The 57,671-nt window shown below is 55.2% G+C and carries 50 protein-coding genes; 34 read left to right on the top strand and 16 right to left on the bottom strand.

What is annotated here, in order from left to right; translation table 11 throughout:
* Window positions 1-2: 2 nt before the first annotated feature.
* The 6 genes from PEL01S_RS24515 (at window position 3) to gyrA (ending at window position 9,012) form a co-directional block, all read left to right on the top strand.
* Window positions 3-1,427: a M23 family metallopeptidase gene (locus PEL01S_RS24515; RefSeq protein ID WP_163768324.1), complete on the top strand. Its 1,425-nt coding sequence runs from the start codon at window positions 3-5 to the stop codon at window positions 1,425-1,427.
* A gap of 171 nt (window positions 1,428-1,598) precedes the next feature.
* Window positions 1,599-2,552, top strand: a complete 954-nt coding sequence (locus PEL01S_RS24510) for a GDSL-type esterase/lipase family protein (protein ID WP_127462120.1) — start codon at window positions 1,599-1,601, stop codon at window positions 2,550-2,552.
* A gap of 18 nt (window positions 2,553-2,570) precedes the next feature.
* Window positions 2,571-3,548, top strand: coding sequence for an ABC transporter ATP-binding protein (locus PEL01S_RS24505; RefSeq protein WP_127462119.1), 978 nt, complete (start codon window positions 2,571-2,573; stop codon window positions 3,546-3,548).
* Complete coding sequence (locus PEL01S_RS24500; protein ID WP_063183962.1) at window positions 3,541-4,533, top strand: DUF2705 family protein; 993 nt, start codon at window positions 3,541-3,543, stop codon at window positions 4,531-4,533. The genes PEL01S_RS24505 and PEL01S_RS24500 overlap by 8 nt, the downstream gene beginning before the upstream one ends.
* Before the next feature lie 54 nt (window positions 4,534-4,587).
* On the top strand, window positions 4,588-6,561 hold the full coding sequence (parE, locus tag PEL01S_RS24495) for a DNA topoisomerase IV subunit B (protein ID WP_127462118.1): 1,974 nt from the start codon (window positions 4,588-4,590) through the stop codon (window positions 6,559-6,561).
* A 15-nt stretch (window positions 6,562-6,576) separates the two neighbouring features.
* Window positions 6,577-9,012, top strand: coding sequence for a DNA gyrase subunit A (gyrA, locus tag PEL01S_RS24490; protein WP_127462117.1), 2,436 nt, complete (start codon window positions 6,577-6,579; stop codon window positions 9,010-9,012).
* Here the strand turns inward: gyrA and PEL01S_RS34620 are convergent.
* The gene (locus PEL01S_RS34620) at window positions 9,009-9,176 is read right to left on the bottom strand and encodes a hypothetical protein (protein WP_010496499.1); all 168 of its coding nucleotides are present in this window, start codon (window positions 9,174-9,176) and stop codon (window positions 9,009-9,011) included. The genes gyrA and PEL01S_RS34620 overlap by 4 nt on opposite strands.
* Before the next feature lie 192 nt (window positions 9,177-9,368).
* On the opposite strand from PEL01S_RS34620, the gene PEL01S_RS24485 reads away from it, so the two are divergent.
* The 4 genes from PEL01S_RS24485 to PEL01S_RS24475 all read left to right on the top strand — a co-directional run bounded on the left by PEL01S_RS24485 (window position 9,369) and on the right by PEL01S_RS24475 (window position 12,984).
* Window positions 9,369-9,788, top strand: a complete 420-nt coding sequence (locus PEL01S_RS24485; protein ID WP_204343684.1) for a MarR family winged helix-turn-helix transcriptional regulator — start codon at window positions 9,369-9,371, stop codon at window positions 9,786-9,788.
* Window positions 9,789-9,938: 150 nt separating this feature from the next.
* A complete protein-coding gene (locus tag PEL01S_RS35370; protein ID WP_220389023.1) occupies window positions 9,939-10,022 on the top strand; it encodes a putative holin-like toxin in 84 nt (27 codons plus the stop codon).
* Between the two features lie 331 nt (window positions 10,023-10,353).
* On the top strand, window positions 10,354-11,532 hold the full coding sequence (locus PEL01S_RS24480) for an oxalate decarboxylase family bicupin (RefSeq protein ID WP_127462116.1): 1,179 nt from the start codon (window positions 10,354-10,356) through the stop codon (window positions 11,530-11,532).
* Between the two features lie 180 nt (window positions 11,533-11,712).
* A complete protein-coding gene (locus PEL01S_RS24475) occupies window positions 11,713-12,984 on the top strand; it encodes a copper amine oxidase N-terminal domain-containing protein (protein WP_127462115.1) in 1,272 nt (423 codons plus the stop codon).
* A 69-nt stretch (window positions 12,985-13,053) separates the two neighbouring features.
* On the opposite strand, the gene PEL01S_RS24470 is transcribed toward PEL01S_RS24475, so the two are convergent.
* From PEL01S_RS24470 to PEL01S_RS24460, 3 genes are all read right to left on the bottom strand, one after another.
* On the bottom strand, window positions 13,054-13,761 hold the full coding sequence (locus PEL01S_RS24470; protein ID WP_127462114.1) for an RluA family pseudouridine synthase: 708 nt from the start codon (window positions 13,759-13,761) through the stop codon (window positions 13,054-13,056).
* Window positions 13,762-13,764: 3 nt separating this feature from the next.
* Window positions 13,765-14,628, bottom strand: a complete 864-nt coding sequence (locus PEL01S_RS24465) for a class I SAM-dependent methyltransferase (RefSeq protein WP_063183971.1) — start codon at window positions 14,626-14,628, stop codon at window positions 13,765-13,767.
* Window positions 14,629-14,814: 186 nt separating this feature from the next.
* Entirely contained in the window at window positions 14,815-15,942 is a 1,128-nt protein-coding gene (locus PEL01S_RS24460) for a peptidylprolyl isomerase (protein WP_063183972.1), read from the bottom strand.
* Window positions 15,943-16,156: 214 nt separating this feature from the next.
* On the opposite strand from PEL01S_RS24460, the gene glgB reads away from it, so the two are divergent.
* From glgB to glgA, 4 genes are all read left to right on the top strand, one after another.
* Window positions 16,157-18,097, top strand: coding sequence for a 1,4-alpha-glucan branching protein GlgB (gene glgB, locus PEL01S_RS24455; protein ID WP_174807001.1), 1,941 nt, complete (start codon window positions 16,157-16,159; stop codon window positions 18,095-18,097).
* The gene (locus PEL01S_RS24450) at window positions 18,090-19,259 is read left to right on the top strand and encodes a glucose-1-phosphate adenylyltransferase (protein ID WP_063183976.1); all 1,170 of its coding nucleotides are present in this window, start codon (window positions 18,090-18,092) and stop codon (window positions 19,257-19,259) included. Before glgB ends, PEL01S_RS24450 begins: the two co-directional genes overlap by 8 nt.
* Window positions 19,260-19,265: 6 nt before the next feature.
* Window positions 19,266-20,375 (top strand): glucose-1-phosphate adenylyltransferase subunit GlgD, encoded by a 1,110-nt coding sequence (gene glgD, locus PEL01S_RS24445; RefSeq protein ID WP_174806999.1) that lies wholly within the window; start codon window positions 19,266-19,268, stop codon window positions 20,373-20,375.
* A gap of 143 nt (window positions 20,376-20,518) precedes the next feature.
* Window positions 20,519-21,964 carry a glycogen synthase GlgA gene (gene glgA, locus PEL01S_RS24440; protein ID WP_063183979.1) on the top strand — a complete coding sequence of 482 codons (1,446 nt, stop codon included), beginning with the start codon at window positions 20,519-20,521 and terminating at the stop codon, window positions 21,962-21,964.
* Window positions 21,965-22,043: 79 nt separating this feature from the next.
* Here the strand turns inward: glgA and PEL01S_RS24435 are convergent, their stop codons facing one another.
* Window positions 22,044-22,307, bottom strand: coding sequence for a hypothetical protein (locus tag PEL01S_RS24435; RefSeq protein ID WP_029191591.1), 264 nt, complete (start codon window positions 22,305-22,307; stop codon window positions 22,044-22,046).
* A 302-nt stretch (window positions 22,308-22,609) separates the two neighbouring features.
* Here PEL01S_RS24435 and PEL01S_RS24430 point away from each other — a divergent pair, with 302 nt between their 5' ends.
* Both PEL01S_RS24430 and PEL01S_RS24425 read left to right on the top strand, forming a co-directional pair.
* A complete protein-coding gene (locus PEL01S_RS24430; protein ID WP_255320156.1) occupies window positions 22,610-24,001 on the top strand; it encodes an Nramp family divalent metal transporter in 1,392 nt (463 codons plus the stop codon).
* Window positions 24,002-24,124: 123 nt separating this feature from the next.
* Window positions 24,125-24,802 carry an MOSC domain-containing protein gene (locus PEL01S_RS24425; RefSeq protein ID WP_063183981.1) on the top strand — a complete coding sequence of 226 codons (678 nt, stop codon included), beginning with the start codon at window positions 24,125-24,127 and terminating at the stop codon, window positions 24,800-24,802.
* A gap of 93 nt (window positions 24,803-24,895) precedes the next feature.
* On the opposite strand, the gene PEL01S_RS24420 is transcribed toward PEL01S_RS24425, so the two are convergent.
* Window positions 24,896-25,459: a nitroreductase family protein gene (locus tag PEL01S_RS24420; protein WP_063183982.1), complete on the bottom strand. Its 564-nt coding sequence runs from the start codon at window positions 25,457-25,459 to the stop codon at window positions 24,896-24,898.
* 199 nt (window positions 25,460-25,658) lie between these two features.
* On the opposite strand from PEL01S_RS24420, the gene cls reads away from it, so the two are divergent.
* The 4 genes from cls (at window position 25,659) to nagA (ending at window position 29,943) form a co-directional block, all read left to right on the top strand.
* Entirely contained in the window at window positions 25,659-27,104 is a 1,446-nt protein-coding gene (cls, locus tag PEL01S_RS24415) for a cardiolipin synthase (protein ID WP_063183983.1), read from the top strand.
* A gap of 74 nt (window positions 27,105-27,178) precedes the next feature.
* Window positions 27,179-27,796, top strand: coding sequence for a C40 family peptidase (locus tag PEL01S_RS24410; RefSeq protein ID WP_231884783.1), 618 nt, complete (start codon window positions 27,179-27,181; stop codon window positions 27,794-27,796).
* 133 nt (window positions 27,797-27,929) lie between these two features.
* A complete protein-coding gene (locus PEL01S_RS24405; protein ID WP_063183984.1) occupies window positions 27,930-28,694 on the top strand; it encodes a class I SAM-dependent methyltransferase in 765 nt (254 codons plus the stop codon).
* Window positions 28,695-28,791: 97 nt separating this feature from the next.
* A complete protein-coding gene (nagA, locus tag PEL01S_RS24400) occupies window positions 28,792-29,943 on the top strand; it encodes an N-acetylglucosamine-6-phosphate deacetylase (protein ID WP_063183985.1) in 1,152 nt (383 codons plus the stop codon).
* 27 nt (window positions 29,944-29,970) lie between these two features.
* Here nagA and PEL01S_RS24395 read toward each other — a convergent pair whose 3' ends face one another.
* Complete coding sequence (locus tag PEL01S_RS24395) at window positions 29,971-31,026, bottom strand: LacI family DNA-binding transcriptional regulator (RefSeq protein WP_108531560.1); 1,056 nt, start codon at window positions 31,024-31,026, stop codon at window positions 29,971-29,973.
* Between the two features lie 241 nt (window positions 31,027-31,267).
* Between PEL01S_RS24395 and PEL01S_RS24390 the strand changes: the two genes are divergently transcribed.
* The 6 genes from PEL01S_RS24390 to PEL01S_RS24365 all read left to right on the top strand — a co-directional run bounded on the left by PEL01S_RS24390 (window position 31,268) and on the right by PEL01S_RS24365 (window position 38,405).
* On the top strand, window positions 31,268-32,578 hold the full coding sequence (locus PEL01S_RS24390; protein ID WP_239551472.1) for an ABC transporter substrate-binding protein: 1,311 nt from the start codon (window positions 31,268-31,270) through the stop codon (window positions 32,576-32,578).
* A 17-nt stretch (window positions 32,579-32,595) separates the two neighbouring features.
* Window positions 32,596-33,534 carry a carbohydrate ABC transporter permease gene (locus PEL01S_RS24385; RefSeq protein ID WP_127462113.1) on the top strand — a complete coding sequence of 313 codons (939 nt, stop codon included), beginning with the start codon at window positions 32,596-32,598 and terminating at the stop codon, window positions 33,532-33,534.
* Window positions 33,535-33,550: 16 nt separating this feature from the next.
* Entirely contained in the window at window positions 33,551-34,375 is an 825-nt protein-coding gene (locus tag PEL01S_RS24380; protein ID WP_036680501.1) for a carbohydrate ABC transporter permease, read from the top strand.
* 39 nt (window positions 34,376-34,414) lie between these two features.
* On the top strand, window positions 34,415-35,716 hold the full coding sequence (melA, locus tag PEL01S_RS24375; RefSeq protein WP_127462112.1) for an alpha-galactosidase: 1,302 nt from the start codon (window positions 34,415-34,417) through the stop codon (window positions 35,714-35,716).
* Between the two features lie 19 nt (window positions 35,717-35,735).
* Entirely contained in the window at window positions 35,736-36,671 is a 936-nt protein-coding gene (locus PEL01S_RS24370; RefSeq protein ID WP_063183990.1) for a carbohydrate kinase family protein, read from the top strand.
* 174 nt (window positions 36,672-36,845) lie between these two features.
* Complete coding sequence (locus tag PEL01S_RS24365; protein ID WP_127462111.1) at window positions 36,846-38,405, top strand: right-handed parallel beta-helix repeat-containing protein; 1,560 nt, start codon at window positions 36,846-36,848, stop codon at window positions 38,403-38,405.
* 178 nt (window positions 38,406-38,583) lie between these two features.
* Here the strand turns inward: PEL01S_RS24365 and PEL01S_RS24360 are convergent, their stop codons facing one another.
* Window positions 38,584-40,347, bottom strand: a complete 1,764-nt coding sequence (locus tag PEL01S_RS24360) for a sigma-54-dependent Fis family transcriptional regulator (protein ID WP_231884785.1) — start codon at window positions 40,345-40,347, stop codon at window positions 38,584-38,586.
* 247 nt (window positions 40,348-40,594) lie between these two features.
* Here PEL01S_RS24360 and adhP point away from each other — a divergent pair, with 247 nt between their 5' ends.
* The 5 genes from adhP to PEL01S_RS24335 all read left to right on the top strand — a co-directional run bounded on the left by adhP (window position 40,595) and on the right by PEL01S_RS24335 (window position 46,937).
* A complete protein-coding gene (gene adhP, locus PEL01S_RS24355; protein WP_063183991.1) occupies window positions 40,595-41,608 on the top strand; it encodes an alcohol dehydrogenase AdhP in 1,014 nt (337 codons plus the stop codon).
* A 95-nt stretch (window positions 41,609-41,703) separates the two neighbouring features.
* Window positions 41,704-43,224 (top strand): aldehyde dehydrogenase, encoded by a 1,521-nt coding sequence (gene adh / locus PEL01S_RS24350; RefSeq protein WP_063183992.1) that lies wholly within the window; start codon window positions 41,704-41,706, stop codon window positions 43,222-43,224.
* Between the two features lie 12 nt (window positions 43,225-43,236).
* Window positions 43,237-43,602: a DUF779 domain-containing protein gene (locus PEL01S_RS24345; protein ID WP_063183993.1), complete on the top strand. Its 366-nt coding sequence runs from the start codon at window positions 43,237-43,239 to the stop codon at window positions 43,600-43,602.
* Window positions 43,603-44,219: 617 nt separating this feature from the next.
* On the top strand, window positions 44,220-44,939 hold the full coding sequence (gene aac(2')-IIb, locus PEL01S_RS24340; RefSeq protein WP_231884786.1) for a kasugamycin N-acetyltransferase AAC(2')-IIb: 720 nt from the start codon (window positions 44,220-44,222) through the stop codon (window positions 44,937-44,939).
* A 519-nt stretch (window positions 44,940-45,458) separates the two neighbouring features.
* Window positions 45,459-46,937 carry an S-layer homology domain-containing protein gene (locus PEL01S_RS24335; RefSeq protein ID WP_063183995.1) on the top strand — a complete coding sequence of 493 codons (1,479 nt, stop codon included), beginning with the start codon at window positions 45,459-45,461 and terminating at the stop codon, window positions 46,935-46,937.
* A 75-nt stretch (window positions 46,938-47,012) separates the two neighbouring features.
* Here PEL01S_RS24335 and PEL01S_RS24330 read toward each other — a convergent pair whose 3' ends face one another.
* The 5 genes from PEL01S_RS24330 to PEL01S_RS24310 form a co-directional block, all read right to left on the bottom strand.
* Window positions 47,013-47,711 carry a response regulator transcription factor gene (locus PEL01S_RS24330; protein ID WP_063183996.1) on the bottom strand — a complete coding sequence of 233 codons (699 nt, stop codon included), beginning with the start codon at window positions 47,709-47,711 and terminating at the stop codon, window positions 47,013-47,015.
* Window positions 47,698-49,944, bottom strand: a complete 2,247-nt coding sequence (locus PEL01S_RS24325; protein ID WP_127462110.1) for a sensor histidine kinase — start codon at window positions 49,942-49,944, stop codon at window positions 47,698-47,700. Before PEL01S_RS24325 ends, PEL01S_RS24330 begins: the two co-directional genes overlap by 14 nt.
* A gap of 138 nt (window positions 49,945-50,082) precedes the next feature.
* On the bottom strand, window positions 50,083-50,553 hold the full coding sequence (locus PEL01S_RS24320) for a GNAT family N-acetyltransferase (RefSeq protein ID WP_063183998.1): 471 nt from the start codon (window positions 50,551-50,553) through the stop codon (window positions 50,083-50,085).
* A gap of 37 nt (window positions 50,554-50,590) precedes the next feature.
* Window positions 50,591-50,968, bottom strand: a complete 378-nt coding sequence (locus PEL01S_RS24315) for a glyoxalase superfamily protein (RefSeq protein ID WP_127462109.1) — start codon at window positions 50,966-50,968, stop codon at window positions 50,591-50,593.
* 56 nt (window positions 50,969-51,024) lie between these two features.
* Window positions 51,025-52,065 carry a flavin-containing monooxygenase gene (locus tag PEL01S_RS24310; RefSeq protein ID WP_127462108.1) on the bottom strand — a complete coding sequence of 347 codons (1,041 nt, stop codon included), beginning with the start codon at window positions 52,063-52,065 and terminating at the stop codon, window positions 51,025-51,027.
* Between the two features lie 271 nt (window positions 52,066-52,336).
* Here PEL01S_RS24310 and PEL01S_RS24305 point away from each other — a divergent pair, with 271 nt between their 5' ends.
* Window positions 52,337-52,609 carry a hypothetical protein gene (locus PEL01S_RS24305; protein ID WP_127462107.1) on the top strand — a complete coding sequence of 91 codons (273 nt, stop codon included), beginning with the start codon at window positions 52,337-52,339 and terminating at the stop codon, window positions 52,607-52,609.
* Between the two features lie 64 nt (window positions 52,610-52,673).
* Here PEL01S_RS24305 and PEL01S_RS24300 read toward each other — a convergent pair whose 3' ends face one another.
* Genes PEL01S_RS24300 through PEL01S_RS24290 form a run of 3 tightly spaced genes read right to left on the bottom strand, consistent with a single transcriptional unit; the run spans window position 52,674 to window position 54,832 of the window.
* Window positions 52,674-53,207 carry a DedA family protein gene (locus tag PEL01S_RS24300; RefSeq protein ID WP_063184002.1) on the bottom strand — a complete coding sequence of 178 codons (534 nt, stop codon included), beginning with the start codon at window positions 53,205-53,207 and terminating at the stop codon, window positions 52,674-52,676.
* Window positions 53,208-53,240: 33 nt separating this feature from the next.
* Window positions 53,241-53,789 carry a CDP-diacylglycerol--serine O-phosphatidyltransferase gene (gene pssA / locus PEL01S_RS24295; RefSeq protein WP_163768321.1) on the bottom strand — a complete coding sequence of 183 codons (549 nt, stop codon included), beginning with the start codon at window positions 53,787-53,789 and terminating at the stop codon, window positions 53,241-53,243.
* A 5-nt stretch (window positions 53,790-53,794) separates the two neighbouring features.
* On the bottom strand, window positions 53,795-54,832 hold the full coding sequence (locus tag PEL01S_RS24290) for an AI-2E family transporter (RefSeq protein WP_127462105.1): 1,038 nt from the start codon (window positions 54,830-54,832) through the stop codon (window positions 53,795-53,797).
* Between the two features lie 192 nt (window positions 54,833-55,024).
* Here PEL01S_RS24290 and PEL01S_RS24285 point away from each other — a divergent pair, with 192 nt between their 5' ends.
* Both PEL01S_RS24285 and PEL01S_RS24280 read left to right on the top strand, forming a co-directional pair.
* Entirely contained in the window at window positions 55,025-55,705 is a 681-nt protein-coding gene (locus PEL01S_RS24285; protein WP_063184005.1) for a response regulator transcription factor, read from the top strand.
* On the top strand, window positions 55,702-57,456 hold the full coding sequence (locus PEL01S_RS24280; protein ID WP_063184006.1) for a sensor histidine kinase: 1,755 nt from the start codon (window positions 55,702-55,704) through the stop codon (window positions 57,454-57,456). The genes PEL01S_RS24285 and PEL01S_RS24280 overlap by 4 nt, the downstream gene beginning before the upstream one ends.
* Window positions 57,457-57,671 lie beyond the last annotated feature (215 nt).

The following is a 57,671-nucleotide window of genomic DNA, read 5'->3' as shown; positions in this document are numbered from 1 at the left end:
CGTTGAAAAAGCGCATCGTCACACCCGGCTTGCTGCTGGAGCTGGTGCAATGGGGAACGGCCTTTGCGGTCATCGTCGCCGTCTTGATCTCGGGCCGCTGGTTCGCAAAGGCACAGCCGGTCTATCGGTTTGACGTGTTTTTGGACGATCAGCATGTAGGGACGGTCAGCGATCCGGAAGTTGTGAAAAAATGGAAGACTACCCGGTACGAAGAAGTAGGGCGGCAGTACGACAATGCGCGCGTCACGTCCAATCTGGAGCGGCTTAAGTTTGTTCGGTTCGAAGGAAACAAAACGTTCCATGGCGCATACGACAATGAAGCGGTAATCGCCGCGTTGAACGATAAACTAGTTTTTGCTTTCTTGGCTACGGAGATTCGGATTGACGGTACGACGGTCGGCGTCGTGAAGGACGTCTTTAGTGCCGTGGCCCTCCTGGATCAGGTAAAGGCGCCTTTCTTGAATGTGTCCAAGGAGAAGGAGGTTACAATATTGTCGGAGGAAGACACTGGTAACCGGCCGAAGGTGAAAATGACCGCCGAATTTACTCAGGACGTGCAGCTCCTCGAAACGGCTGTCGCCCCGGGCAAGGTCGAGCCGGCCGAAGCGGTGCTGAACCGGATGTTAAGCGGCGCCGCCCAGCCTCTCACGTATACGGTTCAGAAAGGAGACTGCATCTCGTTAATCGCGCAGCGGTTTCAAGTCGCTGCCGATGTGATCCGGGCAAACAATCCGGAGATTAGGAAGGATTTGATCCGTGTCGGACAAACGCTTCAGCTTTCGGTTAATCAGCCGCTTTTGTCGGTCAAAACGGTCGAGACGCGTACCGAGCAAGTCCGGATAGCGAGCGGCATCGTCTACGAAAAAGACAGCGAGCTGCAGGCGGGTGTCATTCAGATCGTGTCCACCGGCAAACCCGGATGGAAGCAGGTGACCTACGAAGCCGTCCGTGTAAACGGCGAGCCTGCAAGTGAGTCGGTGGTCGACGAAACGGTACTCGAATTGCCCGTACGGACGGTGGTGAAGCAAGGGACGAAAGTGATTCCCGGCGTGGGTACGGGCAAGTTTGTCCTGCCGGTGCTGCAGCCCAAAGTAACGAGCGAATTCGGGCTGCGGTGGGGGAAAAATCATAACGGTACGGATTTTGTCTCGGAGCAAAAGACGATTATGGCCGCGGATCACGGCAAGGTGACGTATGCCGGATGGAAATCGGGCTACGGCAACTGCATCGTCATCGATCACCAGAACGGGTACGAGACGCTGTACGGGCATCTTAGCAAAGTCGTAGTCCGCGAAGGGGACGGCGTCAAGAAAGGCGATAAAATCGGCGTGATGGGCAGCACGGGAAACTCGACAGGCGTCCATCTGCATTTCGAGATCATCAAGAACGGCCAACAGCAAAATCCGCTTACATATTTGAGCGTCTGAACCGCAGTTTGACGCTTTTCTTCGCATGTCGCTTGCCTCTGGTTACCCCTCTTTCAATCCCCTCTCCTCCCCAAAGTTTGCAAATCGCGCGGCAAACCGCTACTCTAAAATGTATAGTTACTGAAGTGATCAGTCCTTGCAGGTGAAGCTGCTGAAACTGGGGGAGAACGCATGAGATCCACGCGATGGTTGTGGCGGACCGTCGGCTTTGCCGCGCTGTTATCGACGGTGCTATGCGCTGTCGGATTCGCCTATGGCATCAATCAGATTATTTTTCCGAAGCCCGTTGCGCGCAACGCAACAGAGGCGCCGCAGCAGCCCGCTGCGAAACCGAAGACGGACAATTGGGAAGCGAAGGATCAGATCCGCATCGTGGCGCTAGGAGATTCGCTGAGCGCAGGCACCGGCGATTTGTCGGGCAAAGGGTATGTCGGCGATGTAAGGGACAAGCTGGAGAAGCAGTTGGGCAAGCCGGTGTTTGTTTACAACAATTTTGCGATTCCGGGTTATCGGACGGCCGATTTGCTCAAGGATTGGGACAAGAAAGCCGACATCGCCAAGTCGATTGCCGAGGCTGATCTGGTGCTGCTGACGATCGGGGGCAACGATTTGTTTCAGGGCGGCGCGGGCATCTTCGGCCCGGACGACGGTACGAACGGCACGCCGGCTTCGGAAGGCACGAACGGCGGAACGGGAGCGGGCCCTGCAAAAGGACTGCCGTCACAAGGCGCCGAAGCGCCGAAAAGCACCCCGGGCTCGCCGGATCAGGAAGCCGGAGCGGGCTTTAACCCGAAAGCGGCGGCCGAGCGCATCCCGGATGCATTGAAGCGCCTTGAGCAAATTTTCGACCGGGTCAGCAAGGCAAGCCCGCATGCGCGAATTTTTTACGTCGGCCTGTACCATCCGTTCCTCGATCTGGACCCTCAGCGCGAAGGGGCTCCGGTCATTCAGCAGTGGAACGCGGCGGCGTTCGATTTGGCGAACCGGTACCCGAATATCACAGTGGTGCCGACGTACGATTTGTTCCAGCTGAATTTGAACAAGTATTTATATACGGACCATTTTCATCCGAATCAAGACGGCTATGACCGGATCGCGGAGCGGATCGTCGAAACTTTGAAATAGCGGGGAGGACGGAAGCGCATGGCTCAGGCCGGAGAACAGCACCGGAAAGGCAGAGACGCGGACATTGTTCTGGCGGTCGATAACGTTAAGAAAATGATCGGCAAGCGGCTGATCATCAAAGGTATTTCGTTCGACGTGCGCGCCGGGGAAATCTTCGGCTTTCTCGGACCGAACGGCTCGGGAAAAACGACGACGATCCGCATGCTGGTCGACTTGATCAAGCCGACGGAAGGCTCGATCCGCATCTGCGGCTACGACGTGCAAAGGGAACATAACGAAGCGCTGCAGTACGTCGGCTGTATCGTGGAAAATCCGGAGCTGTATTCGTACCTCAGCGGCTGGGAAAACCTGGAGCATTTTGCCCGCATGCTGCCGGGCGTGGGGGAGAAGCGCATCCGCGAAGTGGTGGACATCGTCGGCATGGATGCGCGCATTCACGATAAAGTCAAAACGTACTCGTTGGGCATGCGGCAGCGTCTCGGTATCGCACAGGCACTGTTGAACGATCCGAAGCTGCTTATTTTGGACGAGCCGACCAACGGTCTCGATCCGCAAGGAATCAAGGAGCTGCGGGAATTTATCCGCCAGCTGGCCGAGACCGGGCTCAGCTTGTTCATTTCCAGCCATCTGCTCAGCGAAATTCAGCAAATGTGCGACCGCGTCGCGATTATAAGCCACGGCGAGGTCATTACGGTCGGCGAGGTATCGTCGCTTGTGGACGAATCCGTCAGCACGGTCGTCTGGAGCGCGCTTCCGGCGGAGACGGCGCTTAAGGTTCTGCAATCGCATCCCGAGGTGCAGTCGGTTTCGTTAGCGGATGAGCCCGGGACGGAGACAGGGGTGCCGCGGCTGGTTGCCCTGCAAAATTCAGAGGCGATTCCTGAGCTGTCAAGGCAGCTCATGGAAGCGGGCGTTGCGCTCCACGGCATCGAAATCAAGCTTCCGACTCTGGAAGATTTATTCCTGAAGCTGACGGAGGGTGAACGCATTGGTTAGTTTGTATCCGCTGGTCAAGAACGAATGCATCAAAATGATCAAAAAAAAGCGGCTGCTCGTCGTGCTGCTTATTTTGGCCGCGATCATCCCGATGTTTACGTATGCGCAGATGAAGGTGGCGGAAAGCAACCGGAAGCAGTTCGGAACGACCGACTGGCGGGTCGAGCAGCGGCAAAAGATTGTGGACTATACCCGCAGTCTCAGCAGCGGGCGCGTGCCCGAGGAATGGAAGCAGTGGCGCCGCGTCGAAGTGAAGCTGGCCCAGTACTATCTGGATAAAGATGTGAATCCGGCCGAGCCGAACGGGGTAACCTTTACTAGAGAGTTTGTGAAAAATGCCGTAAATTTGTTCATTCCTCTCATGGTTATGGTCGTTGCTGCCGATATGGTATCCGGGGAGCATACGACAGGGACGATCAAGCTGCTGCTGACGCGTCCGGTGCAGCGCTGGAAAATCCTTTTGAGCAAGCTGCTGAGTCTGATTTTGTTCACTTCGTTTATCGTGATTGCGACAGCCATTTTATGCTATCTTATTTCTGGCGTCGTATTCGGTTACGGAGGCTGGGACATGCCGGTGTTCTTCGGGTTTCAGGCGAAGGGAACGGAGGTCGACTTCTCGTTCGTCCGTCCGGTGGACAATTGGCTGTACCTGATTATGGAATTGGGACTTGTCTGGTATGCGGCGGTCGTCGTCGCGGTGATGACGCTGATGATCTCGGTGCTCGTGCGCAGCACGGCGGCGGGCATGGGCATCATGCTGGCGCTGCTCATCTCGGGCACGATTTTGACGAATATGGTCTCTTCTTGGGAGGCGGCCAAATATTTGTTCATGGTCAACTTGAACTTAACGACGTATCTCAGCGGGACGCTTCCGCCCATCAAAGGCATGGATTTGCCGTTCTCCTTGGCAGTGTTGACCGTATGGGGAATCGCGTCGGTGATCGTCTCGTTTGCGGTATTCACGAAAAAAGATGTATTGAACTAATCCGTTCAAATGTTATAATGTTGCGGAGACATAGGTGTTTTTAGGGAGGCTGCGATGGCGGATCAACTCGATTTGTTAGGAAAAACGACAGCAGCGCCGGCGGACTACGGTGCAGACGATATCCAGGTGCTCGAAGGATTGGTGGCGGTACGCAAGCGGCCGGGGATGTATATCGGCAGTACCAGCACGTCCGGGCTTCATCATCTGATCTGGGAAATCGTCGATAACGCCGTGGATGAGCACTTGGCCAAGCATTGTTCGCAAATCGACGTGACGATCCATAAGGATCAGTCCGTTACGGTGTGCGACAATGGCCGCGGCATTCCGACCGGCATGCACAAAACGGGGATTCCCACACCGCAGGTGGTGTTTACGATGCTTCATGCCGGCGGTAAGTTCGGCGGCGGGGGATATAAAAAGTCCGGCGGCTTGCACGGCGTAGGCGCTTCCGTGACGAATGCGCTGTCCGAATGGCTTGAAGTGGAAATTTACCGCGAAGGCAAAACACACCGCCAGCGGTTTGAATATTGGGTGGACGATCAGGGCAAGGAGCACGTCGGAGAGCCGGTCACCGGCTTGGAAGTGATCGGTTCGACGCGCAAAAGCGGAACGAAGGTAACGTTCAAGCCCGATAAGCGCGTCTTTCAGGGCGGAACGACGATCAATTTCGACACGCTTTACGAGCGGCTGCAGGAAATCGCCTTTTTGAACTCGGGGCTGAAGGTTACGCTGACCGATCAGCGTGCGGATAAGCAGGAGGAGTTCCAATACGAAGGCGGCGCCAGCCAGTTCGTGCAGTTCTTGAACGAGGAAAAAACGGTGCTGCACGACGTCATTCACTTCGTAGCGGAGAAGGACGAAATCGAAGTCGAAGTGGCGATGCAGTATAACGACGGCTACACGGAGACGATCGTGTCCTTCGTCAATTCGATTCCGACGCGCGGCGGGGGAACGCACGAAACGGGCTTCAAAACCGCCTATACCCGCGTCATGAACGACTATGCGCGCAAGAACGGGATGCTCAAGGAAAAGGAGAAAAACCTGGACGGGCAGGACCTGCGCGAAGGCATGATGGCGGTCATCAACATCAAGATGGGCGAGGTCGAATTCGTCGGCCAGACGAAGGACCAGCTCGGCAGTGCTTCGGCGCGGAGCGCGGTCGATTCGGTCGTCTCCGATAAAATGGCGGTTTTCCTCGAAGAAAATCCGCAAGTCGCGCAGATGATCATGAAGAAGGCGATCCAGTCGGCCAAAGCGCGCGAAGCGGCGAGAAAGGCGCGGGAAGAGGTGCGCAGCGGCAAGAAGGGCAAGAGCGAAAGCTCGAACCTGGGCGGCAAGCTGACGCCGGCGCAATCGAAGGACTATACCCGCAACGAGCTGTTCATCGTCGAAGGCGATTCCGCGGGCGGGTCGGCGAAGCAGGGGCGCGATTCGAAGCATCAGGCGATTTTGCCGCTTAAGGGCAAGCCGATGAACCCGGAGAAAGCCAAGCTGCTCGATATTATGAAAAACGACGAATACAAGGCGATCATCGCCGCGATCGGCGCAGGGGTTGGCCCGGAATTCGACGAGTCGGAAAGCAATTATGCGAAAATTATCATTATGACGGATGCCGATACCGACGGCGCGCATATTCAGGTGCTGCTTCTGACGTTCTTCTACCGGTACATGAAGCCGCTCATTGACGCGGGCAAGGTGTATATCGCCCAGCCGCCGCTGTTCAAGGTGACGAAAAAAGCCGGCAAAAACAGCACGGTCCGTTACGCTTGGACCGACGAGCAGCTGCAGGCGCTGACCAAGGAACTCGGCAGAAATATCGAGCTGCAGCGTTACAAAGGACTCGGTGAGATGAACCCCGACCAGCTCTGGGAAACGACGATGGACCCGGCCACGCGCACGCTGCTGCAGGTGCAGATCGAGGATGCGGCCAAAGCCGAGCGGCGCGTATCTACGCTGATGGGGGATAAAGTCGATCCGCGGAAGCGCTGGATCATCGAGAACGTGGACTTCACGGAATTTGAAGAATAAACGGGGGGGCCTTTTGTGAGTATCTCGGAAAATTTTTTGCCGGCCTTTCTGGAAGAGGTTGTAGGCGACCGGTTCGGCCGGTATTCCAAATATATCATTCAAGACCGCGCGATCCCGGACGTGCGGGACGGCTTAAAGCCGGTTCAGCGGCGTATTCTGTACGCCATGTACGATTCCGGGAACACGCCGGATAAGCCGTACCGCAAATCGGCGAAGACGGTCGGGGATGTAATGGGTAATTACCATCCGCATGGCGACGCTTCGATTTATGAAGGCATGGTGCGGATGGCGCAGCCTTGGAAAATGAGCCATGTCCTGGTTGACGGCCATGGTAACTGGGGCTCGATGGATGACGACCCGCCGGCTGCGATGCGGTATACCGAAGCGCGGTTATCCGAAATCGCCATGGAGCTGCTGCGGGACATCGAGAAGCGGACGGTCCAGTTCAAGGATAACTTCGACAATACGACGAAGGAGCCGGTCGTGCTGCCTTCGCGGTTTCCGAATTTGCTCGTCAACGGCGTCAGCGGCATCTCGTCCGGGTTTGCGACGGAAATTCCGCCGCACAGCCTGCGCGAGGTAGTCAATGCCTGCATTGCGTTGATCGATAAGCCGGACAGCACGCTGGAGGAATTGATGGGCACCATCAAAGGCCCGGATTTTCCGACCGGCGGCATTATTATGGGCTCGGAAGGAATACGCGATGCGTACCGGACCGGCCGGGGCCGCATCTATGTACGGGCGCGTACGGCGATCGAAGACTTGCGCGGCGGACGCCAGCAGATCGTCATTACCGAAATTCCTTATCAAGTTGTGAAATCCCGCCTGGTAACGGCGATGGAAAATATTCGTCTGGAGAAAAAAATTGAAGGCATTGCGGAGGTTCGCGACGAAAGCGGCCGCGAGGGTCTTCGTATTGTCGTCGAGTTAAAAAAGGACGCGGACGCGCAGGGGATTTTGGCGTATTTGTTTAAGAAAACCGACCTGCAGGTGGCCTATAACTTCAACATGGTCGCCATCGTCAACAAGACGCCGAAGCAGCTTGGGCTGCGCGATATGCTGGAGGCCTACATCGACCACCAGAAAGAAGTGGTCACCCACCGCTCGCGATTCGAGCTGGAGAAAGCGGAAGACCGCGCCCATGTGCTCGAAGGGCTGGTTAAGGCGCTCAACATCCTGGACGAGGTTATCGCCGCGATCAAAGCGTCGAAAAACCGTCAGGACGCCCAGAACAACCTCGTTGCCAAGTTCGGCTTTACCGAACGACAAGCCGATGCGATTTTGACGTTGCAGCTGTATCGTTTGACGAATCTGGAGATTCATTCTTTGGAAAAAGAATGGAAGGACGTTCAGAAAACGATCGCGTACCTGAAAGGGATTCTTGGCAGCGAGAAAAAGCTTCTGGCTGTCATTAAGGATGAAATATCGCAAATCCGCGACAAGTACGGCATCGATCGTCGATCGGACATCCAGGACGAAGTGGAAGAGCTTAAAGTCAATCTGGAAGTCATGGTGACGGCTGAAGACGTCTTCGTAACGCTGTCCAGCGAAGGCTATATCAAGCGTACGGGCAAGCTGTCGTTTATCCGCTCCGGCGGCGAGATTGACAAGACGGGATTGAAGGAAGGCGACTATCTTCGCTACCTGCTCGATGTCAATACGCTGGAGAGCCTGCTTATTTTCACGCAGAAAGGGCAATACTTCCTGCTGCCGGTGCATCAAATTCCGGAGTACAAGTGGAAGGAGAACGGCACCGCCATCGTCAACGTCATCCCGATTTCCAAGGACGACCGCATTATTCACGTGCTGCCGGTCAAAGATTTCGAGGAACCGGGCAAGTCGCTTGTGTTCGTTACGCGCAAAGGGCAGGTCAAACGGACCGAACTGAAGGAATATTTTACGAACCGTTCGACCGGGATCGTCGCTTGCAAAGTGGGCGATCAGGACGCGGTGCTCGACGTATTGCTCAGCACGGGCTCAAAGGAGCTGCTGCTGGTGACGAAGCAGGGGATGGCTATCCGCTTCAAGGAAGACGAAGTGAATCCGATGGGGCGTGCCGCTGCCGGGGTGCGCGGTATTCAGCTTAAGGATGACGATGAGGTCGTGGCTGCTGATTGGATTGACGGGGACGAAGGAGAAGTCGTCGTCATGACGGAGCTTGGGTATGCGAAGCGTTCGCTCGTTGCGGATTATCCCGTTCAGGGACGCGGGGGCAAAGGGATTATTACGTTCGAATTCAAGGAGGGCAAGCGGGTAAAGCCGAACGGATCGGAGCTGAAAGGCGCCTTTGTTGTTAAAGAACCGTTCGACCTGACCGCCATCCTTAGTACAGGCGGAAGAGTGACATTCTCGACCGAGCAGACGCCGATCGATGACCGCAAATCTACAGGGAAATACGTCGTACCGGCAAATAAGAACGAAACGGTAACGGATATTTTGAAAATCACTTAATCATAGCTGGTGTATTGCGGCTCGAGCTTTTCGAGCAGCTCCAGCATCAATTGCAGAACGGCCCATACCGGCATCGAATCGTCCAGCTTTTCGAGCCAGTTTGGGTCGTTTATGATTCCTTTGGTCAATGCGGTTTCTCCGATTTTGCGTTTCCAGTCTTCCATTCTTCCACTCCTTGTCTTCCATGGATTGACAAGCTCCGCGTATAGGCGAATGTCCCATGTGCAGTATATGTTGAACTCCGTCAAAAGGTACCCGATTTTATCGTTTTATGTCCTAAAATATTCACGGGGTTAACCTTTAAAAAGACGGAAGTCAATGCTATAATTAGGAAAAAGATTGGTTTTTCGGGAGTGATGATTGTGATAACTCAGGAATTTGCCAAGCTGTGGTGGAAATTGTCCAAAGATTTGCGCACGCATATGGAAACGGAGCTTGCTCCGACGTTGACGGAAGGGCAGCTTACGGTGCTCGAAAGGCTGCTGGCTTCTGAGCAGGACCGGATGAAGCCTTCGGATTTCACCGAGTATTTGGCGACGACGCCCGCGGCGATTACGACGCTGCTTGACCGGATGGAAAAGAGCGGGCTAATCGAAAGAGAGCGTGACGAGAAGGATCGCCGTATCGTGTGGGTATTGGTAACGGAGAAGGGGCGTTTCGAATGCGAACGCGGCGTGCAAATCCGCGAACGTTTTTTGCAGCAATATTTGAGCCGAATTTCCTCGCACAATCAGCAATTGCTTGTATATTTGCTGGGTAAGGTTGCTAATGCTTAGCGTTTTTGTAAACTAAAATACGAAAATATGTTCTCATTCGTCGTGGTGTATGGTATAATGTGGATGCAATAGGGAAAGGCACTCAAGGACGGTTGGCACACCCCTGCCATTGATGGGTTCGCATCAGCGAATCCGGAAGGAGGTGATGCCATGGAAGTAAAGGATGCCGTAACGTTGATGTTCATGTTCGGCATGTTTATTCTCGCTTTACTTTCCTACTTAAAAAAGAAGTAGACCTCCCTTGAGCCTTGGAACCCGAGAGGTCTACCGCTTGGTTATTCCTTGCGCCGATCGCCTTGAGGGCAATCTATTGTAGCGAGGTCGCGGATGCTGGAACATTCGCGGCCTTTCTGGTTTGCAGGCAATAACTTTTTTTGTAAATCCATCATATCATACTCCCGCTTGCTTTGAAAAGACGTTCGGCGATTTTGTACAACCTTGTCGGATGACGGCGCCTGCTCTTTTTCCAATTTCGTCACATATGCGCCGAACGCCGCTCATAGACTTGTATACTGGGGCGAACAAATGTCGACGGATTCGATTTGGAAGCAGAGGAGTGTGTTCGATGGATAGACGACCTTTGGAGCATCTCGGCTTTATGTATGTGCCGCAGCCGATAAGGGAGGATGGCGCGGGCGCGGACGATCCCGGGCCGAGGGATGTGCTGCGGGATCTGGAGAATCCGAACATGCTGGTTCCTCCGGTAACCGACGCCGGCACGGTCCCGAATCTGAAGTTTTCATTCTCCGATACCCATATGCGGCTCGAGCATGGCGGATGGTCCCGGGAAGTTACGGTAAGAGAGCTGCCCATCTCAACCACGATCGCGGGGGTCAACATGCGGTTGACACCGGGAGGCGTGCGTGAGCTGCATTGGCATAAGGAGGCGGAGTGGGCGTTCGTCATGATCGGCAGGGCGCGGATCACCGCGGTCGATTCGAACGGTCGTAATTTTATCGCCGATGTAGGCGTCGGAGACCTATGGTACTTTCCTCCCGGTATTCCGCATTCCATTCAAGGGCTGGAAGAAGGCTGCGAGTTTCTGCTCGTGTTCGATAACGGCAGCTTCTCCGAGAATGATACGTTCACCATCTCCGATTGGCTGGCGCATACGCCGAAGGACGTGCTGGCCGCAAACGTCGGCGTGCCCGAAAGCGCCTTTGCGCATGTCCCGAAGCACCAGCGTTATATGTTCCAGGCGCCGGTACCCGGTCCGATCCAGACCCAGCAGGTTCCCGATCCGTACGGCACCGTCCCGCAGAGCTTCACGTACAGGCTGCTTGCACAGGAGCCGATCCGGACGCCGGGCGGAACGGCGCGAATCGTAGATTCCCGCAACTTTCCCGTCTCGGTGGCTATCGCCGCCGCGCTGGTAGAGATTGAACCGGGAGGCATGCGGGAGCTGCACTGGCACCCGAACAGCGATGAATGGCAGTACTACCTTACGGGACAGGGGCGCATGACCGCCTTTGCCGCGAACGGCACGGCCCGCACGTTCGATTACAGAGCCGGCGACGTAGGCTACGTGCCCGCCGCTTTCGGCCACTATATCCAGAATACCGGCAGCGACACGCTATGGTTTCTCGAAATGTTCAAAAGTTCGCACTTTGCCGACGTATCGCTAAATCAATGGATGGCGCTGACTCCGAGCGAACTGATCCAGGAGACCTTGTATGTCGGTTCGGAGCTGCTGGGAGCGCTGCGCAAGGAGAAGTGGCCGGTCGTCAAATACCCGAGGTCTTAAGTGTTCAGCTGTTGAGGGTCGGCGATGCGGATCGGAAGTAAAACTAACGTAGGATAAAGCGATCGGCCGGATGGGTCGGCAGATTCATTTTTTGAAACATAAGAAGGAAATGCATTCCATCTATCGAAATACTTGCTCCTGTATGCCATATCTTACATGCTTACAAGCAGGAGGAACGCTATGACGATGAAAAACACCATGTTAACGATGGCGCTGCTTGCCGGTTTTGCGGCGGTGAGCGTCATCCCGGCAAGCGCCGTGCCTCAAGCGTATGCGGCGAATTACGATAAGGCGCTCATTCAGGAGGTCAACGATCGGTACGAACGGCTGGAAGCGAAATATCGGGGGATGTACGAGGAAGACAAAAAGAAATCGACCGATGCCTACAACGCTTTTTATGGGCAAATTCATGGCGAACAGCGCATATTGGACAAGCTGCTTGAAGAGGACCTCAATTACTTGACGACGCTGCTGGATAAGGATTATAAAAGTTTGGCCGAGCAATACAGCGGCAGCAGCCATCGGGATGCGCTGAACGCGTATAAGCGGGAAATCAATCCGAAATATTCGTCCGGGGCGCTGTGGAAATATGCGACAGGCAACAACGAGAACTATTCGTCAAGCACGCATTGGAACTTCGCCACGCAGATCAATGAAAATTACAGCTCCTCGCTGATGTGGAAATATCATAACGAGAACAATCCGAACTATTCGGGAAGCACCATGTGGGACTTTTCCAACGAAATGAACCCAAAATACTCCGGCAGCAAGATGTGGGAGCTTCATAACGAATCGAATGAAAACTACTCCGGCAGCACCATGTCGAAGTACCGCCTTGGAAATTTGTCACGAGCGGAAGCGGAGGAAAAAATCAATAAAATCTTGATCGATGGCGAAAAAGACCTGCAATCGATTCGGGATAAAGCCGTCGCTTCGTTGGAGAATACGGAAAAGAATACGATTCAAGAGCTGACAGCTCTGCGTGATACGACGGTGAAAAAGGTGCTGAGTCAGCGCGCCGATTCCCTGGAGGAAATTATGGCACTCCGTAAGCAGCATTTCGGCGGGGGGCTGGAGATCAAGCCGCTCTACATCAGCTTCGAAGCCATCAAGGTAATCATCGATGGGGAGCTTCAAACCTTTGAGCAGCCCCCAGTCAACAAAGACGGCAATGTGCTGGTTCCGATGCGGGCCATTTTCGAGCGGCTCGGCGCTGTAATTTCCTGGAACGAGACCGAGCGCTCGGTGACGGCGACCAAAGGCGGCACGACGATTTACCTGCAAATCGGCAGCACGCAGCCGACGGTGAACGGGACACCGAAGCCGCTGGAAGTTCCGGCGCAGCTCGTTAATTCCAGCACGATGGTGCCGGTGCGCTTCATCAGCGAGGCACTCGGTAGCGAAGTGAGCTGGGACCAGGCGGCCCAGACGGTGTATATCAAGACAAAATAAAGGCCATACATCAAAAAAGCAAAACCTCCGACACCACCTGAATCGTGGTTTCGGAGGTTTTTCGCGTCTTTACACCGCTCCTGCGGCCTTGAGGTCCCAGAGCAGCCAGGGAAAGGCTTCCGGCGGCTCCGACGTGAAGCGGAGCGTTTCCTGTGTGACCGGGTGCGTGAATTCGAGCAGAGTGGACCACAGCGCGATCTGCTGACCGGGCTTCGCCAGAGCGCCGCCGTACCGCTGATCGCCTACGAGCGGGGAGCCGATGGCCGCGAACTGGACGCGGATTTGATGCGGCCGTCCGGTGTGCAGCTCGACCTGCACGAGCGACAAGCCGTCCCGGCCGGACAGGACACGGTAATCGAGCACCGCCTCCTTGGCGCCGGTCTTCGAGGCGGGAACGACGGACACCATATTGGTCTTGGTATCTTTCAGCAAATGATGCCGCAGCGTTCCTTGAGGCTCTTTGGGCCTGCCGTTAACGACAGCTGTGTACACTTTGCGGATCGTACGCGTACGGACCGCATCGGAGAGCCGGGAGGCCGCCTTAGAGGTTTTGGCGAATACCATGACGCCTCCTACTGGCCGGTCAAGCCGGTGCACCAGACCAAGATACACGTTGCCCGGTTTTTGGTGCCGTTCCTTCAGATCGGTTTTGATCAGCGTCAGCAGATCGGGGTCCCGGGAGGCGTCCTCCTGCGTCGGAACGTTCGGCGGCTTAACGACGACGATGACGTGATTGTCCTCGTAGAGCACCGGCACGTGCGGATGAGAGCCGCCCATACGTTATGCCTCCCAGCGGCCGAGAATGCCGCACGGCAGCATCAGCTTCGAGGCCGTAATCGGCAGGCCGATCTCGCCACAGGTGATCGTTCCGCCATGGCTCCGGCCGAGAGACAGCGCAAGAGTGTTGTGGAGCACCGTGGCGGAAATGCCCGTCGTATAGGAATTGATGAGGAAAAACAAAGGCTTGTCCGTCAAAATGCTCATGCACGTTTCCACAAACGGAAACAGGTTCGTCTCCAGCTTCCATGTTTCGCCGTTCGGTCCGCGTCCGTACGATGGCGGGTCCATAATAATGGCGTCGTATTTACTGCCGCGTCGCTGCTCGCGCTGGACGAATTTGAACACGTCGTCCGTAATGAAGCGCACCGGACGATCCCCGAGACCGGACAGCTGCAGGTTTTCTTTCGCCCACTGCACGACACCCTTGGATGCGTCGACGTGACATACCTCGGCGCCTGCCGAAGCACACGCGACGGAAGCGCCGCCGGTATAAGCGAACAGATTCAGCACGCGGATCGGCCGGCCGGCGCTGCGGATTTTATCCATCATCCAGCTCCAGTTGACGGCTTGTTCCGGGAACAGGCCGGTGTGCTTGAAGCCGGTTGGTTTAATATGAAACGACAGCCCGCGGTACGAGATCGTCCAGCGCTCCGGAATGTCCTTGCGGTATTCCCAGTTGCCGCCGCCGCTGGAGCTGCGGTGGTAATGGGCGTCGGCACCGCGCCATACGCCCGTCTCCTGGGGCAGCGGCCAAATAATTTGCGGATCGGGACGCCGCAGGACGATGCTGCCCCAGCGCTCCAGCTTCTCGCCGCCTCCGGTGTCGATCAATTCGTAATCTTTCCAATCTTGTGCAGCAAACATAAGTAGCGACCATCCTTTAGTTTGATTTCCAGTCTCAGCATTGCCCATTCAGCAAAGCCGTTATTCTTCAACATTTTACACGATTCCGGCAGACGAATCCATCGGCCGGACGCAAAAAACCGGAGACGCCCCGAAAGAGCGCTCCGGCTTGTTCATTATTGTGCGACTTTTTTTCGTAAAGATGTATTACTTAGCCTTAGGCAGGTCGAGCTTCTCGATCAATCCCGGCAGCTCTTGATCCATAAACGTACGGTAAGCTTTGGTCATTGTGTCATTCTTAAGCTCGTCCTTCACTTCGTCGAACGACTGCGTAGAACGGGCTTCGACGCGCATGATATGGTAGCCGTACTCCGTCTCCACCGGCTCGCTGATCTTGTTCAGCTCCAGTTCGACAGCCGCCTTCTTAAACGCGTCGGTCCAGCCCGTTACCGGCTGGTTCTCGTATAGACCGCCCGAATCTTTGGAGCCCGGGTCGTCGGTGTACTGCTTAGCCAGCGCGGCGAAATCCTCGCCGTTTTTCAGCTTCGCGGCAATGTCGAGCGCCAGCTTCTTAGCATCGTCCTTCGAGCGCTCTTTGCCGGTGGAGTCCTCGAAGCCGATCAAAATATGCCGCACGGACGCTTCTACGAACTCGCCGGTTTTCGCTGCAATGGCCGCATCGTAGGTTTCCTTCAGCTTCGCGTCGGTCGCTTGGGTGGAGAGGGCCTCTCCGGCGGCGAGGTAGAGACCAAGATAGTCGCGCACATCCTGCTCGGTTAATCCTTCTTTGGCCAGCAAGGAGGCAATGTCCTCGGTTTGGTGCAGTTCGATCAAATATTTTTTTATTTCCCCATATTCTTTGTCGACTTCAGCGGGGAGGGCGGCTTTCTGCTCTGCGGTAATCCGCCCGGCTAATACTTTGTATGCGATCATATGCTTTAGGAACTGTTCGTCAACCTCGCCGGAACTGTTCAGCAAGTGCAAGACCGAAGCGAACTTGTTGGCCTCGCCCCATGTAATCTGCCCGCCCTTGTAGGCTGCGACGACGGCATTCGGATCGCCTTTCTTGCCGACCCAGATCGTCCCGCTGTTTTCGTCCCAGCTTACATCCTTGCCGAGCGCTTCGCTGACGAATCGGAGCGGCACGTAGGTCGTGCCGTTATAGATGAAACCTTGTCCCTGCTCGGCGGTCGGTTTTTTCTCTACACCGTCGAACATATATTTGAGCTGCTTAAAATATACCTCAATTTGAGTGCCGCTCGCATAGGCGACCGATCCCGTCAGCATGACGCCCAGCGATAAGCCCAGCGCCAAACCTTTCAGCTTGTCATTCATACATTAATCCATCCTCTCTCTTTGGGTGTGACTTACTACTTCCACAAAGGGAAGCAAAATCCTTTTTTTTCATCTTTTCGGAATGACGCCGTTTTTGCCAAATTCTGAATTCACGAAGAATTTGCACTTTTCAGACAGGAATTTATTCAAGCGCGTAGTATTTGTGTAAGTAGAGACAGAAACAATCATCGAAAAGGGGGATGAACGGAACGTGATGAGCTTGATCCCCGGTCCGGAGGACTTGTATCTGTTCCACGAAGGCAATTTATTCCGAAGCTACCGGATGCTTGGCGCCCATCTGGCCGAGTCGGAGGGGGAACGCGGCGTCCGCTTCGCTGTCTGGGCTCCTCACGCCCGCGAGGTCCGGGTGGTCGGCGACTTCAATTGCTGGGACGGCTCGGGTCATGCGATGAACAAGGTCAGCACCTGGGGCGTCTGGTCGTTGTTCGTGCCCGGTGTCCGGGAAGGAGAGTACTACAAATACGAAATCATTACCTCTGCCGGAACGCTACTGTATAAAGCCGATCCGTACGCGTTCTGGTCCGAGCTCAAGCCGGGAACGGCTTCGCGCATTTGCTCCCTGGACGGCTACGAATGGACCGACCAGGAATGGCAATCGCGCAAAACGTCCCAATCCGTCTACCGCTCCCCGTTAAACATTTATGAAGTGCATCTCGGCACCTGGAAAAAAAAGCCTGATGGTGCCTACTATTCCTACCGCGAACTCGCAAGCGAACTGGTCGATTACGTGAAAGAGATGGGGTACACCCATATCGAGCTGCTTCCGCTTGCCGAACATCCTTACGACCGGTCCTGGGGCTATCAGGCAACCGGCTACTATTCAGTCACCAGCCGCTTCGGCACGCCGAAAGATTTCATGTATTTCGTCGACCGCTGTCACCAGGCGGGGATCGGCGTCATTATGGACTGGGTGCCGGGCCATTTCGTCAAAGACGAGCACGGTCTGCGGCAGTTTGACGGCCAGCCGCTTTATGAGCACAGCGATCCCGCTTTAGCCGAGAAGCCCGAATGGGGCACGCTCGCCTTCGATTTTTCCAAACCGGAAGTCGTCAGCTTCCTGATCTCGAACGCGATGTTCTGGATGGATATGTACCATATTGACGGACTGCGCGTCGATGCGGTCGCGAGCCTCCTTTATTTGAATTTCGGCAAGCCGCGCGGGCAGTGGGTCAAGAATGTCAACGGGGGAGATGAGAATCTCGAGGCGATTGCTTTCCTGAAAAAATTGAATCGCACGGTATTCGCTTGTTATCCCGATGCGCTGATGATGGCCGAAGATTCGACCGCCTGGCCGCTCGTGACGACGCCGGTTGATGCCGGGGGCCTCGGATTCAACTACAAGTGGAACATGGGCTGGATGAATGACATGCTGAAATACATGGAGACGGACCCGTATTTCCGCCCGGCAAGCCACGGGCTGCTGACGTTCAGCTTCATGTACGCCTTCTCCGAGAATTATGTGCTGCCGCTGTCGCACGATGAAGTGGTGCACGGCAAAAAATCGCTGCTCAACAAAATGCCCGGGGATTATTGGCGCAAGTTCGCGAATTTGCGGGTGCTCTTCGGCTATATGATGGGTCATCCGGGCAAAAAGCTGCTGTTTATGGGCGGCGAATTCGGACAGTTTGATGAATGGAAGGACCTGGAGGATCTGGATTGGGAGATGCTCGGCTACGACAGCCACCGCAGCATGCACCGGTACGTCCGGGACTTGAACCAATTGTATCTGCGCGAGTCGGCGCTCTGGGAACTGGACCATCAACCGGAGGGGTTCGCCTGGATCGACCCTCACGACCAGCGTCAGAGCGTGACGACGTTTATGCGCAGCTCCGGCAATCCGGAAGACGTGCTCGTGATCGTCTGCAACTTTACGCCTGTGTATCATGCCAAGTATCGGATCGGCGTCCCGTTCGCCGGAGAGTACGTGGAGCTATTCAACAGCGACGCAGGCGAATACGGCGGTTCCGGCAAGCTGAACGAGGGCATACTGCGGACGGAAGACGTCCCGTGGCACGATCGGCAGGACAGCCTGCATATTTCGCTGCCTCCGCTGGCAGCCGTCATCTTCAAGCCCGTCAAAATCAAACGCAAGCGGAGCAAGACGACTACGAGAAGGGGGAAAGCCGATGCGTAAAAAAGAGTGTGTGGCGATGCTGCTGGCCGGCGGGGAAGGAAGGCGTCTGGGCGTCCTGACCAGCAAGCTGGCGAAGCCTGCGGTTCATTTTGGCGGAAAATACCGGATCATCGATTTCACCCTCAGCAACTGCACGAACTCAGGCATCGACACGGTCGGTGTCTTGACGCAGTACCAGCCGCTGGTGCTGAACACGTATATCGGAATCGGATCGCCGTGGGATTTGGACCGCAAGAGCGGCGGCGTGACGGTGCTGCCCCCTTATATGGAGCAGAGCGGCGGCGATTGGTACAAGGGAACGGCGAACGCCATCTACCGCAATATTTCGTTCATCGAGCAGTATGACCCGGAGTACGTGCTGGTCATCTCCGGCGACCATATTTACAAGATGGATTACGACCGGATGCTCGATTTCCATAAAAGCAAATCGGCCGATTGCACGATCGCTGTTATCGAAGTGAAGTGGGAGGAAGCGAGCCGCTTCGGCCTGATGAGCACGGATGGCGAAGACCGGATTACCGAGTTTGCCGAGAAACCGAAGGAGCCGAAAAGCAATCTGGCCTCGATGGGCATTTATATTTTCAATTGGCAGGCGCTCAAGGAATACTTGATCAAGGATGAGGCCAATCCCGAATCGAGTAAGGACTTTGGCAAAGACGTCATTCCGCTGATGCTGAACGACGGGCGGCCGCTCTTTGCGTATCCTTTTGAAGGCTATTGGAAGGATGTCGGGACGATCCAGAGCTTGTGGGAAGCCAATATGGACCTGCTGGAGGATGAGCCCGAATTCAATCTGAACGATAGGGAATGGCGCATTTATTCGGTCAATCCGTGTCAGCCCGGGCAGTACGTGGCCCCGACGGCGCAGGTCCGGCGGTCGCTCATCAACGAAGGCTGCTGCGTGTTCGGCGAGGTCGATCATTCCGTGCTGTTCTACGGCGTGCAGGTCGGCGAGGACACAGTCATCCGGGACTCCGTCATTATGCCGAACGTGACGATCGGCAGCAACGTAAGCATCCATAAGGCGATTATCGGCGAAGGAACGGTCGTGGAAGACGGGTGCGTCATCGGGCAACCGGACGGGGACGGCGGCGGGGATATTGTGTTGATCGGCAGCAACGAGCGTATCGGTAGGGCCACTAGCGCCTCTGGGAAAGGGTGAAGCCGCATGAAGCGAATGATGGGCGTAATCAATCTTGTCAACGAGCGGGACGATTTGGAGGAGCTGACCTATTCCCGGTGCGTCGCGTCGGTGCCGTTCGGCGCCAGGTACCGGCTGATCGATTTTGCATTGTCCAATATGGTGAATTCGGGCATTGAGAATGTCGCCGTATTCACGCAGCATAAATACCGGTCTCTGATGGACCATCTCGGGTCTGGAAAAGAATGGGACCTGGACCGCAAGCGCGGCGGATTGTTCATCCTGCCCGCCGTCCTTCACGGGGACACCGGACTGGCGCGGGGGGATCTGTTCCAGTTCTACAGCCACCGCGATTACTTTTACCGCGGCCGGCAGGATTATGTGATCATCTCCCGCAGCCATATCGTCTGCAATATCGACTACAATGCCGTGCTGGATTACCATCTGGAGAAGGGCGCCGATATCACGATCGTCTACAAAAAGTCGGATAACGACGAATGCGCCTCCTTCCGCCGGATGGCCATCAAGGAAGACGGCCGAGTCACGGTGATCGAAGATCATTCGGGGCGTCTGCGCACCGACAACGTATCCATGGAAATGTACGTCATGAGCAAGGAGCTGCTGCTCGATATGGTCGAATCGTGCCTCGCCCAAGGCTACGATCATCTCGTCCGCGACGGGATTATGAAGAACGTCGACAAGCTCGGCGTTTACGGCTACCTTCATGAAGGCCATACTGGCATAGTAAATACGATCCAAAGCTACTACAAGCACAGCATGCAATTGCTCAATCCGAAACTATGGCGCGAGCTGTTCTTCCAGAAGAACCTGATCTACACCAAGGTCAAGGACGAACCGCCGGCCCGCTACGCCGAGAATGCCCATGCCCGCAACGCGCTGATCGCCAACGGCTGCATCATCGAAGGCAAGGTGGAGAACAGCATCTTGTTCCGCGGGGTCAAAATCCGCAAGGGCGCGTACGTCAAAAACAGCATCATTCTGCAAAACTGCGAGATTGAAGAAAATGTCATTATCGAGAACGCGATCTTGGACAAAGACGTGTTTATCAGCCGCGGCCGCGTGCTGACCGGCGATAAGCAAGCGCCGTTTATCGCTTCGAAGACGAAGGTGATTTAATAGATATCGGTGAAAAGCAAAGCGGAGCGGGCGGAATCGTTTCGGAGACACGTCAGGCCGGGGAGGTACGGCGGTCGGAAGACCGGTCCGCTCGCGAAGCGGTTTGTTGATTCACCGGATTTTAAAAGGAGGGAACGGAAGCCATGAAAGTGTTATTTGCCGCGTCAGAAGCCGTACCTTTTGTCAAGACGGGGGGACTTGCCGATGTCATCGGCTCGCTGCCCAAGGAGCTGGCGAAGCAGGGGATCGACGTCCGGGTCATCCTGCCCAAGTACGAGGACATTCCGGCACGTTTCACGGAGCAGATGGAAACCGTCGCTTCCTTTACTCTCCAGATGGGCTGGAGAAGCTTATACTGCGGGATCCAGAAGCTGGAGCATGACGGGATCGCATTTTATTTTGTCGATAACGAATTTTACTTCCGGCGCAAGGGCTGTTACGGCTACGGTGACGATGCGGAACGCTTCGCCTTCTACTGCCGCGCCGTGCTTGACGCTTTGCCGCATATCGATTATATGCCGGACCTGCTGCACTGCCACGACTGGCAGGCGGGTATGATTCCGGTGCTCTACAGGGCGCATTTCAGCCACCAGCCGCTGTACTCCCATCTCAAAACGATCGTTACGATTCATAACCTGAAATACCAGGGCGTCTTCGGCAAAGAGCAGTTTCAGGACTTTTTTGCCCTGGGGGAAGAGCATCTGCACGGGTATGCGCTGGAGATGCACGGCGGGGCAAGCTTTCTGAAGGGCGGTCTGCTGTACTCGGATTATATTACGACTGTCAGCCCGACGTATGCGGAAGAAATCCAGACGCCGTATTACGGGGAGCATCTCGACGGGCTGCTGCGCAGCCAAAACGGCCGGCTGCAAGGCATACTGAACGGGATCGATTACGAGGAATTCGATCCGATGACGGACCCGCATCTGGAGTTCAACTACCGGGATTCATATGCGAAAAAGCAGGCGAACAAGCTGAAGCTGCAAGAGCGTCTGGGCCTGCCAGTTGACAAGGACGTACCGTTGATCGCGCTGGTGACGCGTCTGGTTGACCAGAAGGGGCTTGCGCTCATCGACCGGATGATCGCCGAGCTAATGGCGCTTGATGCGCAGTGGGTTGTACTGGGTACTGGGGAGCCGCGGTTCGAGGAACTGTTCCGCTGGGCCGCTGGCATGTTTCCGGACAAGCTGTCGGCGCAAATTTTGTTCGACGAAGCGCTGGCCCGCCAAATTTATGCCGGGTCGGATCTGTTCTTGATGCCTTCGCTGTTCGAGCCGTGCGGGATTGGCCAGCTGATTGCGATGCGGTATCGCTCCGTCCCGATCGTCCGCGAGACCGGCGGACTGCGGGATACCGTGACGCCTTATGACGAAACGACCGGGGAAGGGACCGGTTTCAGCTTTACGAATTATAACGCCCATGACATGCTGTTCACAATCGAGCGCGCCGTTCGGTTATACCGGGAGCCGGGCGTGTGGACGAACCTGATGAACAACATCAAGAAAAAAGATTTCAGCTGGCGCAGATCGGCTCAGCAATATGCCGACTTGTACCGTCAATTGGCGGTTGCATCCGAGGTTGGGCAGTGAGCGAACCAGCAACTTCGTCCCAATGGAGCGAAGGCCGGCAGCGCTATTCAGGTGCGCGTATCCGGCCTTCTTTTTTGGCTTAGGCGCCGTCAGGCTCCTCTTCATAGTACATGGTCTCCCGGTTAAAGGAGCGGTTAATCGCCAGAAAGGCGTGCAGCAGTTCGAACAGCTCGGCTTGGTTCAGCACTAATGCCGGCCTGCCTTCCGATCCTGTCGTCGTGTCCGAAACCTGGAACAGGATCGACTTGTACGTCGGATTCATCTGAATCTCGAACTGATCTTTTTTTAGCACGCTTTCCCACATCGTCTCATCCAACCCTTTCGCTTTCGATGGTCGCCCCACGAATGGAACGCTGTTTCCTACGATATGCCCCTTTCTGCGGATGTATTCCCGCTAGATTCTCGCTCAAGGTTTTATCCCCGCCGCGCCTCCTAAAAAATAATTCTTGACGAAAGCGAATAGATGAGTAAAATTTTTAGTATAGAATTATTTTAATCTGAATAGTATTTTCTACGACTATTTTTTTACCCTAAAAGTTGCGCTAGGACAACAAATTTAGCCCGGGACATGAATGTTAGATTATGACATCATTTTTTGACTGGGGCATCTTGTTGCTGGAATATATACAGATTGAGGTGTAGACCATGAATGAAGAACTGGGAGTACAAACGAGAATCGAACAAAGCCCGAGTGCCAAAAGAAAAGAGCGTACGGAAAACGAGAGTGGCTGGAGATTGGAAAGAACGCAGCATACGCTGCCTGAAGTATACCGTTCCTTGAAAATCCCGAAGAGCGGAAGCTGGATTAAAAAGTTTTTGGCTTTTGCCGGACCTGGTTATTTGGTTGCCGTAGGGTATATGGACCCGGGGAACTGGGCTACGGCTATTGCCGGAGGCTCCGTATTCGGCTACTCGCTGTTATCGGTTATTCTGATTTCGAATCTGATGGCGGTTCTGCTGCAGGCGCTTGCCGGGAAGCTCGGAATCGTCACCGGCCGGGACCTTGCTCAAGCGTGCCGCGACCACTATAGCAAGCCGGTCTCGATGATGCTGTGGGTGTTGTGCGAGCTGGCCATCGCCGCGTGCGATCTGGCCGAGGTCATCGGTTCGGCCATTGCGCTGCAGCTGCTGTTCGGTATTCCGCTGCTGTACGGGGTCATGATCACCGTGCTGGACGTGCTGCTTGTGCTGCTGCTGCAAAACAAAGGCTTCCGTTACATCGAAACGTTGGTCATCGTGCTGATCGCGACGATCGGCGCCTGCTTCGCGGTCGAAATCTTTTTGTCCAAGCCGGACATCGGCGGTATCGCCTTGGGATTCGTACCGACGACGCAGATCGTTACCAATCCGGCTATGCTTTACATTGCCATCGGCATTTTGGGTGCGACGGTCATGCCGCATAACCTGTATCTTCATTCGTCGATCGTGCAAACGCGGCAATTCGAGCAGACGACGGCCGGTAAGCGGCAGGCGATCAAATACGCCACTTGGGATTCGAGCATCGCTTTGTTTTTCGCGCTATTCATTAATGCGGCGATTCTGATATTATCGGCTGCGACATTTCACCGGGCGGGCTTAACCGAAGTGGCGGAAATCAACGACGCTTATCAACTGCTGACGCCGCTGCTGGGAACCGCTGTCGGAAGTATTTTGTTCGGTGTAGCGCTTCTGGCCTCGGGACAAAACTCGACGTTAACCGGGACGCTGGCCGGGCAGATCGTTATGGAAGGCTTCCTCAACTTCCGGATGCCTTCGTGGTTGCGCCGGTTGATCACACGACTGATTGCGATCATCCCTGCCGTCATCGTTACCGCTATTGCGGGAGAGAGCGGAACGGCGAAGCTGCTCATTCTCAGCCAGGTCATCTTATCTTTCCAATTGTCGTTCGCCGTCATCCCTCTCGTTAAATTTACGAGCGATAAGAAAAAAATGGGCGAATTCGTCAATGCCCGGTGGCTGACGGTCTTGTCTTGGATTGTTGCCATCTTTATTCTGGCATTGAATATTTACCTGCTCTATGCCACGTTCGCAGACTGACCGCCTGGGAACAGGAATAGGAATGCTCTACATTACGTTCTAATGAGTTCTTTTATGCCGGCGTATTTTCCTGTATAGTGAAATGAACAATGCAATTTTCGATGGCAGGAGCTGGAGTAGAAGATGATCAAGATTGTTTCTCTTAATGTAGGTAAACCACAACCCGTTCCGTTTGAGAAAAAGGAAGTGTCCACGGGCATTTACAAGCATCCCGTCGAGGGTGAGGTATTCCTGTCTTCCTTGAATTTCGACGGGGACGGGCAGGCGGATCTAGTACATCACGGCGGCAAAGACAAAGCGGTGTGCGTCTATCCTTACGAGCATTATGCTTATTGGGTCAAGCAGCTCGGAAGAGAGTTGCAATACGGCGCATTTGGCGAAAATTTGACGACGCGAGGCTTGCTGGAAGACGATGTCTGTATCGGGGATACATTTCAGGTAGGCGGCGCCATACTGCAGGTCAGCCAGCCGCGACAGCCTTGCTTCAAGCTGTCGGTTAAATACGGCGTACCCGAGCTGCCGCTCTGGGTGCAGAACACCGGCTATACCGGCTATTACTTCCGGGTGCTGCAGGAAGGGAACGTCGCCGCAGAGGACGAGCTAATCTTGCTGGAGCGTCATTCGCATGGCCGAACGGTTACGTTCGCCAATCGCATAATGCATCATGAGAAGCAGAATGCAGAAGGAATGCGCGCCATGCTGGCCGTTGATCAGCTGTCCGACAGCTGGCGCAAAACGTTCGAGAAACGGCTCGGCGGCATCGAAACCGATACGAAGGAACGGTTGACCGGTCAAGCCTAAGGAGCCGAGGCGGGTTGTCGGCTTCGGCTTTGTGAAAAAAGGACGTGTCCACATGCTATAGAAGCATGGGGCACGTCCTTTTTGCGATTCAGATTACAGCCACGTAGTTTTTTCCGTGAACGTCGTTCGTTTCGTCGGCGCAGCTTCGCCTTCGGGGTAGCCTACGCAAAGCGTGGCTATGATTTTTTGCCCTTCCGTCGCGCCTACAAAACGGTGAAGCCGTTCGTCCCGGACCAAGCCGACGCCCCGGGTTCTCCAAACCATGCCAAGGCCAAGCTCGCCGGCCGCCAGCCACATGGAATGGATGGCGCAGGCAACGGCGTATTCGTTGTCCTCGGACGCTTCCGCATCGCCTGGCACGACATCCGATGCGACAACGATAAGAAGCGGCGTGTTCCGGACCGCCGTCATGGAAGCTTCGATCAGCTCCGGCTTCGTAGGAAACCGCTCCTGCAGGAAGGCAAGCGCCAGTTCCGTGTAGCGCTCCTTGGCCTCGCCACGCACCACATAGAAGTGCCACGGCTCTCGAAGCCGGTCGTTCGGCGCCGACGTTGCAGCCTCCAGCAGCTTTTCGATCTTGTCCGTTTCGACTTCGCGGGCTTGAAAATTGCGCACGGCTCTACGGTGGCGCAGCGCTTCCGTAATCGTATTAGTCATGATTTCCGCTCCTCCAAACCAGTCCAATAAATAATGAAATTAAGGAATGATGACGCTGACGATCAACGATTATTGTATGCTTTTTCCGGCATGTTTTCAATCCGCAGTGACGGCTCTACCCGGTTGCCCCGGTTAAGGCCCAATGCTACAATGAAAGGATCATAAGGTCCGTTGGGCAGTAAAAAAGGTGGCTGGCAGGTTGAACATCTTCGGAAATTTATACTTCGTGCTTTCGTTTATTAACATCATGTTTGCGTTTGCCGTCATCTTTCTGGAGCGACGAAATATCGGAGTCACGTGGGCGTGGCTGATGGTCCTGCTGTTTTTGCCGGGGATTGGATTCGTCGCTTATTTGCTGTTCGGGCAAAACCTCAGCAAGCGCAAAATTTATAAAGCGCAGGAAGCGCAGCTGCATAACATGGCGCTGCTGGTCGAGAAGCAGATTGATGCGGTCGCTATGCGCCGGATCGAATACCACGATCCGGTCATGGAAGATTACCATGATATGATCTATATGAATTTGCAGAACGGCTACGCCTTCTTTACGCAAGATAACCGGATCGACATTTTTACGGAAGGCAACCGCAAATTCGACTCGCTCTTCGAGGCGATCGCCGGGGCGAAGCATCACATTCATCTGATGTATTACATTGTCCGGGACGACGGATTGGGCCGGAGGCTGATCGCCGCGCTCAGCGAAAAGGCGAAGGAAGGCGTGCAGGTCCGTTTTTTATACGACGATATTGGGTGCGCGGGACTATCCAAGCACTTCTTCCGGCCGCTTCTGGCGGCAGGTGGGCAGGCATCCGCCTTTTTCCCGTCCCGCATTCCGTATGTGAACATGCGGCTGAACTTCCGGAATCACCGGAAGCTGGCGATCATCGACGGAACGTGCGGATACATCGGCGGGTTTAACGTCGGGGATGAGTATCTGGGGCTGGATTCGCGCTTCGGCCCGTGGCGGGATACGCATCTGCGAATTGAAGGCAGCTCCGTGCTTCAGATGCAGGCGCAGTTCATTATGGATTGGAATCTGGCTTCACGAATCAAGCTGAACCCGATCGAGGAGTATTTCCCGCTGCCGATTCACGAGGGGCACGCAGGGGTGCAAATTTTGTCGAGCGGACCTAACAACGATCGGGAGCAGATCAAAAATGCCTATATTAAAGTGATCAACTCCGCCAAGGCGTCCGTTTATTTGCAGACGCCGTATTTCATTCCTGACGAAAGTCTGCTGAATGCATTGAAGATGGCCGCATTATCCGGGGTGGACATCAAAATTATGCTTCCTGCCGTACCTGATCATAAAATCGTATATTGGGCGTCGTTCTCTTATTTGGGCGATCTGCTCGATGTCGGCGTCAAGTGCTACTTGTATCACCGGGGCTTCATACATGCCAAGACGATCGTAGCCGATGGGAAGGTCGGGTCCGTCGGAACGGCTAATATCGATATCCGCAGCTTCAAGCTCAATTTTGAAGTCAATGCTTTGATCTACGGAGGGAATACCGCGTCCAAGCTGAAAAAAATATTCGAACACGATCTGAAGCACTGCACGGAATTGACGCTGGAGCGGTATTACAGCCGTCCGCGCTTTCACCGCGCGCGCGAGTCGGTTACCCGATTGCTGTCGCCGATCTTATAGATCGCGGTCCCGCCATCAATTCCCTCGCATAGCCTTGCCTTCCTATTTTCACAATAGGGAGGAGGAGGGATTGCATGGGCAAATCGTGGCAAAGCATCGTATGGACGCTATCCGTCTTGCTGTTCGTTGCAGGAGCGGCTGCTTCCTGCAGTCAGCCGCAGCCGAAAAGCCGGATCAACTCGAACGTGCCGGGTGAAAAAGCGGCCTTGCCGCCCACGCCGGACAGCAGCGTGCGCATGAAGGAAGCTGGCGGCGCCAAATCGTGGCGCACAACGGCCGATGCCATTATCGCGGAAGGCGTCAAATATATGGGGACTCCATACGTCTACGGGACGGAACGGTTTGAGGACAAGGCGTTCGATTGCTCGTCCTACGTTCAATATTTGTACGGTCATCACGGGGTCTCGCTAGGCTATAACGCCAGAGAGCAAGCGGTACAAGGAACAGAAATTGCGTTCATGAACATGCGGCGAGGCGACTTGATGTTTTTCTCGGACGAAGATTTTCCGAATGAAACGGGTCTCAATAAAGTCCGGCATGTGGGGATCTATATGGGGGAAGGAAAAATTCTTCATACGTATCAGCCCGGGATCGGCGTAGTGATCAGCAATATTCATAAGGACGAGAAAGAAGGAGAGTATTGGTACCAGCATTTCTTGTTCGCACGGCGAGTTATTCCGGATCAAAAATAGGAGAAACAATTTATTTTTGTTGAAAAAAATGAAAATTTGATCCATAATGAATAGCGAAGCCTGTCGGACGCTTTAGCGTTGCGGCGGTGCAGCGCTATTTTTTTGTTTCTAACCAAACACGGGGGTGAAAAAGGTGGTTCAACCTGCTCCAACCGAATTTGAATACTACTTGAACGAGACCGATCAACCGTTTGCCGGATGGGATTTCTCGCGTCTGACCGATACGGGAAGAATGCGAGAGTTTCCGCTTCGCTGGAATTATTACGTTCACGTCCGGGAACGGCTGTCCGCCGTCCGGTCGCTGCTGGACATGGGCACGGGTGGTGGCGAGTTTCTTGCTTCGCTCGCGCCGCTTCCGGCGGATACCGTGGCGACCGAAGGCTATGAGCCGAATATCCCGGTTGCCGCAGAACGGCTGAAGCCGCTGGGCGTGCCGGTCGTGCCGGTGAAAGACGACGAGCGTCTTGCATTGGAGGACGCCCGGTTTGAACTGGTCATCAACCGTCATGAATCGTTCGCTCCGCAGGAAGTCGTACGCATCCTGAAGCCGGGCGGCACGTTCCTTACGCAGCAGGTCGGCGGGGACAACGATAGGGAAATCAACGATTGGCTCGGCGCACCGCCATTCGAGCTTGCCGATTGGCGCCTTGAAGTGGCGGCGGAGGGGCTGGAGCGTGCCGGGCTACGGATCACATTTCGTGACGAGGAACACACGAAGACAAGGTTCTACGATATCGGAGCCATCATTTATTATTTGCAGGCGATCCCGTGGCAGATTCCGGATTTCTCCGTACGGAAGTATGAGGGCGCCCTGGGAGAAATACATGTCCATATCCGCAAGCACGGTTATATCGACACGACGTGCAGCCGGTTTATTTTGACGGCTGCCAAGCCGTAAGTTGAATGCTTGGATCAGGCCAAAGTTTTTTGTTCGATGCGGAATTCCGGCCACTGCCATGATTTGAATCTTATTATACTTGGAGGTCGTACGTCCCATGACAAATCGTTGGATAACGAATGTTCGAGTTGCGCTTGCCGATCAAGTGCTGCCGCTGGCTTCCGTGCTCGTAGAGAACGGGCGGATCGCCGAAGTGAAGGAAGGGGGGCAGGAGGGGCCGAACGTCATCGACGGCCAAGGCGGGCTGCTGATTCCTGGAATGATCGACGTCCACATCCACGGAGCGGACGGGTTCGACATGATGGACGGCACGTGCGAAAGCATTGAAGCGGTGTCCCGCGCCTGCGTGCGGACCGGCTGCACTTCGTTTCTGGCGACTTCGGTCAGCTCGACGATCGAGCAGCTTCTGGCGATGATCGAGTGTGTACGGCGTGTGGCCGGACGTGAACCCGGAGCGCGAATTGCCGGAATTCATATGGAAGGTCCTTACTTGCATCCGAAGCGGAAAGGTATGCAGAATGAGCGCTACCTGCGGCACCCCGATCTCGCGGAAATGGAGGAGATCCTCCGGCAGACCGGCGACCTAATGAAAATGGTGACGCTGGCTCCCGAGCTTCCCGGTGGCAAAGAGCTTGTGGCGCATTTGGCTGCCAAAGGAATCATCGTTGCGCTGGCGCACTCCGATGCGACTTACGAGGAAGCGAAAGAGGCGTTCGCGCTGGGCGCCAGCCATATGACGCACTGCTTCAACGGGATGCGGCCGATTCATCACCGGGAGCCCGGTCTCATCGTCGCGGCGCTTGAGGACGAACGCGTCAGCTTGCAAGCGATCGTCGACGGCGTCCATCTGCATCCGGCCATCGTCCGGCTGATGCACCGGATGAAAGGCCCGGAAGGAATGGTGCTCATTACCGATGCGCTGCAGGCGATGGGACTTGGCGACGGAACGTACCTGTTCGGCGGCCATCAGGTGGAAGTGAAGGACGGCGTCGCCCGGCTCCAGGACGGCTCGCTTGCCTCCAGCACGGTCACGATGAACATGGCGCTCCGTCAGACGGTAGAGCTGGGCATTCCGCTGCATGAAGCCGTCGCGATGGCTTCAACGACGCCGGCCCGCATTCTCGGCTTGACCGGCAAGGGGCGGATCGAGCCGGGCGCCGACGCCGATATCGTGCTGCTGGACGCGGACTACCACGTCCGGTGGACGATGATCGAAGGCGAAATGGTGTACGGCGGCCAAGCGGTATAAACGAAAAAGGACAGACCGAGCGAAAGTTCACTCGGCTGTCCTTTTGTTGTTGTGGGCGGCTTCTCCCGGCAATATCCATTCGCTCGATTGGCGGAACATCGGCTCGAACGGCACCAAAATTTTGATCGGTAGCGGGTACGGATCGCGGATGCATTGCAGCATCGTTTTTGCGGCAACAACGCCGATCTCGTACGTCGGAATATGGATCGTGGACAGCGGCGGAATCGTGTAGCGCGACGGCTCGTTATCGTCGAAGCCGACGATGGCGAACTCGCTCGGAATGCGGTAGCCCTTCTCGGCAATTGCCCGCATCGCCGCCATCGCCATAATGTCGCTTGCGGCAAAAACCGCCGTCGGCAAATCTTCGACGTGCTTGTCCAGATACCGCAGCATGAGCTGATACGCGTTGTTCGGCTCCCATCCGGCGTCGATGATCCGCTGCGCCCGAATCGGCAGCCCCGCCTGCTCCAAAGCCGTCCGGTAGCCCCGGTAGCGCTTCTCCTTCTCGAATTTGCCGGAGCGTCCGGTGCCTCCGATAAACAAAATGTCGCGGTGGCCTTGCTCGATCAGATGATGGACCGCCTGCCGCGCCGCCTCCACCCGGTCGTACGATATCGTTGGAATGTCGGGGTCTGACACATCGATGCCGACAATGTTGCGCATGTGCTTTTTCAGATGGTTGTATAACTTGGCCTCAATACCTTCGATAACGATCAAGCCCTCGACCTGGCTATCCTGAACGACATGCTTCAAAATTTCCGGCTTTTTCAGCTCTTCCTGCGTATAGGTGAAGGCGATTTTATAGCCGTGCTTGGCCAGCTCCTTCTCGATGCCGTCGCAAATGACCGAGAAGTAAGGGTGATAGTGGCGGTTCTGAAGCGTTGACACGATACAGCCGATGCCTCGTGCGCCTCTGCCGTCGTCGCCGGATGATTTGATCTGATAGCCGAGCTCCCGGGCGACGTCCCATATTTTTTGTTTGGTTGCGGTATTCACGGTTCGGTTGGCGTCGTTGGCCAAGACGCGGGACACCGTGGAGACGGACACGCCGACGCGGTCCGCGATATCTTTCAGTGTTGGCATAACGTAACCCCGCTTCTTATCGGATAATGAGAAAATTTGCCGCAAATTCTACTTTTCATGTTACGCAAAACGGGGCGTCAGGTCAACTGAAATGATCACTGCAAAACGAAATATATTTTTGCAATAATTGCCGCAAATATTTGAAAAATAATTATTGACTTTGCGCAATGAAAGCGGTACATTTTGGATAGGTAATCGATTCCAATCCACGATAAACGATTTACGAGAAAGGGGAACTCGAATGAAAGGTGCACAACGATTGACTATGGCATCGCTTTTTGCCGCTCTGGGCTTATCTGTGGCACTATCCGGCTGCTCGACAGCGCCGACGCCCGGTACAGCTGACGGCAATGCAGGCGGGGGGAACGGCCAAAAGGTGAAACTGGTGTTCTGGAGCCATCAGGCGGAGGCATTCAACGATAATTATAAGAAGCTGATTGACAGCTACATGAAAGCGCACCCAAATGTGGAAATCAGCTATCAAAGCTTCCCGTACGACGTCTATAACCAAAAGCTGAAAGCGTCGTTCTCCGCGCAAAATCCGCCGGATATTGCCGAAGCGTTCGGCACGTGGGTGCCGGAATATTCCAAGAATGGGCTACTATCGGAGGTTCCGGGCGGCGAGGAGGCCGGCAAAGCGTATTACGAGGCCCCGCTCGGCGGGTTTAAGTGGGACGGCAAGCTGTACGGGCTTCCGCTCGAATTCAATATCGAGAACGGCGGCATGCTGACGCATCCCAAAATGTTTAGCGACAAAGGACTCGCTTATCCGCCGAAAACATGGACGGAGCTGGTCGACAGCGCTAAGGCTTTGACGGTGCGCGACGGCAGCGGGATGAAGGTGAACGGCTTCGATTTCATCTCGGGGGACAACATTACATTTACGTTCCTGTCGATGATTTTGCAGCAGAACGGCAAGTATTGGGGCAGCGACGGCCATGTCAATTTCCAGACGCCGGAGGCGGTGAAGGCAATGACGACGCTGAAGGATCTGGTTGTGCGGGACCAAGTGACCGACCTGACGGCTTTCGGGGGACAGCTCGATTCGTCCGACTACTTCTTCAAGGGCGGGGCGGCGATGACCTATCGGGGACCGTGGACGATTGCCGCCGGTCTCGACAATTATAAGGCGAAAGATTTCGAATACGTGCCGGTGCCGTCCTTTACCGACAATCCGCCGTCCTTTGCGGCCGAGTCCGGGTGGGGGCTGGTCGTTTCGAAGAAGAGCAAGGCGTCCAAGGAAGCGTGGGACTTCATTCAATTCCTCTCGTCGAAAGAAAATCTGAAGGCGTGGAACCTCGGCACCTTCACGGTACCGGCCAAGAAGGAGGTCGCGGAGGACCCGGAATTCGTGAGCAAAAATCCGTTCATGAGGACATCCGTCGGCTTGCTGCCCCACGGGCAATGGATCGGTCTCATCTGGGACCGCGATCATTTCTTTAAGCAAATCAACGATCATTTCCAGCTCATGGTGAGCGGGAAGGAAACGGTGGAAAACGGATTGAAAGCGATCGAGAAGGCCGTCAACGATAATCAAGATCAACACAAGTAAACCGGGAGTGTTAAGGGATGGAAAACAGCTCTAGTATACCCAGCAAGCCCGGCGGCAAAGCGCTCCGGAGCAGCGCAGCCGCCCAAAACCGCAAGGAAAAACGGTTCGCGTTCGTATCCTTGACGCCGATTCTGCTGCTGTTCGGCCTGTTCGCCTTCGCTCCGATCGCCTGGAGCCTGATCTTATCGTTCTACAAATTCAGCCCGCTGGCGGACCAGTCGCCGTTTGTCGGATTGGACAATTATGTCCGGCTGTTTCACGATGCTATCTTCCTGAAATCGTTATGGGTGACGTTCAAGTTCGTTGCGTTCACGGTCGTCGTCAACATTATCATTACGCTGCTGATTGCGCTCGGGATTCACCGGGTCCGGTCACGGCGGCTGCGCAGCGTGTTCCGCACCGTCTTTTTTCTGCCCGCGATTGCGCCGCTGTCCGGGTCGGCCGTCGTCTGGGGGACGATGTTCAGCGATCAAGGCCTGTTCAACCTGGTGCTGAGCAAGCTGCACATCCCGGCGGTGCATTGGCTGAGCGATCCGAACTATGCGCTGCTGTCGGTCATTGTCATGACGCTGTGGGCGGACATCGGCTACAATATCGTCCTGTTCATCGCCGGGCTCGATTCGATCCCCGACATGTACTACGAAGCGGCGACGCTGGACGGCGCGAGCCGGTGGCACATGTTCCGGCATATCACGCTGCCGCTGCTCAGCCGCTCGACGCTGTTCGTGACGGTTACGACCGTCGTCTCGTATTTCCAGGCGTTCCCCCAATTCCAGGTCATGACCAAGGGGGAGCCGTTCAACGAAACGCGAGTGCTGGCATTGAACATCTACGATCAGGCGTTTGGCAACTCGAATATGGGCTACGCTTCGGCGATGGCGGCGGTATTTTTGCTCATTATTTTGCTGGTGACGCTGCTGCAGCTCCAATGGGGGCGGTCCCAATGGGAGCATTGAAAGGAGGCTGCGGAACATGAAAACGAAAACGACCCTATTCGACGGCGTGCTGATCGCGGTTTTAACCGTGGCCGCCTGCATCATGCTGCTTCCTTACCTGTGGATGGTGCTCTCGTCGCTCAAAAGCAACATGGAGATCATCTCCGCGACGCCGACGCTGCTGCCCGAGCAGCCGAGCTTCGCCGGGTACGAGACGGTGTTCCGGGAGGCGCCGTTCTGGAGATGGCTGGCGAACAGCGCGGTCACTTCGGTTCTGGTCACGGCCGCTACGCTGTTCACGAGCGCGCTCGCCGGTTATATTTTCGCCAAGTATGAGTTTCCGGGCAAAAAGGTGCTGTTCGTTCTTGTGCTCGGCACGATGATGATTCCATTCCAGGTCATTATGATCCCGACGTATCTGATCGTCTCCAAGCTGGGGCTGATCAATCATCTGGCGGCAGTCATCCTGCCCAATCTGGTCAGCTCGTACGGCGTCTTTCTGGCGAAGCAGTTTATCGAGGACATTCCGAAGGATCTGATGGAGGCTGCCCGGATCGACGGAGCGGGCGAGCTGAAAGTGATGTGGCGGATCATTACGCCGCTGATTATGCCGATGCTGTCGGCGCTTGGGATTTTTACGTTCATGGCGTCGTGGAACAATTATTTGTGGCCGCTGATCGTGCTCAACGATACGGACAACATGACGGTGCCGCTTGCGCTGGTCTTTTTCAACGGGGCGCATACGGTCAACTACAATGTGGTTATGTCCGCTGCCGTGCTGATTACGGTGCCGGTTATTATCGTGTTCCTGATTTTCCAGAAGCAGTTTATTAAGGGTCTGACGATGACGGGAATGAAGTGAGTTTTACAGAAGTAAACAAAAGGACGGGAGAAGAGAACTATGACAAAAATTGCGATTATCGGAGCAGGAAGCGCGTTTACCCGGGAGATTGTGATGGATATTTTCGGGATTTCCGGCATGGATGAGGGGATTATCGCCTTGGTCGATATCGATCCGGCCCGGCTCGCTATTGCGCGCGGATTGGTCGAGCGCATTGTTGAGATGACGGGCAAACGCTGGCAGGTGCTGGCGTCGACGGACCGCCGGGAGGTGCTGGCCGGCTCGAACTTTGTGATTAACCAGATCGAGGTCGTCGGACTGGAGACGGTGAAGTACGAATTCGAAATTCCGCTAAAATACGGCGTCAAGCAGTGTATCGGAGATACGCTGGGGCCCGGCGGCCTGTTCAAAACGCTGCGTACGCTGCCGAGCTGGATCGAGATCGTCCGGGATGTGGAGGAGCTGTGCCCGGATACGATCATTCTGAACTACACGAATCCGATGTCGGCGGTGACGCTGCTCACATCGCGCATTACGGATATTCCGGTCGTCGGGCTGTGCCATTCAATTCAAAATTCGTCACGCCAGCTGGCGAAATATGCGGGCGTCCCGTACGAGGAATTGAAATGGAGAGCGGGCGGCATTAACCATATGTCCTGGTTCGTCGAATTGACGCATCAAGGGAAAGACTTGTATCCGGTGCTGCTCGACAAAATTCAGGACCCGGAGCTGCTGCGCAAAGATCCGGTCCGTTTCGACGCCATGAAGTACCTCGGCGCGTTCGTTTCCGAATCGAGCGGCCATTTCTCGGAATACATTCCGTATTACCGCAAAAGGCAGGATTTGATCGACCAGCACTGCAGTACGGGGTATAACGGAGCCACCGGCTTTTATGCGAACAACTGGCCGATCTGGCGGAAGACGAACGACGAGGAAATTTTGCAGCAGCTGTCGGGCGAGCTTCCGCTCGAAATGAAGTCGAGCCATGAGTATGCCGCCGTCATCATCGAGGCGATGGTAAAGAACGAGCCGAAGGTCATTTACGGCAACGTCGTCAATCAAGGGCTGATCTCGAACTTGCCGCAGGACGGCGTCGTCGAAGTCGCCTGCATGGTGGACCGCAACGGCGTGAATCCGTGCCGCTTCGGCCGGCTGCCGGAGCATCTGGCCGCTTTGTGCCGCACCAACATGGCGTTCTTCGAGCTGGCCGTATCGGCCGTGCTGGAGCGGGACAAGGACATGGCGCTGCACGCGCTGATGGTCGATCCGCTCACCTCCGCCGTCTGCTCGCTTGCCGAGATCAAGGCAATGTTCGAGGAGCTGTATGAGGCGGAGCGCGCGTTCGTGCCGGAGCTGAAGTAGAAAAAGGGAGGAAGAAACCATGTCTGTCGTCGTGCTTGGCGAATTGAACGTAGATATCATTATTTCGGGGAACGATCTCATGCCTGAATGGAACCGGGAGAAGCTGATCGACTCGTTCGACATCGTGCTCGGCTCCTCCTCGGCCATTACGGCGTGCGCGTTGGCCGGACTCGGGCAGGACGTCCGGTTCGTCAGCGTCGTGGGCGATGACGATTTCGGCCGGTTCTGCATCCGCGAGCTGGAACGGATGGGCGTTGATACGGCGCATGTAAAACGCGATCCCGCGCTGAAAACCGGCGTGACCATGTCCTTCTCGACACCGAGCGACCGGGGGCTGATGACGTATCCGGGCAGCATTCCGATGCTGCAGCCGCAGGACGTGCCGGATACGCTGCTGAAGCAGGCGGCTCACGTGCATTTCGGCTCGTATTTCCTGCAGGACGGCATGCGCGATCATTGGAAGCCGCTGTTCGAAACCGCGCGCACGCAGGGAAGCAGCACGTCGTTCGATACGGGATGGGATGTGCACCAGCTGTGGCACCGGGCTTCGATTCACGCGCTGCTCGGCGCTACGGATCTGTTTATCCCGAGCGAAGAGGAGCTGCTGCACATTTACGGTGCTGCGACGCTCGAAGCGGTGTGGGAGCTGCTGCCGCCAGATGCGCGGCTGGTGGCAGTCAAGCGCGGCGCGGCCGGCGCAGCGCTGTTTCAACCGGACGCGACGCCGCTGTCCGTCAAAGCCTACGATATCGTCCCGGTCGATACGACGGGGGCGGGGGACGCTTTTAACGCCGGGCTGATCCATGCCTATCTGGGCGGTCAGCGGGGCGAAGCGCTTCTCCGCTACGCCTGCGCCTGCGGGGCGATCGCCACGCAGGGCGTTGGCGGAACGGGACAGCTGCCAACCGCGGAAGCGGTGGAGAAGTTACAGGCATCTGTGGCGATCCGAAGCTGAGGCGCAGTTGATGAGACGCGGGCGGCCTGCCTTCGGGGCATTTTTGCAGGGGGCCGCCTGATGCTCAGCTAAAGGAGGTGGTGCGCACCGGGCGACAGAAGTGGTTTTAGGGGAAGTCTGCATGCAGCAGGTAGTAACTATGCCGATACTAATCGTTAAAGGAGATGAACGTTCGTGATCCGAATTCGAAACCAGGCGCCCCGCATCATCGCCGCCGCCGCCATCCTTTTCGGCATACTGGCAGCAAGTGTGGGAACGTCTCAAGCGCAAGCTAATCCCGTAACGTACTACGTGTCAACGTCAGGCAGCGACAGCAATCCCGGCACGAGCAGCAGCGCCGCGTGGAAAACGCTCCAATATGCCGCCGATCATGCCGCCCCGGGGAGCACCGTCTATGTATTGGGCGGCGTGTATAACCAGAAGCTGAAGATTACAAAATCCGGATCGGCAGCCGCAGGCCCGATCACCTTCGAGAGCTCGCCGGCTCAAGCGGCGATAATCGACGGAACCGGCTTGACCGTGTCCGGCGGCGAGGGTCTCGTGGACATCGCCGATGCCAGCTACGTCACGCTCAAAGGCTTCGAAATCCGCAACTACGCAACATCGGCCAAGGGCAAAGTGCCGATCGGCATCTTCGTCCACGGAGCGGGCAGCCATATCGAGCTACGCAATAACAACGTTCACCATATTAAGAACACCGCGACGCTCGGCTCGGATTTGGCCGGTCGGGATGCGCACGGCATCGCCGTGTACGGCACGAAAGCACCGACAGCGCTGGAGCGTGTCATCATCGACGGCAACACGCTGAGCGATCTGGTGCTCGGTTCCAGCGAATCGTTGGTGGTGAACGGGAATGTCGATTCATTCGAAATTACGAATAATCTCATTCACGACAACGACAATATTGGGATCGACGTCATCGGCTTCGAAGGAAAAGCGCCCAATCCGGCCTACGACCAAGCCCGGAACGGCCTGATTCGCGGCAATACCGTCTACAACATTACGTCCAACAACAACCCTTCCTACGGCAAAACGCTTCCGAACGATTCGAACGCGGCGGGCGGTATTTATGTGGACGGCGGAAAAGACACCGTGATCGAGCAAAACTACAGCTACAACAACGACATCGGCATTGAAATTGCCAGCGAGCATCAAGGAAAATCGACCAGCGGCGTCACGATCCGCAACAACCTGGTGTACGGCAACCGATATACGGGCATTGCCATGGGCGGATACGATACGAAGCGGGGCTCGACGGTCAATTGCATCGTCGTCAACAACACGCTGTATAAGAACGATACGAAAAATCTCGGCGGCGGCCAACTGCTGCTCCAATACGACACGCAGAACAACATCGTCAAAAACAATATTATGGTGGCCAGCGCATCGAACATTTTGATTTATAACGAATATACGAAAAACAGCGGCAATATTGTCGATTATAACTTGTACTTTGCGCCGGGAGGCGCTTCGAATGCGACGTGGACTTGGAAAAAGAAGGAATACTCCGGTTTTGCTGCCTATAAGTCGGGGACGGGGAACGACGCGCACTCGAAGTTTGCCGATCCTGGATTCGTGAATGCATCGGCAAACAATTTTCATTTGAAAGCGGCCTCTCCTGCGATTAACGCTGGGTCGACGGAGCCGGCCATCATCGGCGCCGCGGATCTCGACGGGCAGCCAAGAGTGCAGGGAAGCGGCGTCGATATCGGCGCGTACGAAGCCACGCCTTGACTTGGAAAGGTGTCCGAACGATTTGTTTAAAGCTTTGAGCAGGGGGTAGGAAAAAGAAGACGGATTTGATCCGAAGAGAGGATTAAGGTTCAACCGTTATGATAACCAAATAAGTCGGGGAGAGCGCCGTATGCCGTATGGATGCGGAAGCTCTCCCTTTTTTTATTTTATCAGACTGTTATGGCTCGATGCCGTACTGTTCGATCTTCCGGTACAGCGTCGTCCGGCCGATGTCAAGGAGGGCGGCGGATTTGCTCAGGTTCCAGCCGGTCGACTGCAACGCCCGTTGGATCGCCCCGATCTCTGCATCCCTTAATGTCGGCACGGACGGACCGTCACTCCGGCATTCAAAGTTGTCCGTTTGGTCGAGCTCGTCAAAATGCAGATGCTCGGGACGAATCGGCCCTTCTCCTGCGAGGAACGAAGCTTGTAACAGCACGCCGTGCAGCTCGCGGATATTGCCGGGCCAGCCGTAACGCAGCAGCTTGCGCTTCGTTTCTTCCGGCAGTTGGCGGTAGGGGCAGCCGTTCTTATGCAGCCAATGCTCGACGAGCGTCAGCAGATCGGAGCGTTCCCGCAAGGAAGGCAGCGTGATCTGGATACCCTTTAGCCGGTAGTACAAGTCCGCGCGGAAGCGCCCTTCCTTGATTTCCAGCGGCAAATGCTTGTGCGTGGCCGCGACGATCCGCACGTCGATGCGTCTTGACTTGGTGCTGCCGACAGGCGTGACGGTGCGCTCCTGCAATACGCGAAGCAGCGCAGCCTGTGCGCGCAGCGACATGTCTCCGATTTCGTCCAAAAAAATCGTTCCCGTATGCGCCGCCTCGAATTTACCCGTACTGCCTTCCCGGTTTGCTCCTGTGAACGCTCCTCGCTCGTAGCCGAACCATTCGCTTTCCACCAGACTATCCGGAATCGCGCCGCAGTTGACGGCGATGAAAGGGCGGTCTGCCCGCAGACTTGCCGAGTGGATCGATTGGGCGAACAGCTCTTTGCCCGTACCGCTCTCGCCGAGCAGAAGGACGGGAATATCGGTGAGGGCCGCTTTGGAGGCCAGGTCCTTCTTTTCTACAAAATTGGGGCATGTCCCGGCGATGTCGGAGAAGCTGTAGAGGCCGTGCCGGCCTTCTTGCGGCTTGCGGACAGCTACGGAGCGCCAGACGGTGCGGCTGCTGTCTTGAATGGTTTTGACGGAGAAGCCTTCGATGCCGTTGAACGGCTTACCGATCGCATCTTTGCCTACGGCACGCAGCGCCGCCTGGTTCGCCCGAATGATCCGGTTGTCCCTGTCGAGCGACAGCAGCGGGAGCGGGTTATGGTTTGCGGTGAATTCAAGCTCTTGAAGCGTAACGAGCTGATCCTGCTTCGCTTCCTCCAGCAGCAGCCGGTTTTGCAGCGATTCCGCGACCATGACGGCAAGAGTCAGACTGTAGTGGTGGTAGCTCTCCCGCTTGCCGCTGAAATTGATGACGCCGATCAACTCGCCTGTCGGACTGAAAATAGGGGATGAAGCGCAGGTGAGAAAAGCGTTGGCCTGGCAGAAATGCTCCGCCGCATGGACACGGACGGGAATTTTTTCGGTGATGGCGACGCCGATCGCATTGGTGCCTTTGCGTTTCTCGTCCCATACGGCCCCGACCTGAAGCTGTACGGCTTCCGCCCGCTTCGAAAAGCCCGGGTCCCCGGCAGCGTACAGAATGCAGCCTTGGGCATCGATGAGCAGAGCTGTTTGGCCGGATTGCTGAATAAAAGGTTTGATGGTGTCGAAAATTTGCGAGGCATGACGAACGATTGTTTCGTTTTCTTTCAATCGCTCCTGAAAGAGCTTTCCAGTCAGCAGACGGTCATCAAACGGGTCGGTCGGCTTCAATCCGTACCGCTGGCAGCGCTTCCATGAGCTTGCTACAACCTCCGTATAAGTCTGAATGTCCAAGGATGACAAGAAAGACACCTCCGGAAACATCAATATAAGTATAGAATATCACAACCCGTGAAGGTTCACCAATTGTTCACAGCAATTGTTCCATTTTGAACCGGAAAGAACGGAGGGAGTGTTCCGGAATGAAACAACTTTAAATAAAACGCTTACAAAAGTTCCTTGTGTGACGCGGCTAACACGTATTGGCACGATTTTTGCTTTATATATAGCGAAGTCAAAAAACATATCTCAAGGGGAGGAATTCATCAAGATGAAAGCGGCCGTTGTGAATGAGTTTCACCAGCAATTGGAGATTAAAGACGTACCCGTCCCGGAGATCGGCCACGGCGAAGTGCTCGTCAAGATTAAAGCGTGCGGGGTTTGCCATACCGATCTGCATGCCGCTCATGGAGATTGGCCGGTTAAACCGAAGCTGCCGCTTATTCCCGGGCATGAAGGCGTCGGCGAAATCGTGGCGCTGGGCGAAGGCGTGACTTCGCTTAAGCTGGGAGACCGAGTCGGAATTCCTTGGCTCTATTCCGCGTGCGGCGAGTGCGATTATTGCTTGACAGGGTGGGAGACGCTTTGCAAAAACCAGCTCAACGCCGGCTATTCGGTAGACGGTGGGTATGCCGAGTACTGCAAAGCGCCGGCCGCTTATGTGGCGAAAATTCCGGATAGCCTAAGCTACGTGGACGCGGCCCCGATCTTCTGCGCCGGCGTGACGACGTATAAGGCGCTTAAGGTGACGGGGGCGAAGCCCGGCGAGTGGGTTGCCATTTACGGCATCGGCGGGCTCGGCCATGTTGCGCTCCAGTATGCCAAAGCGATGGGCTACCATGTCGTCGCCGTCGATATTCATGACGATAAGCTGGAGCTTGCCATGGCTTTGGGGGCTGACTTGGCCGTCAACGGGCTGAAGGAAGACCCTACGGAAGCGATAGAACGGGAGATCGGAGGAGCGCATGCCGCGATCAGCGTCGCCGTGACGCCGAAAGCGTTCGAGCAGGCTTACCGTTCGGTTCGCCGGGGGGGAACGCTGGTCGTCGTCGGACTGCCGAATGCGGATTTGCCGATCCCGATTTTCGACACCGTGTTGAACGGCGTAACGGTCAAGGGCTCGATTGTCGGCTCGCGGAAAGATTTGCAGGAAGCGCTGGATTTTGCGGCGCGGGGTAAAGTGAAGACGAATATCGAGACGCAGTCGCTGGACCGGATCAATGAAGTGTTCGACCGGCTGCAAAAAGGCCAGATCAACGGACGTGTCGTTCTGACGCTCGATTGACGGTACAAGGCATACATTCGAATCCGTTGCATACATCTGTATCAACATAACCCAATGTCATAATTTATCCAATCCAACCGTGGGAGGACGAAACGATGATCTATGCACAACCAGGACAAACCGGAGCCAAGGTGACGTTCAAAAAGCGCTACGAAAACTTTATCGGCGGTCAATGGGTCGCGCCGGTGAAAGGGCAGTATTTTGACAACATTACGCCTGTGACGGGTCAAGCCTTCTGCGAGATTCCTCGCTCTACGGCGGAGGACATCGAGCTGGCCCTGGATGCAGCCCATGCCGCCAAAGACGCTTGGGGCCGCACCTCGGTAGCTGCACGCGCACAAATTTTGAACAAAATCGCGGACCGTATGGAAGCGAATTTGGAGCTGCTCGCCGTCGCGGAGACATGGGACAACGGCAAGCCGATCCGGGAGGCGCTTGCTGCCGACCTGCCGCTGGCCATCGATCATTTCCGCTATTTCGCCGGTTGCATCCGTACAGAGGAGGGCACGTTAGGGGAAGTGGACAACGATACGGTCGCGTATCATTTCCACGAGCCGCTTGGCGTCGTCGGGCAGATCATTCCGTGGAACTTCCCGCTGCTGATGGCAACGTGGAAAATCGCGCCTGCGCTGGCGGCCGGCAACTGCGTCGTGCTCAAGCCTGCGGAGCAGACGCCGGCGTCGATTCTCGTGCTTGCGGAGTTGATCGCCGACCTGCTGCCGGCCGGCGTGCTAAACATCGTGAACGGCTTCGGCCTGGAAGCCGGCAAGCCGCTCGCTTCGAGCAGTCGCATCGCCAAGATCGCATTCACCGGCGAAACGACGACGGGACGCCTGATCATGCAGTACGCTTCGCAGAACATTATCCCCGTCACATTGGAGCTCGGCGGGAAGTCGCCCAATCTGTTCTTCGAGGACGTGTATGCCAAGGATGACGCCTTCCTGAACAAGGCGATCGAAGGCTTCGTGCTGTTCGCGCTGAACCAAGGCGAAGTGTGCACCTGCCCGTCCCGCGCGCTCATTCAGGAGTCGATCTACGATCAGTTTATGGAGCGGGCCTTGCAGCGGGTAGCGGCGATCAAGCAGGGCAACCCGCTCGATACGGAAACGATGATCGGCGCGCAGGCATCCTCCGAGCAGGTCGAGAAAATCATGTCGTACTTGAGCATCGGGAAGCAGGAAGGAGCCGAATGTCTGATCGGCGGAGACCGTGCGGCGCTCGGAGGAGACCTGAGCGGTGGTTATTACGTTCAGCCGACGGTATTTAAAGGCCACAACAAAATGCGCATTTTCCAAGAGGAAATTTTCGGTCCGGTCGTTTCCGTCACGACTTTCAAGGATCAGGAGGAAGCGTTGGCCATCGCCAACGATACGCTGTACGGACTCGGCGCCGGACTGTGGACGCGGGATATCAACACGGCATACCGGTTCGGAAGAAACATTCAGGCTGGCCGCGTCTGGACCAACTGCTATCATGCCTATCCGGCGCACGCGGCGTTCGGCGGGTACAAGGGCTCCGGGATTGGCCGCGAGACGCACAAGATGATGCTGTCGCATTACCAGCAAACGAAAAACCTGCTGGTCAGCTACAGCACGGACGCCTTGGGCTTCTTCTGAGCCGGAGACACGATGGATACGGTCTCGAAGGTGCTCGCAACGGACGAAGCATTGGCCTTGATCCGGCTGCTCCAGGACAAACACGGTCCCGTCATGTTCCATCAATCGGGAGGCTGCTGCGACGGCAGCTCTCCCATGTGCTATTCGGAGGGGGAATTTCTGCTCGGGGAACAGGACGTCCGGCTCGGCGGGATCGGCGGCGCCCCGTTCTATATGAGTCAAGCGCAGTATGACTATTGGAAATATACACAGCTAATCATCGACGTGGTGCCCGGAAGAGGCGGCATGTTTTCGCTCGAAGGCCCGGAGGGCGTGCGGTTCTTGACCCGGTCGCGCGTGTTTACCGACGAGGAACGGAAAGCGCTCGGACTGCCGTAATCCCGTGGGAAGGCTGTCACGGAGAACGTTTTTACTATACTTGGGCTGTAAATCAGATGCTCCTTCGGGTACAGGGGGTAGACGATGACAGCCTTTTTTTCATGCAGCGAAGCACACCGTCAGGGCGCAAGATCCGCATATTTATGCACAGCGGCTTGGTCGTTCTGGCTTCCGCATGGTTCTTATCTACGTATAGAACCCGGCGGAGGTTTTTTTATTTTTCGCGGGACTTGGACAGGCCGCATCTATAATAGAGGAACGGGGATGCGCTAAATGACTTCATGGTGCCCCCGGCTTGAATTAAAGGAAGTGCGATTCGCTATACGTGTCGAAAAATATGAAAAAGCTTTCTACGCAGCAGAATAGCTCATCTGAGTTCCTTTAAGCTGTCAAATCGGCCGGAGGGAGGCCGGATAGAGCATTGTGGTTCCTCTATTTCGGGGCTCATAGGGAGCAGTTGTCTTCGGGAAGGGGCGGTATCCTGATTGTAGGGTTGCAAAAAAGGTACGAATAGGATAATACGATTATTATTATGTTTTCTCAAGTTATTTCGGAACAATTTTGATACTCTTAAAAAAGAGGTACCTTGTCATAGTAACGGATTGGAGAGTGGAAGCGTGAACGATAGAGAACAAATCAAACCAACCGCCCATGAATTGATGAAAATGCATGTTGAAGCCATGTTTACGCATGATCGGAACATGAGGCTTCGCGCGATAAACGAACCCTGGCCCGGAGAGCCTCCCGCCCCTCGGTTTTTCTTAGGACGAACGATCGAGGGTTCGGCTCTCTGCCGGTTTCGGTATGATGTCCCGGAGACGCTTGCCCGGCAATTGGAGGAGTTGTGCGCTGACGAACCGGTCGTAAGAGATTTCCAGACGAAGCCGAAGCATTTTGAGGCCTATATGAACCTCCTTCAAAGTGAACGCTTTACGATGGGACCTTGCTATCTTATTCCTGACACTACCTTGCCGGCAATGGAAGTAGTCAGCGTCACTCGTGAAAATGTGACTGAATTAGCGCGCGGCGGCTTCGAATGGCTGGCCTCGGATATCGACTATGCCCAGCCCTGTATAGCGCTCGTGCGTGAAGGCAGGGCCGTCTCGATCTGCCGCAGCGTCCGCATCACATCCCGGGCCCACGAAGCGGGGCTGGAGACTTTGGAGGAGTTTCGCGGGAAGGGCTATGCCGCGGCCGTTGTTGCCGGATGGGCGAGAGCGGTGCGGAACATGAAGGCTGCCCCGTTATACAGCACTTTGTGCGATAATCTATCGTCTCAGCGAGTGGCAAGAAAATCAGGCTTATCCTTCTATGGAGTTAATTTCACCATCGTTTGACCTCAGGCGGCGTCACTGATCTTTCGAGCGATCATGCGCTTTGACAAACCGGCCTTTGTACAGCAGGGGAACGGCTTTGAAGACATCCATCCGGGAGCACTGGGCTACATCTTGTTCGTACCCCCGCTCCCGAAGCTCGCGTCCGTTCGAAGAGTCCCGGATCAACTTCCTCTAATTGACTTTTGGAATATTCATAGGCTCCGATGCAGACTTCCGCTTCCGGGGACTTTTTGCCGATTAATTTTGAAAGAATGCAGCCGTTCGTCCATGTTTGGTACGGGCAACCGATTTTGAAGGAATTGGCGGGGGAAAGCCGTTTTTGGACGATAGCAGGGAGCGGGAATTTGAAGACAAACCTACCTGAGCGCGAAGGAAAGCTCAGGTTTTTTATGTTTTTGTAATGCGGCCGCCCGTTTTTTTATTCGATTGTAACGGGTCGGGCAGTAAGATAGGCCTTGTACGAAACAACTTCATAAACCCCTGCTTGAAAATACGTTCTCTGAAAGCGAGATGACTTTGATGAAAACGAAAAAGATGATCACGACCATGGCGCTGACGACTGCCGTCACGCTCGGTTCGCTTGCTCCAATTCATGTATTGAATGTGCAGGCAGCGGCTTCATTCACCGATGTCAGCGCATCGGCTCCTTACCAGATGGCGCTTGAAGCGCTCGAAAAAAGCCAGGTCGTTCAAGGCTACGGCCAGCATGACTTCCGTCCGAGCCAAGCGATCACCCGAGCCGAGCTTGCGACGATGGCGGTCAAAGCGTTCCAGCTTCAAGCCGCAGGCCAAGCTGCCGCGTGGAGCGATGTTAAAGCATCCGACTGGTTCTACGAATACGTGAACGCGGTTGTTGGCCAAGGTGCCATGACCGGGGAGAACGGCAGCTTTAAGCCGAACGATTCGTTGTCGCAGGATCAATTGATCGCGATTGTTGCCAAGGCATCCAAAGCCGATGCGGCCACGCTGAAAAATGCGCTGGGTACGGCTTATTCGGGAAACAGCGCCATGACCCGCGGCGAAGCCGCTATTGTGGTCCATGCTGCGCTCCAGGTCGCTTCCATTCAAGTGACGGAGTGGAAAGTCGTGAACCCGATTACGCTGCAAATTACGTTCTCCGCGCCGCTGCCGAAGGAAGAGATCGATGTGGAGAAGGCCAAAGCGAACTTTACGTTCGACAACGGCTTGACGCCGCTTAACATTCCGCAGCTGAAGTCGGGCTCGAAATCGACCTATATTTTGCCGGTTTCCCCGCAAAAAGCAGGTACGACCTACTCGTTCTCCTACAAAGGCAAAAAAATAGGCACTTTCGAAGCGATGACGAACAAAATTTCGATGAGCTCCGCACAGCAAGTGGCTTTCGATACGTTCGAAATCGAATCGAAGCTGGAAGACGGTGTTACCGACTACGGCAACGTGGTCGTGGCATACCAAGGGAAGCGCGGCGGCCTTGAGTTTAGTTTGGATGATAACAACATATACAATGGCAAAACGTATCAGCTGATTTCGTCCATGAGGGGCAAGCAGGTCACGATTACGCCGGAGAACGGTGAGCCGATTGTCGCTTCGTACGTGCCGTTCACACAAGCGACGGACGGGCGCCAGGCCCCGAAATTCCGCTTGCCGGAAGGTCAGACGCTGAAGCCGGGCGTGAAGTATACGGTCACCTCCGAATGGTCGACAATTACCAATCCGACGTTTACGGCGAAAGAAATCGCGCCGCTCCAAATTCAATCCGTTGAACAAGCCGATGCGGCTTCGCTGAACGTGACCTTGTCGGCGGACCCGAAAGACGAGCTGTTCGCTCTCCGCAGCATCGTGCTGACAGCCGCCGACGGCACCAAGCTGAACGCGACTTACAGGCTGACCTCGCGCAAAGGCGCCGTCGGAACGTTCGATCTGCAGAACGGCGGCAAGCTGACACCGGGCACGACATATACGGTTGCGCCGCTCGGAAACTGGGCCACGGCCACGAACGTTACGCTTACCGCGAAATAAGAGTGGTAGGGGACGCGCAATAACGCAAACTAAAAATCCATCGGTCCTTGGAAAAGGCCGATGGATTTTTGACGTTTAACCACCGTTTTGGATCATATAGCCTACGCCGGGGTAGGTAACAATCCATTGACCTTCCGGGAGGACGGCTTTCAGCTTCTGCCGGATGCGTGCGATGGTGACGCGCAGATATTCGACATCGTCGCGGTATTCGCTGCCCCAAATTTCGGTCAGCAGCTGCTCGTGGGTCAGCACCTTGCCTTCGTGCTGGAGCAATTGGACAAGCAGCTTGTATTCCGTGTCCGTAAATTTGATTTCACTGTCGCCGTGCCACGCCCGGCGCTGGGCCAGATTGACGACGACGGGGCCGAGGCACAGCTCCTTGGCGGCGGGTATTTGTCCGCTGCCGCGGTCAAAGCGCCGCAGCACGGCGCTGACGCGGGCGAACAGCTCATCCAGCGAGAACGGCTTGGTCAAATAATCGTCGGCGCCCAGATTCAGTCCCTGCACCTTGTCGCTGGAGTTGCTCCGCGCCGTCAGGATGATGACCGCCACGTCCGTATAGGTCCGGAGCCGGGTTAATACCTCGAAGCCGTCCATTCCCGGCATCATGACGTCGAGAAGAATAAGATCGGGATCGAACAGATCAAGCGCCTCAAGCGCTTCCCCACCGCTTGCGCACGTAGCGGTTTCATAGCCGGCCGATTTCAAATTGGCGGCGATAAATCGTAAAATTTTCGGTTCGTCGTCTACGATCATAATTTTATGCTTCTTCATTGTCGTCCTCCGTTTGGCCGTAATAGACAGGCACCGAGACGATCATCGTCGTGCCTGCGCCTTCCGTACTGCGCACTTCGATCGAGCCGCCGTGCGCGTCGATGATGCCTTGGCAGATCGCAAGCCCCAGTCCCGTTCCTCCGGTACGGCGGCTGGAGGAAACGTCGACCCGGTAAAACCGGTCGAAAATATGGGGCAGATGCGCTTCAGGAATACCGATGCCGTTGTCCTTGACGAAAATCCGCACGTTCAGCCCGTCGTGCTCCGCCGTGACCCGGATATGAGGCTTCGATTCGTTGTAGCGGATGGAGTTGGTAAACAGATTGATAAAAATTTGCTCCATTCTCCGTTTGTCCGCATAGAGGAATGGCAGTTCCTCGTCCAAGTCGATATGAAGCTGAGCATCGGCCGAAAGGGTGTGGGGCAGCCTCTGCCAAGCTCCTTCGACGACGGAGCGGACCCGGACAGGAGCGGGATGAATGCTCAGCGCCCCGGCTTCGATCTTGGAAATGTCGAGCCATTCGTCGATCAGCTCCTGAATCCGGCCGATATCTTCGTGAATGCCTTCCAGCAGATCCTGTTTGAACTCCTCGTCCCATCCGGCATGCTTGCGCAGCAGCGTCTCAACGCTTCCTTTGATGCTCGTAATCGGGGTCTTGAATTCATGCGAGGCAAGCGAGATCAGGTCGTTTTTTAGCGAGTCGATCTCATGCTCCTTCGTCATGTCCCGGAAGACATAGCCACGCCCGAATTCCTTGCCGCCGTCCGTCACTTGGAACGAAGCCAACTGGATGACCCGTTCGTCGCCGGGGGAGCGGACCAGCGTAAATTTGCCTACCGGCTGCGGCTTGTGGCCGATTCGAGCGAAGCCCTCGTCCGGCTGCGGCATTTTGCGGGCGATCCGGTGCAGCAGTTCCTCCTCCGTCAAGCTTAGGAGCTCTTTGCCGTCGAACCCGAACAGCTCGGCCATCCGGCGGTTGGCCAGCACGACCTGCTGATTCACGTCGATCAGGACGATGCCGTCGGAGTAGCTCTCCAGGATGGCGGCGAGCGTCGCATGCTGCTGCTGCAGGCTGAGCGTCCGTTCTTCGACCCGCTGCTCCAGATCGCTGTTCAGCTCAAGCAAGGCCTGCCGGTTGTCATGAATCTGCTCGGCCATCTGCGTAAATTGGCTTGCCAAATAGTGCATCTCGTACGGCGCGCCCGGCGAAGACAGCGGCTCGCTCGGCACGGTATAGCGGTTGGCCGCAAGCGACTGCGTGTAGCGCACCAGCGCATGGATCGTCCGGTTCAGCCGTTTGGCCAAATAGGAGCCCAGAAGTACGGTCAAGCCGAGCGTAAGCAAGAGCAGAAGAAACGTCGATTTAAGCGAGGCGAAGAAAGCTTCCTGTACGGCCGCGTAAGAGCGGCCGACCCACACCGTCCAGCCCAAACTGTCGATCGTTTTGAAGGAAACGAGCTCCTTCTGGCCGTTGGCGCCGGAGACGAACTTATCCATCCCTTCCTTGAGGGAGGCCGCCGCTTGGAAGGCCGGTTCGCCGGACAAATCGGCGATGGACTGCACCAGCTCGCTCCGAGGGTGATAGATGACCCTGCCAGCCGGACCGAGCACGGCAGGATAAGCGCCCGGTCCGTAGTCGTATTGGGTGACGAGCCTTGCGATTTGGCCCATGTCGAGTATTCCGATCACAACGCCTTCAAAAGCCCGGCTTTCGCTGTAAAACGGGGCGGCGATGGCGACGAACGGTGCAGATCCGCCCTCAGCGCCATGCATTGGTTCGGAGATCGCGGGCTGCAGCGTCAGCTTCACTTTTTTCCAATACTCCTGTGAGCTTAGATCGGTGCCGACCGGCAGCGCATGCGCATTGCCGCTTTCCGCATCCGGCGAGAGAGCTTTTATTGCGCCGTTCTCATCCGTCACATAAAGCTGAGAGAAGCCGGGTAGGTTGTTTTTGACCGACTGGATTTTGCGCGTCAGGCCGGCCCGGTCGCGAAACCCGGGACCCGATGCGCTGATCGTTGTGGCGAGCGTATCTACGGCGTTGCGGTAGTAATAAACGTACGTCTCGACGGCATCGGCGAGACGCTTCGTGGCATGCTCCTGCGTCTTGTTGTATTCCTGCGTCAGCTTGTTGATTTGCTGTACCTGAATGGTGCCCAGAATCAGCACCGGCACAATCGCCATAACCGCAAAGGCCAGCGTCAAATGAGTGCGTAGCGAACGATGATTCACGGGTTCCTCCCGGATTGTTAGAATGGGTGGGAAAATAGAAAAGCAGAAGCCTTCCCATGCGGCACCGCCGCTGGAAATTCCCCTGCTTGTACTTTCTAGTGTAGCTTGTATTCGGTCTCAGGTCAATAGAGGAGGCTACTAACGGAGCATTCCTTTGTAGATCCCCGGCTTGGAATCCGGAATTTCGATCGCGCCGACCGTCTTTTCGTAAAAAGCGACCGGCCCCGCGCCGCCAATCACGGCATAGCCGTACCCTTGGGCTCGCATGTCGTGCAAGCAGGCCAGCAGTAAAGCGGTGCCGACGCCTTTGCCGCGGCAAACGTCGTCCACGCCGGTCGGGCCGAAGAAGCCTTTGCAGGTCGCGTCGTAACACGCGAATCCGACCAGCTTGTCCTCCAAGGTAGCGATAAAGCAGGAGGTCGGATGTCCGCTAATCGCGACGTCGCATTCGCTCTCCCAGTGGGGATTGAATTTTTCCTTCACCCAACTCCGGATCAGATGCTTCTCCGGCACGAGCGCCCTGCGGATCGTAAAACCCGCGTCCTCCAGTTTGGCCCGGAGCGGGGCGTCGTCCGGAAGCTCGTACAGCTTCACTAACATATCCGGCATCGTTCTGTTATCCCTCCTGATGTGATTTTGAAGTTCGTTATGCCGCTTCGAAAAAAATAAGGCGATTCCCGAACGGGTCCGTTACACTAAGCTCCCGCGTGTCCCAAGGGGTGACTTCAATGCCGGGCCGGGCATACTTATAGTCTTTGGCCTCGAGCTCCGCATGGAACGCTGCAAGGTTCTCGGCTTCGATACGGACCGCAGCCCCCGGGCAGCAATCCCCATGATGCTCGCTTAAGTGGAGCGTACACGTTCCTAGCGAGATTTGCATGTATAAGGGCAAGTTTTCTTCAAACCGGTGCTCCCAATCGATCTGAAAGCCGAGATAGTCTACGTAAAACGCTCTTGCTTTCGTTTCGTCGAATATTCGAAGAATCGGGGTAACCGACTTCAAGGCGAACGACCCATTGCTCATAGACGCACCTCCGTCACATTTATTTACTTTATTGTATAACAAAACCGGAATGCAATCTACGAAAGCCGGAGCTTTTCCGCCAGCTTCGCCGCATCGCGGCCTACCCAGCCGAGCAGTGCCGAGCCCCGGGACGACTGCCATGGCAGGCCGAGATAATAAAGTCCGGATACCGGGCTGACGCCGCCGCGGTGAATAGGGTTCCCCTGCGAATCGATGGCTCCGTCGATCCGTATCCACCGATAGTCGCTGCGGTAACCGGTCGCCCACACGATATTGCTGACTTCCGCTTCGGTACCGTCTTCGAAAAGGAGGCAATTTTCCTTCGTCCCGACCGCTCTCGGCTTAAGCAGCACTTTTCGATCCGCCATAAGCGATTTTAGTTCGAGTCCATAAATTTGCTCGGGCTGACTCTTCAGCCACGAACCGAGCAGTGAGCCTTTATCCGCACGGATAAATCCGAACAGGTCGAAGTACCGAAAAATGCTTTGGCCCAGCACATACAGCGGTTTAAAATGCAGCTTGCTTCCGGCGGATAAATAGACCAGCCGTTCCCGGGACAGCTCTGCGGCGATCTGCGCGCCCGAATTGCCGGCGCCGACGACAAGCACAGGTCCGTCCCGCAGCTCGCCGGGATTCCGGTATGCGCTGCTGTGCGTTTGGTAGATTTCGTCCGGAAGCCCGGAGGCAAAGGCGGGAATGTAAGGGGTATGGAAAGGACCGGTCGCGACGATGACTTTGCCCGCCCGATACGTTCCCCGATTCGTTTCGAGCAGGAAGCCTTGGGTCGTCTTGTTCATAGATATGACCCGCGTCTGCAATTGAACGGGCAGGGAATAACGCTCCGCGTAAGCTTCGAGATAGTCTGCTGCTTCGTCCTTGGCCGGCAGTCCGTTCGGATCGCCAAGCATGGGCATGCCCGGCAGCGAATATTTTCGAGGCGTGAACAGTACTAAGGAGTCATACCGGTTCCTCCAGCTGTTCCCGATACGGTCGCTTGCATCCAGCAAGGTAAATGACACCGCTTGTTGTTTCAAATAATATCCCATCGCGAGACCCGCTTGCCCGGCTCCGATCACCAGTACGTCAATTTGTTTCATCCCTATCGAGCTCCTTAGACGACATTGTAGGCAAATTAAAATATAATATATGATCAATTATTCATATGTTAATTGTAAAACAGTTCCTTCAATAGTTCAAGAGAAAATCCAGATAACTTTTTAGCAGCAGGGATAAGCAGTCGGGAAAAGGGCAACCAGAGGGAAAATTACCGATTGGATGTGCGTAAACCTTAGGGGGGATTCGTTACTTTTAAATTTACCCTACCTATATTTTGTAAACTGTATATAACGGAAGCTATACCAATCGAAGGTGTTTCATTATGCAAAGTCCTACCCCGGAGGCGTCAGCCCTTTAATTTCGCTGTTCGTGTGGATATTGATTGCCGAATGCATTCGCGGCGTCGGGGAGACGCTGATCAGCGGAGCCGACACGGCTTGGATCGTTGATGAAGTCGGCGAGCAGCATGTGGGGCGTCTTTTCCTGGAAGGCAAGCGCTTGTCGCTTCGGGCGTCCCTTGTGACCGCCGCGGTGCTGCTGCTGCCGATTCTGGCGGTGTTCGGCCGGACGTTGCGCAAACGATAAGAATAGCAAAAAGGCACGCCTTTAAGGGTGTGCCTTTTTCGTTCCACTGGGCTTGTCCGTGCTATTATTTCGAGAAAAAACGGTGCATCAGCGACGCATGGAAATGTGAGAAATCGATCTGCGCCCCGATAAAATAGCCGATGGAGATGAAAAGTACGCACCAGCTGAATGCGCCGACAGCCGAGAACAGCAAATATTTGCGCTTGCCCATGCCAATGACGCCGGATAAGTAGCAGGTTAAGTGACGGATACCCGGAATGAAATAGCCGAAGCTGACCGTCCAAGGTCCGTAACGCTGGAACCAAGCTTCCACTTTTTCCAGCCGTTCCGGGGTCAGTTTAATCCACTTGCCATGCTTCCACAGCAGCGGCTTGCCGAACTTGCGGCCAAGCGCGTAGCTGCAGAGCATGCCGGTCATCGCTCCCGCCAGACTGACGGCGACCGAGAGCGAATAATTCAGCATACCGACCGATGCCAGATAACCGATAAAGGTCATCAGCAGCTCGTCGGGGACGGGCAAGCCTACAATGCCAAGCGCTAGGCTGAAGAATAAAGCGATATATCCGTACTGTAAGATCATCTCCTGTATAAATTGCATGCGGACACAGCTCCTCTCCAGCCGCCGAAGGTGCTAGACGTTCTCGGTATCGTATACGGCTTTGTTATGACGAATTGCGGGAATCTTAATCGTGCTGATCATCAGGAAGGAAAGTCCGATAATCACTAACACCGTCACTACCACAAGATGCGCGGGCGGGTTCCACAAGGCAAAGGCGGATAACAGGCAGCCTGCTCCGGTAATTGGCAGACCGATATGACAGCGGTTCTGACAGGTTTTCACGTTGAAACGCGCCAGCCGCAGCGCTCCGCATACCATGAACAACCCCGTCAGCACCGTACCGCCGTATAACGGCAGCTCGCGAAGAGCGACGACATAAATAATGATGGAAGGCGCGGCGCCGAAGGAAATCAGCTCCGATAAGGAACGAAGCTCCTTCGCGAATTCGCCCGACAATTCCAGCTTTTCGGCAATATAGCCGCCGAACAAATCCAGCAAGGCCGCAATCGCGACAAACAGCACCGCCGAAGCCACATCGCGGTGAAACGCGAGCAGAAGTGAAACCATGCCTATACCCAGACCCGCTGCCACAAACACAAACGGGATCGATTTTTTTAACACTATGATCATTCCTCCTTAGGGGATGGGGAAAGCGCAAGGCGAATCGGTTGCCCCACCGTTTGTACCTCTAATAAATCAAGCAAAAATACGAATGTTGGAATTCCGACAATCAGGCCCCAGATTCCGAAGAAATGTTCGGAGAACAAGAGCACGATGAAGGTGTAAAAGATCGGCAGATGCGTCTTGGAGGCCATCAGCCGCGGATTGAGCACATAGGCTTCCAAAGCGTGTATCAAGGTAATCGTCACGAGCAGATAGACGACGTAGACGAAGCCTCCGAGGCTAAAAGCAATGGCGCCCAGCGGAATCAGCGAGATGAATACGCCGGCCACGGGAATTAAGCCAAGAACAAAGATTAGAAGCGCAAGACCGAACAAGTTGGGAAAGCCCATGGCCCATAAGGCGATTGTCGTCAGCACGCAGTTGATCAGCGCGATCATCAGTTGGGTTTCGATCACTTTACCGAAGGTAAGGACGAACTTTTGGCCGAAATATCCGATCTCATCCACCAGCCATCCGATCTTGCTCGCCCGGAGCTTGTGGGTAAAACGCATGACACTCGATTTGCTGAGCAGTAAAATCAAACTCATAATTACGGCCAGAAAACCTTCGAAGCCCCAATGGCCGACTTTCTTGATCATATCTAATCCGGGCATGATGATGCTGTGCAGGTCGAGCTTATGAACGACGGAGACGAGATACCTCACAAATTCGTTCTGCGGATGAGCGTATACGTGCTTGACGGTGACGATCAGTTGACCTACTTCGTGAACGAGGGAGGGAAACACTTTGAAGCCCCCGGCCACCAGTACGGCGACAAACAAAACGTATAGAATGGAGAGCAGCAGCTTGGAATCGACAGGAATGATCGGTTTAATCCAGCGATGGACCAAGTGATGAAGACGATCCATAAGGAACGTCATCAAGAATGTCAATAAGATGAGGTTCAGCATGCCTTTCAGCCAGAACAACAGCAGGCAGAAGAGCGCCAGAATGCCGAAGCGCCGCACATCTTTTCTTTGAAGAAAGGCCATCATATTCATACGAACATCCTTTCGATGGGGAAACGCACCAAGTTTGTCTGCCGACATTATAACGCTCCGTTGTGTACTTCATGTGTACTATTGGCGAAGACGGCTTGTTTGCATTGCTCCCCGGGACACACGAAAAACACAAGACTCATGTATAATTGAATAGGTAAACACGTTACCGGATAAACAGGAGTTGTCATCGCTATGGAACGAAAAGTTCTTCTCATCGAAGATGAGAGCCTGATTCGCGAGATTGTGGCTGATTATTTCGAAAGGGAGCAGTGGACCGTCTATGAGGCGGAGAACGGCAAACAAGCGTTGGACATGCTGGAAAGTCTGAATGCGGATCTCGTCATTCTGGATATTTTGATGCCGGAGATGGACGGATGGACCGTATGCAAGCGGATCCGCGCGAAGTCGGCGATCCCGATTATCATTCTGACCGCAAAATCAGAGGACGACGACAAAATGCTCGGGTTCGAACTGGGAGCCGACGATTACGTCACCAAGCCGTTCAGCCCGAAGGTGCTCGTTGCCCGCGCTAAAACGCTGATGAAACGCGTCGAGGGGACGGTCGGAAAAGAGGATCATATGCTCAGCTTTGGCCGGGTTACCGTAAACAAACGGTCGCACCGCGTCGAAATGGAAGGACAGGAAGTTGAGCTAACGCCCAAAGAATATGAACTGCTGCTTTATTTGGTCAAAAACGAAGGAATCGTACTGTCCCGCGAAGCGATTCTGAATCAGGTATGGGGGTTTGATTATTTCGGCGATCCGAGGGTCGTCGACACCCATATTAAAAAATTACGCGGGAAGCTGGGGGACGAGGCGCGGCATATCCGCACCGTCATCCGCGCCGGCTATAAATTTGAGGAGGACCGATGAAAAGAGGCGGCGTTACCTTCAAGCTGTTCGCGATCACAGCGTCTTTTTTCTTGTTATTTTATGCGATCGTTCTAGTCGGGCAATTACTGTTTTTCGAGAAGTTTTACCAGAATCAGAGATTGGCCGGATTGGAGAAAAAGCTGCAGTCCTTCAGTGAGGAGTACGCGTCGAACCGTTGGGACGAGCCGCGTATTACCCGCGAGATGGGGCTGTTTATCAGCCAAAATAAAGCGCAGCTCGCGATCTTGAATCCGGAAGGAAAAGTGAAATACGACAATTTTTTTCGCATCGTCATCCGTGACGATAAAGGCGCTTCGGTCAAGATTTCCTTGATGCTGCTGTCCGAGTCCGATCAGAAGGAATTGCTGGCGGCTCACTTGCAGCGCGGCGACCGGATTCAGGTCGAGGGCGTATTCGATGACGATCGAAGCAAAGAATTGATCTACCCGCTCGTCATCAAAAAAGCCGGAATGAAGGACATCGGCAGCGCGGACATGAGCGGCATCGAAGGGCCGTTGGAGCAAATTTCCGGCGTCGTCACCGATGCGCTGCTGCCCAGCCCGAATCTATGGAACTTGCGCCAGGGCTTATTGTACCTTGCCATTGATGATTGGTTTCCGCTTACCGACGAGCAGAAAGCCGATTTGCAGAACGGCCGGATGATCGAAAAGGAATGGACGGAGACGCTTACCGGCGTGCGCAGCTTTATCGCAGTTCAGCCCGTGATGCGGGATGGCAAAGTAAGCGAGCTGCTGTTCGCAATCACGTCGCTGCAGCAGATTAGCGAGGCCTATGATGCGCTGCGGCTGTTCTACCTGTATATAGGGGTTGGGGGCATCATACTGATTTTGCTGCTCTCGCTGATTTTTTCCAAATTCGTGACCAAACCGCTTCTTGCGCTGAACAAAATCGCACTGCGCATGGCCAAGCTGGACTTCTCCGCTAAATCGCCCATCCGGAGCAACGACGAATTCGGCAGCTTGTCTCTTAGCTTGAACAGCTTGTCCGAATCGCTGGATCATACGCTCAAGGAACTCCATCAAGCCAATGAGCAGCTTCGGGCGGATATGGAGCAGAAGCAGCGGATGGAGCAAATGCAGAAGGAGTTCGTCTCCAACGCCTCCCATGAATTGAAAACGCCGCTCAGCATTGTCAAGGGGTTCGCCGAGGGGCTGCGGGACGGGATCAGCGAAAGCAAGCGCGAGAGATATCTGGAAGTGATACTGGACGAAACGGGAAAAATGGAAGACCTCGTCAAAGATATGCTGGAGCTGACGAAGCTGGAATCGAAGACCATCAAGCTGAAGAAGAGCCGGTTTATGGTAAGCGAGCTGATCGAGGATATTGTCGACAAGCTGTCGCATCATTTGAATGAAAAGGGATTGAAGGTCGTTCATATGGCTGCGGGCGAGCATCCCGTCTATGCCGATCAATCCAAGATCGAGCAGGTGCTGTTCAACATCTTGGTCAATGCGATCCGTCATGCCGTGCCCGGCAGCGAAATTACCGTACGCATCGAAAGCGATGGGGAACGGATCAGGGTTACCATCGATAACGAGGGAGAGAACATTCCCGAGGATCAGTTGGAAGACATCTGGGAAAGATTTTACCGGGCGGAACGTTCCCGCAACCGGAAAACCGGAGGAACGGGGCTGGGCCTGGCGATCGTCAAGCATATTTTGGAGCTGCACGAAAGCCGTTACGGGGTAACGAATACCGAGAAGGGCGTCAGTTTTTATTTTATGTTATAAGCCGGAAAGCAAGTCACGTGAGAAAAGCATCGGTTGGATCGACTCCGGGTTCGGAGGTCGACAAGACCGGTGCTTTTCATGTTATTTACAGAAAAGGTTGACGTATTCCTGAGGCTCGTTTATCGTTAAGGCTGAGAAGACTCCCTCTTCGACAAGGGGGAGATGAATCAGCATCTCTTGTGTACGAATGCGAACGCATGTGCTATAATTGTAAT

Origin of the sequence: Paenibacillus elgii NBRC 100335 (assembly GCF_004000865.1) — a bacterium.
Lineage (GTDB): Bacteria > Bacillota > Bacilli > Paenibacillales > NBRC-103111 > Paenibacillus_G > Paenibacillus_G elgii.
Note: the sequence above shows the minus strand (reverse complement) of the source record. Positions and strands in the feature narration are given on the sequence as shown.

What these genes read in the sequence shown, in the direction of transcription:
- PEL01S_RS24510 (WP_127462120.1), top strand. Translation starts at nt 1,599, where the DNA reads ATGAGATCCACGCGATGGTTGTGGCGGACCGTCGGCTTTGCCGCGCTG.
- PEL01S_RS24505 (WP_127462119.1), top strand. Translation starts at nt 2,571, where the DNA reads ATGGCTCAGGCCGGAGAACAGCACCGGAAAGGCAGAGACGCGGACATT.
- parE (WP_127462118.1), top strand. Translation starts at nt 4,588, where the DNA reads ATGGCGGATCAACTCGATTTGTTAGGAAAAACGACAGCAGCGCCGGCG.
- PEL01S_RS34620 (WP_010496499.1), bottom strand. Translation starts at nt 9,176, where the DNA reads ATGGAAGACTGGAAACGCAAAATCGGAGAAACCGCATTGACCAAAGGA.
- PEL01S_RS24485 (WP_204343684.1), top strand. Translation starts at nt 9,369, where the DNA reads ATGATTGTGATAACTCAGGAATTTGCCAAGCTGTGGTGGAAATTGTCC.
- PEL01S_RS35370 (WP_220389023.1), top strand. Translation starts at nt 9,939, where the DNA reads ATGGAAGTAAAGGATGCCGTAACGTTGATGTTCATGTTCGGCATGTTT.
- PEL01S_RS24480 (WP_127462116.1), top strand. Translation starts at nt 10,354, where the DNA reads ATGGATAGACGACCTTTGGAGCATCTCGGCTTTATGTATGTGCCGCAG.
- PEL01S_RS24475 (WP_127462115.1), top strand. Translation starts at nt 11,713, where the DNA reads ATGACGATGAAAAACACCATGTTAACGATGGCGCTGCTTGCCGGTTTT.
- PEL01S_RS24470 (WP_127462114.1), bottom strand. Translation starts at nt 13,761, where the DNA reads ATGGGCGGCTCTCATCCGCACGTGCCGGTGCTCTACGAGGACAATCAC.
- PEL01S_RS24465 (WP_063183971.1), bottom strand. Translation starts at nt 14,628, where the DNA reads ATGTTTGCTGCACAAGATTGGAAAGATTACGAATTGATCGACACCGGA.
- PEL01S_RS24460 (WP_063183972.1), bottom strand. Translation starts at nt 15,942, where the DNA reads ATGAATGACAAGCTGAAAGGTTTGGCGCTGGGCTTATCGCTGGGCGTC.
- glgB (WP_174807001.1), top strand. Translation starts at nt 16,157, where the DNA reads ATGAGCTTGATCCCCGGTCCGGAGGACTTGTATCTGTTCCACGAAGGC.
- PEL01S_RS24450 (WP_063183976.1), top strand. Translation starts at nt 18,090, where the DNA reads ATGCGTAAAAAAGAGTGTGTGGCGATGCTGCTGGCCGGCGGGGAAGGA.
- glgD (WP_174806999.1), top strand. Translation starts at nt 19,266, where the DNA reads ATGAAGCGAATGATGGGCGTAATCAATCTTGTCAACGAGCGGGACGAT.
- glgA (WP_063183979.1), top strand. Translation starts at nt 20,519, where the DNA reads ATGAAAGTGTTATTTGCCGCGTCAGAAGCCGTACCTTTTGTCAAGACG.
- PEL01S_RS24430 (WP_255320156.1), top strand. Translation starts at nt 22,610, where the DNA reads ATGAATGAAGAACTGGGAGTACAAACGAGAATCGAACAAAGCCCGAGT.
- PEL01S_RS24425 (WP_063183981.1), top strand. Translation starts at nt 24,125, where the DNA reads ATGATCAAGATTGTTTCTCTTAATGTAGGTAAACCACAACCCGTTCCG.
- PEL01S_RS24420 (WP_063183982.1), bottom strand. Translation starts at nt 25,459, where the DNA reads ATGACTAATACGATTACGGAAGCGCTGCGCCACCGTAGAGCCGTGCGC.
- PEL01S_RS24410 (WP_231884783.1), top strand. Translation starts at nt 27,179, where the DNA reads ATGGGCAAATCGTGGCAAAGCATCGTATGGACGCTATCCGTCTTGCTG.
- nagA (WP_063183985.1), top strand. Translation starts at nt 28,792, where the DNA reads ATGACAAATCGTTGGATAACGAATGTTCGAGTTGCGCTTGCCGATCAA.
- PEL01S_RS24395 (WP_108531560.1), bottom strand. Translation starts at nt 31,026, where the DNA reads ATGCCAACACTGAAAGATATCGCGGACCGCGTCGGCGTGTCCGTCTCC.
- PEL01S_RS24390 (WP_239551472.1), top strand. Translation starts at nt 31,268, where the DNA reads ATGAAAGGTGCACAACGATTGACTATGGCATCGCTTTTTGCCGCTCTG.
- PEL01S_RS24385 (WP_127462113.1), top strand. Translation starts at nt 32,596, where the DNA reads ATGGAAAACAGCTCTAGTATACCCAGCAAGCCCGGCGGCAAAGCGCTC.
- PEL01S_RS24380 (WP_036680501.1), top strand. Translation starts at nt 33,551, where the DNA reads ATGAAAACGAAAACGACCCTATTCGACGGCGTGCTGATCGCGGTTTTA.
- melA (WP_127462112.1), top strand. Translation starts at nt 34,415, where the DNA reads ATGACAAAAATTGCGATTATCGGAGCAGGAAGCGCGTTTACCCGGGAG.
- PEL01S_RS24370 (WP_063183990.1), top strand. Translation starts at nt 35,736, where the DNA reads ATGTCTGTCGTCGTGCTTGGCGAATTGAACGTAGATATCATTATTTCG.
- adhP (WP_063183991.1), top strand. Translation starts at nt 40,595, where the DNA reads ATGAAAGCGGCCGTTGTGAATGAGTTTCACCAGCAATTGGAGATTAAA.
- adh (WP_063183992.1), top strand. Translation starts at nt 41,704, where the DNA reads ATGATCTATGCACAACCAGGACAAACCGGAGCCAAGGTGACGTTCAAA.
- PEL01S_RS24345 (WP_063183993.1), top strand. Translation starts at nt 43,237, where the DNA reads ATGGATACGGTCTCGAAGGTGCTCGCAACGGACGAAGCATTGGCCTTG.
- PEL01S_RS24335 (WP_063183995.1), top strand. Translation starts at nt 45,459, where the DNA reads ATGAAAACGAAAAAGATGATCACGACCATGGCGCTGACGACTGCCGTC.
- PEL01S_RS24330 (WP_063183996.1), bottom strand. Translation starts at nt 47,711, where the DNA reads ATGAAGAAGCATAAAATTATGATCGTAGACGACGAACCGAAAATTTTA.
- PEL01S_RS24320 (WP_063183998.1), bottom strand. Translation starts at nt 50,553, where the DNA reads ATGCCGGATATGTTAGTGAAGCTGTACGAGCTTCCGGACGACGCCCCG.
- PEL01S_RS24315 (WP_127462109.1), bottom strand. Translation starts at nt 50,968, where the DNA reads ATGAGCAATGGGTCGTTCGCCTTGAAGTCGGTTACCCCGATTCTTCGA.
- PEL01S_RS24310 (WP_127462108.1), bottom strand. Translation starts at nt 52,065, where the DNA reads ATGAAACAAATTGACGTACTGGTGATCGGAGCCGGGCAAGCGGGTCTC.
- PEL01S_RS24300 (WP_063184002.1), bottom strand. Translation starts at nt 53,207, where the DNA reads ATGCAATTTATACAGGAGATGATCTTACAGTACGGATATATCGCTTTA.
- PEL01S_RS24290 (WP_127462105.1), bottom strand. Translation starts at nt 54,832, where the DNA reads ATGAATATGATGGCCTTTCTTCAAAGAAAAGATGTGCGGCGCTTCGGC.
- PEL01S_RS24285 (WP_063184005.1), top strand. Translation starts at nt 55,025, where the DNA reads ATGGAACGAAAAGTTCTTCTCATCGAAGATGAGAGCCTGATTCGCGAG.
- PEL01S_RS24280 (WP_063184006.1), top strand. Translation starts at nt 55,702, where the DNA reads ATGAAAAGAGGCGGCGTTACCTTCAAGCTGTTCGCGATCACAGCGTCT.